The organism is Paenibacillus polymyxa (assembly GCF_018614975.1).
GTDB classification, from domain to species: Bacteria; Bacillota; Bacilli; order Paenibacillales; family Paenibacillaceae; genus Paenibacillus; species Paenibacillus polymyxa_E.
Genome location: NZ_JAGGNR010000029.1, coordinates 1 through 57671, shown reverse-complemented (window position 1 = coordinate 57671; position 57671 = coordinate 1). Strand labels below are relative to the sequence as shown.

At 38.2% G+C, this 57671-nt stretch carries 44 protein-coding genes and 9 pseudogenes; 41 read left to right on the top strand and 12 right to left on the bottom strand.

Going from position 1 to position 57671, the window contains the following annotated elements:
• The first annotated feature begins 210 nt into the window (after window positions 1–210).
• From J7E78_RS21320 to J7E78_RS21280, 9 genes and pseudogenes are all read left to right on the top strand, one after another.
• A complete protein-coding gene (locus tag J7E78_RS21320) occupies window positions 211–759 on the top strand; it encodes a PadR family transcriptional regulator (RefSeq protein WP_215078105.1) in 549 nt (182 codons plus the stop codon).
• A gap of 5 nt (window positions 760–764) precedes the next feature.
• On the top strand, window positions 765–1484 hold the full coding sequence (locus J7E78_RS21315) for a CPBP family intramembrane glutamic endopeptidase (protein ID WP_215078104.1): 720 nt from the start codon (window positions 765–767) through the stop codon (window positions 1482–1484).
• A 285-nt stretch (window positions 1485–1769) separates the two neighbouring features.
• A pseudogene (locus tag J7E78_RS21310) lies at window positions 1770–2165 on the top strand (MFS transporter); the annotation flags it as partial.
• Between the two features lie 225 nt (window positions 2166–2390).
• Window positions 2391–2660: pseudogene (locus tag J7E78_RS21305) on the top strand (nucleosidase); the annotation flags it as partial.
• Window positions 2661–3239: 579 nt separating this feature from the next.
• Window positions 3240–4223, top strand: coding sequence for an alpha/beta fold hydrolase (locus J7E78_RS21300; RefSeq protein ID WP_311517783.1), 984 nt, complete (start codon window positions 3240–3242; stop codon window positions 4221–4223).
• A gap of 271 nt (window positions 4224–4494) precedes the next feature.
• Window positions 4495–4692 carry a terminase gpP N-terminus-related DNA-binding protein gene (locus J7E78_RS21295; RefSeq protein WP_215078103.1) on the top strand — a complete coding sequence of 66 codons (198 nt, stop codon included), beginning with the start codon at window positions 4495–4497 and terminating at the stop codon, window positions 4690–4692.
• Window positions 4693–4860: 168 nt separating this feature from the next.
• Window positions 4861–4983 (top strand): annotated as a pseudogene (locus tag J7E78_RS30095) (helix-turn-helix domain-containing protein); the annotation flags it as partial.
• 10 nt (window positions 4984–4993) lie between these two features.
• Window positions 4994–5206: a hypothetical protein gene (locus tag J7E78_RS21285; RefSeq protein ID WP_215078101.1), complete on the top strand. Its 213-nt coding sequence runs from the start codon at window positions 4994–4996 to the stop codon at window positions 5204–5206.
• Window positions 5207–6073: 867 nt separating this feature from the next.
• On the top strand, window positions 6074–6631 hold the full coding sequence (locus tag J7E78_RS21280; RefSeq protein ID WP_215078100.1) for a YdhK family protein: 558 nt from the start codon (window positions 6074–6076) through the stop codon (window positions 6629–6631).
• Between the two features lie 1580 nt (window positions 6632–8211).
• Here J7E78_RS21280 and J7E78_RS29480 read toward each other — a convergent pair.
• Window positions 8212–8434 (bottom strand): annotated as a pseudogene (locus tag J7E78_RS29480) (IS30 family transposase); the annotation flags it as partial.
• A 243-nt stretch (window positions 8435–8677) separates the two neighbouring features.
• Here J7E78_RS29480 and J7E78_RS21275 point away from each other — a divergent pair.
• From J7E78_RS21275 to J7E78_RS21265, 3 genes are read left to right on the top strand one after another with little or no spacing between them, the layout of a single operon-like run.
• Window positions 8678–9037, top strand: a complete 360-nt coding sequence (locus J7E78_RS21275) for a hypothetical protein (RefSeq protein ID WP_215078099.1) — start codon at window positions 8678–8680, stop codon at window positions 9035–9037.
• Window positions 9028–10008 carry a radical SAM protein gene (locus J7E78_RS21270; protein WP_215078098.1) on the top strand — a complete coding sequence of 327 codons (981 nt, stop codon included), beginning with the start codon at window positions 9028–9030 and terminating at the stop codon, window positions 10006–10008. The genes J7E78_RS21275 and J7E78_RS21270 overlap by 10 nt, the downstream gene beginning before the upstream one ends.
• 23 nt (window positions 10009–10031) lie before the next feature.
• Complete coding sequence (locus J7E78_RS21265; protein ID WP_215078097.1) at window positions 10032–10616, top strand: prolyl hydroxylase family protein; 585 nt, start codon at window positions 10032–10034, stop codon at window positions 10614–10616.
• A 109-nt stretch (window positions 10617–10725) separates the two neighbouring features.
• On the opposite strand, the pseudogene J7E78_RS30200 reads toward J7E78_RS21265, so the two are convergent.
• The 3 genes and pseudogenes from J7E78_RS30200 to J7E78_RS21255 form a co-directional block, all read right to left on the bottom strand.
• A pseudogene (locus tag J7E78_RS30200) lies at window positions 10726–11150 on the bottom strand (IS30 family transposase); the annotation flags it as partial.
• 149 nt (window positions 11151–11299) lie between these two features.
• On the bottom strand, window positions 11300–11524 hold the full coding sequence (locus tag J7E78_RS21260) for an IS3 family transposase (protein ID WP_215078096.1): 225 nt from the start codon (window positions 11522–11524) through the stop codon (window positions 11300–11302).
• 11 nt (window positions 11525–11535) lie between these two features.
• Window positions 11536–12048: an IS3 family transposase gene (locus tag J7E78_RS21255; protein WP_215078095.1), complete on the bottom strand. Its 513-nt coding sequence runs from the start codon at window positions 12046–12048 to the stop codon at window positions 11536–11538.
• 400 nt (window positions 12049–12448) lie between these two features.
• Between J7E78_RS21255 and J7E78_RS21250 the strand changes: the two genes are divergently transcribed.
• The 6 genes and pseudogenes from J7E78_RS21250 (at window position 12449) to J7E78_RS21225 (ending at window position 21891) form a co-directional block, all read left to right on the top strand.
• Window positions 12449–14275 (top strand): LodA/GoxA family CTQ-dependent oxidase, encoded by a 1827-nt coding sequence (locus J7E78_RS21250; RefSeq protein ID WP_215078094.1) that lies wholly within the window; start codon window positions 12449–12451, stop codon window positions 14273–14275.
• Window positions 14275–15372 carry an NAD(P)/FAD-dependent oxidoreductase gene (locus J7E78_RS21245; RefSeq protein ID WP_215078093.1) on the top strand — a complete coding sequence of 366 codons (1098 nt, stop codon included), beginning with the start codon at window positions 14275–14277 and terminating at the stop codon, window positions 15370–15372. Before J7E78_RS21250 ends, J7E78_RS21245 begins: the two co-directional genes overlap by 1 nt.
• Before the next feature lie 273 nt (window positions 15373–15645).
• Window positions 15646–15840, top strand: a pseudogene (locus J7E78_RS21240) (PTS transporter subunit EIIB); the annotation flags it as partial.
• Window positions 15841–16897: 1057 nt separating this feature from the next.
• The gene (locus J7E78_RS21235) at window positions 16898–18010 is read left to right on the top strand and encodes a DNA polymerase III subunit gamma/tau (RefSeq protein ID WP_215078091.1); all 1113 of its coding nucleotides are present in this window, start codon (window positions 16898–16900) and stop codon (window positions 18008–18010) included.
• Window positions 18011–18067: 57 nt separating this feature from the next.
• Window positions 18068–20119, top strand: coding sequence for an AAA family ATPase (locus tag J7E78_RS21230; protein ID WP_215078090.1), 2052 nt, complete (start codon window positions 18068–18070; stop codon window positions 20117–20119).
• A complete protein-coding gene (locus tag J7E78_RS21225) occupies window positions 20116–21891 on the top strand; it encodes a UvrD-helicase domain-containing protein (RefSeq protein WP_215078089.1) in 1776 nt (591 codons plus the stop codon). The genes J7E78_RS21230 and J7E78_RS21225 overlap by 4 nt, the downstream gene beginning before the upstream one ends.
• Before the next feature lie 27 nt (window positions 21892–21918).
• On the opposite strand, the gene J7E78_RS21220 is transcribed toward J7E78_RS21225, so the two are convergent.
• Window positions 21919–22953, bottom strand: coding sequence for an IS630 family transposase (locus J7E78_RS21220; RefSeq protein ID WP_215078088.1), 1035 nt, complete (start codon window positions 22951–22953; stop codon window positions 21919–21921).
• A 1181-nt stretch (window positions 22954–24134) separates the two neighbouring features.
• On the opposite strand from J7E78_RS21220, the gene J7E78_RS21215 reads away from it, so the two are divergent.
• Window positions 24135–25495, top strand: a protein-coding gene (locus J7E78_RS21215) for an IS1182 family transposase (protein ID WP_215078087.1) whose coding sequence is annotated in 2 segments (ribosomal slippage) — window positions 24135–24702 and window positions 24702–25495 — 1362 coding nt in all. Because the reading frame shifts where the segments join, the coding sequence is not laid out codon by codon here.
• 559 nt (window positions 25496–26054) lie between these two features.
• On the opposite strand, the gene J7E78_RS21210 is transcribed toward J7E78_RS21215, so the two are convergent.
• Window positions 26055–26630, bottom strand: a complete 576-nt coding sequence (locus J7E78_RS21210) for an SgrR family transcriptional regulator (protein WP_215078086.1) — start codon at window positions 26628–26630, stop codon at window positions 26055–26057.
• Here J7E78_RS21210 and J7E78_RS30090 point away from each other — a divergent pair.
• From J7E78_RS30090 to J7E78_RS21170, 8 genes and pseudogenes are all read left to right on the top strand, one after another.
• Complete coding sequence (locus J7E78_RS30090) at window positions 26621–26821, top strand: non-canonical purine NTP pyrophosphatase (RefSeq protein ID WP_397330605.1); 201 nt, start codon at window positions 26621–26623, stop codon at window positions 26819–26821. The genes J7E78_RS21210 and J7E78_RS30090 overlap by 10 nt on opposite strands.
• Window positions 26725–27126: a non-canonical purine NTP pyrophosphatase gene (locus tag J7E78_RS30085; protein WP_397330603.1), complete on the top strand. Its 402-nt coding sequence runs from the start codon at window positions 26725–26727 to the stop codon at window positions 27124–27126. The genes J7E78_RS30090 and J7E78_RS30085 overlap by 97 nt, the downstream gene beginning before the upstream one ends.
• Before the next feature lie 271 nt (window positions 27127–27397).
• Window positions 27398–27649, top strand: a pseudogene (locus J7E78_RS29470) (asparagine synthase-related protein); the annotation flags it as partial.
• A 463-nt stretch (window positions 27650–28112) separates the two neighbouring features.
• A complete protein-coding gene (locus J7E78_RS21190) occupies window positions 28113–29330 on the top strand; it encodes a DNA polymerase IV (protein ID WP_215078112.1) in 1218 nt (405 codons plus the stop codon).
• A complete protein-coding gene (locus J7E78_RS21185) occupies window positions 29327–29674 on the top strand; it encodes a YolD-like family protein (protein WP_215078083.1) in 348 nt (115 codons plus the stop codon). The genes J7E78_RS21190 and J7E78_RS21185 overlap by 4 nt, the downstream gene beginning before the upstream one ends.
• Before the next feature lies 1 nt (window position 29675).
• Window positions 29676–30044 (top strand): hypothetical protein, encoded by a 369-nt coding sequence (locus tag J7E78_RS21180; protein WP_215078082.1) that lies wholly within the window; start codon window positions 29676–29678, stop codon window positions 30042–30044.
• Between the two features lie 309 nt (window positions 30045–30353).
• The gene (locus J7E78_RS21175) at window positions 30354–30518 is read left to right on the top strand and encodes a hypothetical protein (RefSeq protein WP_215078081.1); all 165 of its coding nucleotides are present in this window, start codon (window positions 30354–30356) and stop codon (window positions 30516–30518) included.
• Between the two features lie 190 nt (window positions 30519–30708).
• Window positions 30709–31280 (top strand): annotated as a pseudogene (locus J7E78_RS21170) (arsinothricin biosynthesis radical SAM protein ArsL); the annotation flags it as partial.
• On the opposite strand, the pseudogene J7E78_RS30080 reads toward J7E78_RS21170, so the two are convergent.
• Window positions 31265–31447: pseudogene (locus J7E78_RS30080) on the bottom strand (MarR family winged helix-turn-helix transcriptional regulator); the annotation flags it as partial. The pseudogenes J7E78_RS21170 and J7E78_RS30080 sit on opposite strands and share 16 nt — an antisense overlap.
• 339 nt (window positions 31448–31786) lie before the next feature.
• Here J7E78_RS30080 and J7E78_RS21165 point away from each other — a divergent pair.
• From J7E78_RS21165 to J7E78_RS21150, 4 genes are read left to right on the top strand one after another with little or no spacing between them, the layout of a single operon-like run.
• Window positions 31787–32464 (top strand): hypothetical protein, encoded by a 678-nt coding sequence (locus J7E78_RS21165; RefSeq protein ID WP_215078080.1) that lies wholly within the window; start codon window positions 31787–31789, stop codon window positions 32462–32464.
• Window positions 32439–34412, top strand: a complete 1974-nt coding sequence (locus tag J7E78_RS21160; protein WP_215078079.1) for a hypothetical protein — start codon at window positions 32439–32441, stop codon at window positions 34410–34412. The genes J7E78_RS21165 and J7E78_RS21160 overlap by 26 nt, the downstream gene beginning before the upstream one ends.
• A 14-nt stretch (window positions 34413–34426) precedes the next feature.
• Window positions 34427–35410 carry an ATP-binding protein gene (locus tag J7E78_RS21155; RefSeq protein WP_215078078.1) on the top strand — a complete coding sequence of 328 codons (984 nt, stop codon included), beginning with the start codon at window positions 34427–34429 and terminating at the stop codon, window positions 35408–35410.
• Window positions 35411–35443: 33 nt separating this feature from the next.
• Window positions 35444–37051 (top strand): hypothetical protein, encoded by a 1608-nt coding sequence (locus J7E78_RS21150; protein WP_215078077.1) that lies wholly within the window; start codon window positions 35444–35446, stop codon window positions 37049–37051.
• Window positions 37052–37053: 2 nt separating this feature from the next.
• On the opposite strand, the gene J7E78_RS21145 is transcribed toward J7E78_RS21150, so the two are convergent.
• Complete coding sequence (locus J7E78_RS21145; protein WP_215078076.1) at window positions 37054–38052, bottom strand: DGQHR domain-containing protein; 999 nt, start codon at window positions 38050–38052, stop codon at window positions 37054–37056.
• A gap of 142 nt (window positions 38053–38194) precedes the next feature.
• On the opposite strand from J7E78_RS21145, the gene J7E78_RS21140 reads away from it, so the two are divergent.
• The 10 genes from J7E78_RS21140 to xerS all read left to right on the top strand — a co-directional run bounded on the left by J7E78_RS21140 (window position 38195) and on the right by xerS (window position 53142).
• The gene (locus J7E78_RS21140) at window positions 38195–38557 is read left to right on the top strand and encodes a helix-turn-helix domain-containing protein (RefSeq protein ID WP_215078075.1); all 363 of its coding nucleotides are present in this window, start codon (window positions 38195–38197) and stop codon (window positions 38555–38557) included.
• An 8-nt stretch (window positions 38558–38565) separates the two neighbouring features.
• A complete protein-coding gene (locus tag J7E78_RS21135) occupies window positions 38566–39261 on the top strand; it encodes a hypothetical protein (RefSeq protein WP_215078074.1) in 696 nt (231 codons plus the stop codon).
• Between the two features lie 21 nt (window positions 39262–39282).
• Window positions 39283–43065 carry a hypothetical protein gene (locus J7E78_RS21130; RefSeq protein WP_215078073.1) on the top strand — a complete coding sequence of 1261 codons (3783 nt, stop codon included), beginning with the start codon at window positions 39283–39285 and terminating at the stop codon, window positions 43063–43065.
• A 126-nt stretch (window positions 43066–43191) separates the two neighbouring features.
• Window positions 43192–46731: a hypothetical protein gene (locus tag J7E78_RS21125; RefSeq protein ID WP_215078072.1), complete on the top strand. Its 3540-nt coding sequence runs from the start codon at window positions 43192–43194 to the stop codon at window positions 46729–46731.
• A gap of 29 nt (window positions 46732–46760) precedes the next feature.
• Entirely contained in the window at window positions 46761–47819 is a 1059-nt protein-coding gene (locus J7E78_RS21120; RefSeq protein WP_215078071.1) for a hypothetical protein, read from the top strand.
• A 587-nt stretch (window positions 47820–48406) separates the two neighbouring features.
• Window positions 48407–48814, top strand: a complete 408-nt coding sequence (locus tag J7E78_RS21115; protein ID WP_215078070.1) for a hypothetical protein — start codon at window positions 48407–48409, stop codon at window positions 48812–48814.
• 32 nt (window positions 48815–48846) lie between these two features.
• Entirely contained in the window at window positions 48847–49302 is a 456-nt protein-coding gene (locus J7E78_RS21110) for a hypothetical protein (protein WP_215078069.1), read from the top strand.
• Window positions 49303–49415: 113 nt separating this feature from the next.
• Complete coding sequence (locus J7E78_RS21105) at window positions 49416–49979, top strand: hypothetical protein (RefSeq protein WP_215078068.1); 564 nt, start codon at window positions 49416–49418, stop codon at window positions 49977–49979.
• 654 nt (window positions 49980–50633) lie between these two features.
• Complete coding sequence (locus J7E78_RS21100) at window positions 50634–51779, top strand: DUF3800 domain-containing protein (protein ID WP_215078067.1); 1146 nt, start codon at window positions 50634–50636, stop codon at window positions 51777–51779.
• 289 nt (window positions 51780–52068) lie between these two features.
• Window positions 52069–53142 carry a tyrosine recombinase XerS gene (gene xerS / locus J7E78_RS21095; RefSeq protein WP_215078066.1) on the top strand — a complete coding sequence of 358 codons (1074 nt, stop codon included), beginning with the start codon at window positions 52069–52071 and terminating at the stop codon, window positions 53140–53142.
• A gap of 391 nt (window positions 53143–53533) precedes the next feature.
• Here the strand turns inward: xerS and J7E78_RS21090 are convergent, their stop codons facing one another.
• The 4 genes from J7E78_RS21090 to J7E78_RS21075 form a co-directional block, all read right to left on the bottom strand.
• On the bottom strand, window positions 53534–53932 hold the full coding sequence (locus tag J7E78_RS21090; RefSeq protein ID WP_215078065.1) for an RDD family protein: 399 nt from the start codon (window positions 53930–53932) through the stop codon (window positions 53534–53536).
• 320 nt (window positions 53933–54252) lie between these two features.
• Complete coding sequence (locus J7E78_RS21085) at window positions 54253–54399, bottom strand: hypothetical protein (RefSeq protein ID WP_215078064.1); 147 nt, start codon at window positions 54397–54399, stop codon at window positions 54253–54255.
• A gap of 458 nt (window positions 54400–54857) precedes the next feature.
• Window positions 54858–55823, bottom strand: coding sequence for an ABC transporter substrate-binding protein (locus J7E78_RS21080; protein ID WP_251035174.1), 966 nt, complete (start codon window positions 55821–55823; stop codon window positions 54858–54860).
• Window positions 55824–55836: 13 nt separating this feature from the next.
• The gene (locus J7E78_RS21075; protein WP_215078063.1) at window positions 55837–57585 is read right to left on the bottom strand and encodes an ABC transporter ATP-binding protein; all 1749 of its coding nucleotides are present in this window, start codon (window positions 57583–57585) and stop codon (window positions 55837–55839) included.
• Window positions 57586–57671 lie beyond the last annotated feature (86 nt).

The following is a 57671-nucleotide window of genomic DNA, read 5'->3' as shown; positions in this document are numbered from 1 at the left end:
GACTAAAAGGAGTGATACCTCAGGTAATCACTCTTTTGTGTATAGTTGACCCCCTTAGAACTTTATATAAATAACCGCATCTGTTAAAGATACCGTTCGAAGAGAAGCTGCCGAGCAATCTTCATATGTACATGCGATTCTTCATAGATAAGAGAGAGTTAAAGATATCTAAATATATCTCAAAGATACATTATAAACAGGGAGGGAAGTATGAAAAGAATCAATAACACCCATTTTGCCATTCTCGGTTTACTTCGTATTGAGCCCATGAGCGCCTATGAGCTTGTTAAGTTTTCAAAGGAAAGCATCGGCCTATTTTGGAACGAATCGTATGGACATATTCATAAGAGTCTTAAACAATTGGAGATAGAAGGCTCTGTGTCGGTTGTCGAAGAAGCAGAGACGGGAAGACGTAAAATCGTCTACGGCGTTACGCAACAAGGATGTAATCAACTTGATTCATGGTTAGCCCTGCCGCCTGAGGAATCTGTAATGAGGAACGAACTTCTTATGAAGCTCTTTGTCTCCGATGAACATCATATCCCTCAATTAGTCTCTTTTCTCGAAGATGAATTATCAGCGAGTAAGGAGTTAATAACGATGCTTGAAGGAATTAAAGCGAGTATTCCTAACGGGGAAAACAAACAAGTCCAGCCCTGGTTGTTAACCCTCGACTATGGGGAGCGATATCTTCGGATGACCATTGAATGGTGTCAACATGCGTTGGAAACGTTAACTCATCCAAACAAGGGGATGTAAATGAAATGAATAAAAAACGATTCAACCTGGTTCCCATTCTGTTGATCACGATTATGGTGGTTGTTTGTGCCCCTCTCTTGCTATGGTTTAGGAGCAGTTCGCTTCTCACTTTGAACGTGTTTGAAAACGCTGTATACAATCTAGAGATCAGTTTTCAAATCACGGTGTTGTTACTAGCTTTTATTGTGATTGGCATTGTATATGGGGTGACAGGTAAAGATGGACTTGCATATTTAAACCTTAAAAAGCGAGATGGAAAAATCCGGCCTGAAACGTGGATTGGCATTAAGCCAAAAGAAACGGAAACGTGGAGAAACTTAGGTGTAAACTTTGCGATCGTGATTACGTTGGTAACGTCTGTCGTCGTCTACTTCCAAGTGGTTCATGGGGGAAACGTGAGCCTAGAGCTATATCCTGGGGTTATCCTCATTCTTATTTTTGCGCTTATGAATGCTTTTTCAGAAGAAATCATCTTTCGTTTTTCATTTGTTGCCGTTGTTAGCAAAAATGGACTCTCCCCTTATGTAGCGCAAGGATTAGCAGCCTCGATCTTTGGTGTCGTTCATTATTTTGGAAATCCAGGCGGGATACCTGGTGTATTGATGGCTGCTTTTATCGGATGGTTTTTGGCCAAATCGATGTTAGAAACGAAAGGATTCTTCTGGGCGCTGACGATTCATTTCTTGCAGGATGTCGTTATTTTCAGTGCCTTATTTATGCAATAGCTGCCCATACTCCTAAGAGCAAGCTGAAACTGTAAGAATACTGTAGCATGGCCAGACTTCTAAACATAAGCAGGCTTACCGTGTGCAATATGGTCTGCATTCTATCTGGACCGCTGTTTTGGCACAATACAGTTCTCCGACAACGATTGATAGACAGGTTTCAATATGGCTTGTATCGTAAATTAACCTTAATCTCCACGCCCGCTGGGTATGGAAAAACGTCTTTGGTTGTCGAATGGATCCCCCTACAATTCCTTCCTACTCAATCATCTTCCTGAACATATCGCCAAGCGGGTTCCGCCGCAGATTCTTCTCGCCATAGGTATGATCGCAGGCGCAGTCTGCACAGCCATTGTAGGATATTCGACAAGCGTTCCGCTCACCCTGACCGTTCAATTTCTGAATGGACTTGTTTTCCCTTGCATTCATATTGGGATCAGCACAATGATTCTGAAATGGTCAGAAGCTTCGATTGTCGGCCGGGTGAACGGGGTTCTGAATCCGATGTTCGTTAGCATGATGGTCGTTTCCATGTCTTTCGCTGGCGCGTTAAAGGATGCCTTTTCACTGGGGACGATCTATGGCGGTGCAGGATTATTATTTCTTCTTGGCGCACTGGTCATGGTTCCGATCATGAACCAAAAAGCGCCAGATAACGCACATATTGCACAAGAGACATAATTTCACGATACTTATAAAAATTTTAATGAAGAAGAGCCGACCATGAAGAAGTGATCGGTTCTTCTTCATTCCCTGATGTGGTTAAGACCAACAATATCACCAATTTCGCACTCAGTATGCTGCCAATGATCCTGGATTTTATCACATATATCGCAGTCATGACCATAAATATTCAACTGAATATGTCCTCGATGATGCTTAGTCGCAAGCACGTTCGATGGAAAAGATGCTTTTGATCGTTTAAGGTCACTAAATGAATGGAATACAGCAACGCCTATTGAAAAATACTGTGAAATTATGGGTGTGCCTTTACCAAAAGTTTGGGAAGCATTATTACCGAATCATTCTGATGAAGTAAGAAAAGAGACGGATGCTTACTTGCTGGAAGTGTTAATAAAGAACATAAGATATAGAAAAGGTGCATTATATCCAAACGTAATGGAAATTTTCACTCATTTAAAAAAGAATAATTATTCAATATACATAGCAAGTAATTGAGGCAGCCTACCAACGTGATCGGCTGTCTTTTTGTTCAGCTAACGGGCAGAATAGTTTAGAGAATTAGGAAAATATGCAGATTAAAAATGCTTTGAGAGAATCTTCTGAAGTAAAAACATTTTCTACACTCCTAGTGTGTGACATTTACAGTATGCGAGATATCCCTTCAACAAAGAGCTTGCAAAACTATTTCCTAGTTGGATATCCTTCGGAAGATCTGGATTTGAATTTTAAAATCATTGTGACACCAATCAAGAGACAAAAGTACTCATGGCACAACAGAAAATTTAAACTAAATTTAAACTTGGCCCCTACTTCACCATAAACCTGAAGCCTTATGATAGGTCCAAGGTGATCAACAAATTAATGATTGAAACAGTAGATGTTTGGAAGACTTAGCGTGTTAAAGCTGCTGTATTCAATTACAAATAGAAAAAGGGGGATTTGAGCCGGAAAAACTACAATGTTTTTAGGGAGCCTGTATTTCGAGCGGAAGAAAGGTTAAATGTAACGAGATGCTCTAAATTGGGCCATTTTTTACGCCGAAAAGAATAAGGGAAGGAGCCAAGTAACTAAGTGATCGTCAAAAAGAAAAATAAGATTTTAATCATTCTCAAGAGACTGCTTCTATTCATTTTGTCCGCTGTACTCATTTGGATTGGCTTTCATCATGTCATGAAGCTGGTAGAACAGCATAAATACCCGGCAATAGGGCAGTATATCCAAATTGAAAATAAACGGATGCATGTCTACACAAAGGGTAACGGACCCAACACTATTGTATTGTTAAGCGGCTTGGGAACAGCCTCACCTGTACTGGATTTTGAGCCTTTAATTAATGAAATGTCCAAGCATAACAGAGTTGTCGTCCTGGAGTCGTTTGGATATGGCTGGAGTGATAAGACGGAGAAGAAAAGAACGGTGGAGCACATCGTCGGGGAACTACGGAGTGCATTGAAGCAATTAAATATTAAAGGGCCCTATGTATTAATGCCGCATTCTATTTCCGGAATTTATAGCATGTACTATGCTCATGAGTTTCCTGAGGAGGTTAAAGCGATAGTAGGAATAGAAGCGACGTTGCCAGCGGCCCTTGCGTACTTCAATGAATCCCCTCCGTCCATGCCGGGTTTTATGAGATATGCGGCTCCCACCGGATTAGCTAGACTTGCTATATCTTTGGATGATAGTGCTTATCTTCCTCTTGAGAGTGAAGGTGCTTACTCGGGTGAGAATTTAGCAATGACCAAAGCCATGACGGCATGGAATGGTTACAACAAAAATATAGTTCAAGAGGCAAATGAGCTGGTTGGTAACGTAAAAAAAACTGCTCATATGTCATTTCCATCAAATCTGCCCGTATTGTTTTTTACAAGAGACGATGGCAGGGTGAATGAGGATGGGAGATCTCAATTTACTTTTATACAAACCCAGCTTACGGATCATACTTCAAGTACTATCATCCCTTTAAAAGGTCATCATTATCTTCATTGGACCAAATACAAGGAGATGAGCGAAGCTGTCCTGAAATTCATGAAGGATATTAAAGAGAAGGAATAACTATATTTCTATCTGCTGTAACGATAAAAACAGGTTATCCTTCACTATGAGACGATTCCTCCTTAGAACAACCCGGTTTTTGTATAAAATGGGCTACTCAATCTTGTAAAGCAATAATTGATCGTCGTCAATTGTTAAGCTAACGGAAAATGATAGCGATATGAAACAAAAAAGCAGCCGACCAACGTGATCGGTTGCTTTTTTTCAGCCAACAGGCAGGATAGTTTGAGGACAAAAGGGAACAACGACTTCAGACAGGCAGGGGAATGTAATGGACCTTAGAGCATATTTTCAAGAGATTGAAACCGCGATGAAGCAAGCGAAAAAACGACGGATGTACGAACGATACCAGACACTGCATTTGTATCTACAAGGAACAGAAATTGAACAAATTGCTCATACCATCAATCTAGCTACGAAAACCGTAAAAGGTTATATTGAACCGGAGGGCTTTCGGGTCTCGAAATGAATCATTCACCAGGTGCGCCTGTTTGATTAACTTCAGAACAACAAGAACAGTTGAAACAAACGATCGTGAGCTCCGTTCCGCATGATGTAGGCTTTACGACACGGCACAATTGGACACTGGAGATCATTTCTGCCCTGATTGAGCGGGAGTTTTTGAGTCACGTATTCGCTTCGGGGTATCTCCAAAATGATGCATCGCCAGGGGCTAAGTTACACGAAACCCACATATACCTTGGCAGCAGCGGACAAAGAAAAACAACGAATCTTTACAGAATCCACGTTTTCCGACTAAAAAAAGAGTGATGGAGGACGAGATTCAGCACGTCCTGTTTGAAGACGAATCCATGATTCGCGACTACCAAGCGATTCAGAAAACGTGGTTTCTCCGCGGCAAGCAACGGATGATTCCAACCACAGGTAAACATCGCGGAGTCAAACTGCTGGCAACCACCGAAACGACAAGAACTTGTACCGATTACCGGAATGGACAAGAACATAGTCCGATTACCGATTAGATGGATATTTAAATAAAAAGCGATGCAGTTATAACCTCAATAGGCAGCATAATGCAGACAGTTTTCACATTTCTTATGGAAGAAAAGACTCGATAAGAGATAAACACAGGCGGTTAGGTATTAAAAAAGCGGAAAATTGGCACTGAACTAGCTGTTGAGGACAACAACTTGTACGGATTGCCGAAATGGACAAGAACATAGTCCGATTACCGGTTAGTTGGATATCTAAGTAATGAGCATATGCACTTAGAACCACATTAGTACCATAGTACATGAAGAACAACGGACACAATGAGTGGTAAACACGAATGGCTATGTATTAAAAAAAGCGAAATATTGGTTCTGGACAAAGACATGTACCTATTGCCGAAACTGGATAGGAACATGCCGATTACCGATAGATGGATATTTAAGTGACAATAGTAGCTCTAAAGTGTATGACCTAAATGCCAATAATAAGTTTTTGGGCAAGCCACTTTATGGGTCGGAATTATTTCGACATTGCTGACTCCTTTGAAGCCAAGATGAATAGTTCATCTTTCACCCTAGCTATTCAGACGCATCGCCAACCAACGGTAAAACAATATATTCTTTCTTGAAACTAAATATCACCAGAGAGAACATCACCTGGCACACATTTTAAGTTCTCAATTATCACCTTAGAGGACATTAATTATTGTGGATGTAAAATATAAATATGTCGGGGACAAGAACCCGTAGCTTTTACCGTCAAGGAACTACCTTACAAATAATATGGATCATTAGATGTAACTTCACAATATCTTCAAAGTTTTTGGGTAAAATGTTAAAGTGACTCGATTCCCCCCCATAAGTACAAAAAATAAAAGTAAAGGGTGTGTGACAATATTGAAGAAAATACTCATTTTACTTAGCTTGGCAGTTATATTGGTGTTGAGTGCATGTGGGAACAAGGAGAATAACAACAATTCCAATACGGCTACAGAAAGCGAGCACTCGAATATGGGGGAGATGGATCATTCAGGATCGGGTGAGGTTCCAGAGGGCATAAAAGAAGCTGAGAATCCGACTTATAAAGTTGGAGACGAAGTCGTCATCCATGCTGATCACATGGAAGGCATGGACGGAGCCAAGGCAAAAGTAGTAGGCGCATATGATACGGTAGCGTACACAGTAACTTTTACTCCAACTACTGGAGGAGACCCAATACCGGATCATAAGTGGGTTGTTCAAGAAGAAATCAAAGATGCAGGCACTGAGCCCTTAAAACCAGGGACCAAAGTTATGCTTGAAGCAGATCATATGGAAGGCATGATGGGTGCTGAGGCCACTATTGATTCAGCTGAGAGAACAACGGTTTATATGGTCGATTATACACCAACAACCGGCGGAAACCCGGTTAAAAATCACCAATGGTTAGTGGAGAGTGAGCTTTCTACAAAATAGATCTCTTATGATGAATGACGTCATTCTTTCTTATACTGCAACATGCAGCAAAGTTAAACTAAATACTTTAAGGTCTGTCGTGTTCAAGATTCCAAAATCAAAGAAGTAAAGTTGTATGTTTAGTTTTGTGAGTATGTTCTGGAAGTTTCAAAGTAGCGTATCTTTCAGAAGCTCTAGCCCCTGAGTCGCTGACCATCGTTGGAATAGACACATGAAAAGAAAAAAGTAAAAAATTGTGGGAAATAGAGAACTGGAAATTAAACCAATAAGATCGTTATATAAATCCACAGGAAGGCTTTGAGAGCCTTCCTGTTTTTATTGCGGGTAAGGGGAAGGGCACTTGTTCTATTCTATGAAAAAGCGAATAGAAATGGTAGAGACAAAATGAACTAGCATCATTCATTATCTCCTTGAAAGTTATCCCTATGTACATTGACTTCATTCCTGTAGGGGAAAGCGCACCTCCACGCAACCAGATAGAGGTAAACAACATTACTTCAGATCAAACAGGCGGCATAGGATCTAAAGAAATAACCAAACTGAAGGATACTCAGACTTCTAAAGATAAGATAACCAACCCAACATTTAATGTTGAATGACATAAAGATACCCACCAAGAAAACCCTTGTAGAATAAGGTTTTTTTAATTTTTGGTAGGGAACTTTGTGTCAATTTTTAATGACATAAAGTTCCCTACCAGGCTGGAATTTGACATAAAGTTACCCACCAGACTGGAGGATTGACACAAAGTTGCCTACCAGGCTAGAAAATGATGAAGGAATACAGATCAGATTCCAAATTTGCTCCGTTAATTAAAGACAAAGGGCATAAATGCATGAAAGTAGGGTACTTTTTGTCATATTCGTGGACATACAATAAGTAATAACAAATCGAGACATTTGTCGAGGGACAAGAACATAGTCCCATCGAAGTCGCTAATTCAGCGGCTTTTTTATTTTATCGGTACAAGTTCGTGTCTAGAGATAAGGACAACGAACATAGTCCGATTACCGATTAGATGAATGCCTAAATGAAAAGCGATGAATTAAAACCCTAATAATTAGTATAATGCAGGACAGTTTTCGCATTTCTTATGTAACAAATGACTCGAAAAGAGATAAACACGGGCAGTTAGATATTAATAAGCGAAATATCATGAGCATAAGGCCAGTATCTGACCGGATAAAAACCCACCGTCAGGCCGCGAACCTATTTACACGGTGGGCCTTTTCTTGTCTGCCGTCTATATCACTCTGATCTATGACCCCGATCGTCAGCAATCAGGTGCTGGTCAGCCTGGTGCTAGATGATCATGAGTGCTGAAAGCCTGCCGAATAAGGAGTCGTTGGTGAAAGAATGCGCATCGTAACCGATTTACCGCTGCAAGTGTCAGATCCCGGCTGGCCCGAATGATTTGGGAAGTGCCCCTTATGACGGCGCTTTTAACCAATGCATTCCCGGATTGCTGATCAGCCGCTTTTCTCGGATTGATTCCGACACGGTAAATCAGGTTCGCTTAGCAGGCAACCCCTTGCCACGGTCTGTCGTAGAAGTCATCCGATCTGGCATTTTGAATCGCGGTATACACGTGTTTTCCGTTCAATGAAGGTTGCCACACAACCCTTGCTTTTTCCACGACCGGAAAATCTCGTATCAAGCTTCCAATGCCCAAACGTTTCTGTCTTTCTGACGCCGAGAAATTGATCTGCCAACAGCAATTTTACCTCGTGTTTCCGTGGCTTTCCGACGTTTACCTTTGTGCCGGAATACATAAATACATACAAAGCCCCCTCCGTTAGACGACCTACATAGATCCAGTGGTAAATGATATTAAAGTGGGTTAATCTCCTGTTCTAAAGCGTTTCTCGATCTGCTCAGGGAACCATGTGGCGTGTAACTTATCTTCCAGTTGCTAGCACGCTCCTACTTCCACTTCCCTTGGATACGGATGCATTGCTACGCAGCACAAAATATAGTATCTTATGAATAAATATCCATTAATCGGACACTATAGTTATATAGGGAAAACTTAAAGGAGGTTAACTAATGAAAATAGAATTATTTATTAATGATCCTACAGTAAACTTCAATACACCTTATGGGAATGAAGCTAATGTGGTACCTACATCACCTGCACCTGGGTCTTGGTTCGGACAAATGGCAACCCTGCCACCTGAAGTGGGCTTTAATGAAGGAACCGAATCAGCATTTTTAATTCGAGAAGAGCCATTTGGTTCACTTCTTTTAAACAGACGAACAGGAGAAGTATATAAATTAGATAAGCAAGCAACAGAAGCTACTAGGTTACTTATTAGAGGATTAGAAAAAGAGCAGGTAGCAAAGAATTTGCATATCGAACTTGAAGAATTAGATTCTGTAATTATGGTGTTAGAACAATGCCATTAGAAACTTATCTATCCGGACCTATGAGTGTACTAATTGATGTAAACTCATACTGTCAATTAAGATGTCGATACTGTAGCTCTATGCCTTTTGATGGATCTTTACTTGAAGCTGAAAGGGTTATCTCACTTCTAAAAGAGTTGGGTGAATTCCCGATTTGGTCATTAACTTTCTCTGGAGGTGAGCCGTTTCTCCATCCAAATATGGTAGACTTTATTGAGGCTTCATGGCAATCAGGTTTAGTTCCCTCAATAAACACTAATGGACTAAAGTTATTGAATGGAAATTTATTAAAACGTTTGGTTAAGCTTCATATTAAAGGAATCAAATTCACCCTAAATATCAGTTTAGACTCAAATGAACCGATAGATAATGATAGTGCACGTGGAAAGGGTAACGATGTTAAAGAAGCAATTAAAATTGCACTTTCAAATGGATTACAAGTTGATATCAATTCAACAATTCACTCAGGAAACATTAATTCCGCACTAGATTTAATAGATGAGTACCCAGGGGTTAAGCAATTCCGTTTTACCCCTGTTATACCTACACATTCTAGTCTCACAAGTGGTATGGATCTAGCGGTTGAAGAAAAAAGAATGAAAGAATTCTGGCAGAAGGCTCTAGAACTACAAGATGAACTTGGTGAAGATAAAATTAGGCTTCCTTTTCAACGGGATAAGAAAAAATCTCTAATGGATTGTAAACAAAATCATTGTTTTTGTGGCCTAACTACTTGTTTTATTGATTCCTGTTTCGACGTATACCCGTGTAATTGGAGTAAAACAAAGGATAATAAAATGGGTAGTGTTAAGAATACACCTATAAAGAGTGTATGGAACAGCACAAGAGCAATTGAAATTAGAGAAAAAGGACAAAAAGCTCGTCTTTGTGAAGCATTGCCCTCACTTAATCCGGATTCGGGTGATCTTCCTGCGCGGTATAAAGGAGTAAATGATCAAATTTCCGGATAGAAGAATATTACAGGAGGGTAAATATGAAACCACCTACTAATTATCTTCACGATGATCCTTTCATCGTCTGTTTCGAACAAGTGGCCACTCCTTCTGAATGTCGTGAATTGATCAAATTAGCCGAAAGTAAACTTATGCCTTCAACAGTACTTTCAGAAAAGGGAGAGGAATACTCCCATAGACGTATATCGGAGCAAGTTTGGTTGCCACATCAACTCTCTCAGCGTATTGCTGCCATAGTTGATCGGCCATTACACCATGATGAACACTTACAAATCGTCCGGTATCAAATCGGTGGGAAATTTGAAGTGCATTCTGATTGCTATGACCTTAACACAGTAAAAGGAAGAGAGGCCGCTTTTCAATATGGACAAAGGATTTTCACAGCTATACTTTATTTGAACACGCCGAACGTTGGAGGAGAAACCTTTTTTCCTCAACTCAATCTACAGATTTCACCATCTGAGGGGAAGTTACTCGTTTTCGAAAATTGTAAAAGAGGAACCACTGAACCCCATCCGCTTTCCATACATGCCAGTCTTCCAGTAAAAAAAGGACAAAAATGGATAGCAACTTTATGGTTTTGTCAAGACCCTTTTGTCTGGTAGAATATCTCTTCGAGAGATCCATGCAAAGAAGAAAGCCATCCTTTACTTTTCTAATACTGTGTCTACCATTCCCTAGTAGATTTGAAAAGGGCTTAAATATGAGGGATTGTCAAACCAAGTGCGAAAGTTCCTCTGTAAAAGATTGTGAATTCTCGTTGGCAATGGTTGATTAAATGAAGCGAACACTCCAATGTTACATCTGATATTTGCGCAAAGTCCGGGCGCTTGGGAAAGAACTCTCGAAGTAGACTGTTCGCTTTCTCATTCGAACCGCGTTGTCAGGAAGAGTGCGCATCAGCAAAATAGATCTGTACGCTGTGTGTTTGTTCCAGGTCCGCATAACAGGCAAACTCCTTGCGGCGGTCTACCGTAAGCCGTTCGAAACGCCTTAGTAGGGGGTACTGAGCAGCAGCTACACCAAAGGGCATTCTCCAACGACAAGACTGTTCGATGGGGTATTTGAATCGCAGTCTACAGACGTGTTTTCTGTTCAACGAAGGTTGACAAACAACCCTTGCTCTTTCCACGACCAGAAGGAGCATCCCTAGTTGGGTTAGTAGCAGAAGACACTATCGGTTAGACATAATAATACGCCGATCTTTTCGAGGGACAAGGACATATTCCCATTGAAGCCGCTAATTTGGTCATAACCCTGTCAAGTAGACAGTGAAATAAAGACGATTTTAAGCTGTGGCCGTTTCCCGATATTCCACTGGGAAGCGGTCGTTTAGTCTTTTCTGGAATCGGTTCTGGTTATAGAACAGAATATATTCGCTCACTTGCTGCTCAACCTCCGCTTGGTTTGCTGCCTCATTCAAGTATATTTTCTCGGTCTTTAAATGAGAGAAGAAAGACTCGATACAGGCATTGTCCAGGCAATTCCCGCGCCTGGAGTGACTTCCTAGCATACCGAGTTGTTTCAGTTTACGGTTGAATGGCTTAGCGTTTCATGAACCAAAGCAAGGTCATTTCGTTCGGAAAGATAGCCAGTCACAATTTCGTTATTATACAAATCCTGAATGATAGACAGGTACACAAACTGTTCTCCAGCGCGAATATAGGTGATATCTGTAACCAGTTTAGTTCGTATTGAACTCGCTTGAAACTGACGCTCGAGTCGGTTTGGATTCACTAAAGAAGCTTGTTTCCCAAAGAATCGACGCTTTTTTCGAATGACAGAACAGATCCCTAATTGTTTCATTAATCGATACACCTTTTTGTGGTTAACTCTCAGGCCTTCTCTCCGTAAAGCCACCGTCATTCGAAGGTAACCAAAGTAGGGATGAACGCGATGAATGGCAAGCAAGTGCGATTCCAATTCATGTTCTTTTTGTCTACTTTCGTTTGTCGCCTGTCTACTTTTTCTCCACTTATAGTAGCCCGAACGTGAACCCGCAGCTAACTTCAAGAGCCAAGGCAGATTATGACGCACTCGCAAGTCCTCTACAATCTGAAATCGGGCATCTTTACTCGTCACTCTTTGTGAAGAATTGCGGCTTTCTTTCTTTTGTTCTCGAGTATTCTTAAGATGAAATCGCAAGAACCTGATGACATGACATCTAAGAACCTAAATTTTATCAACTAGCTCAAACCGCCGATACCAGCGGTATCCCCTCTAAACAAGAAATCTAAAGGTGAAAGTCGAGCTTATCTAGCGTATAATGCCAGCTATTTAGGCGCACGCTACAGAGCAAACTATTCTGAATTATCCAGCGTAAGCACGAAAAGTTTGTCGATGAAATCTAAACCAACTACGCAGGGTAACGGGATAAGAGTTGTTGACCAAATATACCGACTAATTTTATACCCAATGAATAGAGGGGAGATTACGAATGAAAAAATCCAAAGTCGAGCGAATTGTTAAGGTGGCTATTTATCCTGCAATTGGGATTGCCCGTGTAGGAGATAGTCCTGACGATTATTTCTTAGGACCTGAGGTGCCAAATCAGAACATAATGGATCCCTCAGATTATCGGGACAAGTCCGGTCAGATCAAACGGCAAGCGGCAAGGTTCAGAATATATGGATTGAATGAGCAAGGAGAAATCATTAAAGAGCTTACTAACGAAGAAGCGAACATTGAGTGGCGCGTACACGTAGCAAATAAGAAATCTGCCTGGTATAAATTTGATCTTGCTTTTGACATTCCTGATGCACAAACAATTTCTAGTGAAAAACGCAATTCAAAGTATGTTCTTGAGGATCGAAAAAAGCTGGTGATTGATCCTGGAGAAAGGATGATTTCCGGTGTAAATATGAACAAAAATGGTGGAGAAAATGCTTACGCTTTTGATACTGGCAGTTTTGTCGGAAAGTCAGTTTATTTAGGAGAATTACGAACAGACGAGGCCGGACGCTTAATCTTTCTTGGCGGCCGCGGAATGTCTTCACCAATTCTCGATGAATCTTTGAGTGACTTTGCTAACAACGAAAATTGGCACGATGATATTAGCGACGGTTCAATTGATGCGAAAGTGACTATTGATGGTATCACTCACGAAGCACAAGGTGCCTGGGTTATTACAGCTCCTCCTAATTTTGCACCTAATGTGCAGTCACTTGTAACAGGTTACGACCTACTATTAGAAACCTCTATATCGATGAATCCAAGTAATGCTCCTTCTCGCCCTGAATTTTTTACCCATATATTACCTATTTTTAAACGAATGAGTGATTATCAATGGGTAAATGCTGGTTTTGCATTGGAATTTGGATGGGGGAACTTCACAGATTTTTCAGACCCTCGAATAATTGAAAAGTTAAAAGATAAAAGCGTACGTAATCTACCTACACGTCAAGCTTTGTTCAGAAGGTTTAGAAGCCAGCCGTATAATTATTTACAAGCAGATAGCTGGCCACGTATTTATGGTGACGCGATGACTCTTAATGATTTGAACTCAAACGATCCAAGAGAAATGATGGCGCTTCTTGGCACCCAGCATCAATGGTTAAAGCAATGGGCAGAAGGTAACTTTGATATTAACGAAGAACTTTCGAGGATAAAAAAGTGGGAGGATCTGTCACCTTCAGAGCAAGCTTTAGGATTAACTCGTGCAGCACTGGAGGAAACTACTGGTGGGCCATTCCACCCTGGTGCGGAATTTACTTGGAATATGAGGATTCCACTTATGTATGAAGCACCTTTTAGACTGAAGCGCCGTGCATTTGATCAGATGGAATGGGGAGACTTGCTTGCGGCCGATGAGGTTCTTGCAAAAGACGGCCCACTTGATGGAAGCTGCCCAGGCGATATTACTAGATGGATGGCAGTGCCATGGCAAACTGATACGGCTAGTTGTTTGTCTTCTTACAAGATGTACACTGGTGAGTATTTACCGACATTTTGGCCTGCGCGTGTTCCAAATGATGTAATGACAGAAGAGCAATATGAGCGAATGATGGATAAGTCGGCTTCGATTCCAGAAAGACTAGGTGCCTTGAATCCTAGAATAAGACCACGGTGGTTGAGAGATATCGTCTACAACGACAAAATTCCACCAGCTACTCTTGAATTTGAAGTTGCAATAAAGAAATTCACGGAGCAGTGGTCGAAAATTGGTATCGTTGTGCAGCGTGATGGTCCAAGTGAAGACCTATTTCCCAACACACTATGGGTCGAGACTGGCCGAAGGATCGAATCGGATGGTAGGGATCGATAATGATTCAGTCTAGCGATGAACTAGATGTACTGGTAATCGGTGGCGGCCCTGCAGGATTAGCAACTGCATTACGTTTACATCAGTATAGGTTGAAAGTCCAGGTGGTTACAAAGAGAAAACAACCTCGAGAACTGGTCGGTGATCATCTATCTGTCGAAACTTCGCGAGTGCTACACCAGCTTGGATGCTGGAATAAATTCCTAGATGCTGGACACTTAAAATCGAGTGGTACAAGATCGATATGGGGCAGCAACCGGATCGAATTCTCCGATGCAATCAGTAGACCATCAGGCGGCGGTTGGTATGTTGATCGATTACGGTTTGAGCGTATGATTGAGGACCAAGTGAATGAGCAGGGCATCGAAATGTACAATGGCACATTGATTGATGTCACATCTGATTCCAAAGGATGGATTGTACAAACCGATAAGGCAATTAGACATGTTCGCATGGTAATCGAGGCAAGCGGTAAAACATCGGCTTTTGCACGAAAATTGGGCATATCTAGAATAAGAGAAGATCGACAGATTGCCCATTGTACTGTATACAGGTCTGAGAAACCGGCTGAATTTTTTGCTATGATAGAAGCTATGGAGTCAGGATGGTGGTATTCATCCTGCTTACCTGGCGGTTTACTGTCCGTCATTTTGGTAACGGATGCTGATGCAGCATCCCCTTGGTTATTGCATAAAAGTTCCGAATGGGTAGAAGATACTCTGTCCGCGACTGTACACACTTCTGCTCGTATTCGTCGACACTGTGGTGGTGCAAGGAAAATTGTATCACAAAACATTGTTCATCTATCAAGTGGCAGATTAGAGGTTACAGCAGGGAAAGATTGGATCGCGGTTGGGGATTCCGCCATATGCTATGATCCCATAGCTGCGCATGGAATATCGCAAGCACTTGTGACCGGGCGTGATGCGGCTGATGCGGCCGCTGACGCCTTGTCAGGAGACATGAATAGGCTGAGTCAATATACCAAAAGGCTGGATTATTCTTACACGTATTACACCAATCAACGAAAAAGGCTTTATTCTGTTGAGAACCGCTGGCCTAGGTCTGTGTATTGGATGAATCGACAACGGACAAAATAAAAGAGGCTGACCAGTTTGTCCAATTAATGTCGAGGGACAAGAACCTATTAGATAATATCTTCGGACGAACCGAGGTTCATCTTAAGATATACTTTGATTTAGTTTAGATCGAGTAGCTAATCAGTTGTTAAGCATGTTCTTGCGAGTTATACGGCAACACGAATAGAAACCAATTTAGGGTTGTAACCAAAAGGCAAAACCTAAACAAATCTCTTAAGAGGTGAGTTTAGGTTTTTTGGTCTTCAATATGAGAAAAATTAGAGGAGAATCAGCATGAGCCATAACGAACTCGCTAAAGAAATAATTCAGTTAATTGGCGGAGAAAAAAATGTATCTGGACTTACACACTGCGCCACTCGCTTACGATTCAATCTAAAAGACAATGGCAGAGCGTACAAAGAAACGTTAAAGAAACTGAATGGTGTTTTAACGGTGGTCGAAGGAGGTGGACAATTTCAAGTTGTAATTGAATTGGAAATGATGTGGGGGAACTTTGTGTCAATGTACACACAAACCTTACTGTAGAATAACATAAAGTTACCAACCATGAAATGTCGAGGGACAAGAACATAGTCCTATTGGAGTCGCTATTTTAGCGGCTTTTTTATTTTATCGGTACAAGTTCTTGTCCCGAGCAAAAGACAAGAACTTGTACCTATTACCGAAATGGACAAGAACATAGTCCGATTGCCAATTAGGTGTATATCTAAACATTAAGCACACGCATTTACAACTTCATTTAATACCATAATACATAACAATGTTCATATTGTTAAAGGAAAACCGACACGTTGAGAGGTTAACACTGTCGGCTAGGCATTAAAAAAACGAAATATCAGACTGAAACTGGCAGTTGAGGACAAGAACTTGTACCGATTACCGTATGGACAAGTGCCTACAAACTGGATGATTTTTATTAAGTTTTAAGTTCGGCGTAAAGAAGGCCCGAGAGAATAATATGGTGATCCATCTCTAGCAAGATGCTGGAAATATAAAGAGAACGAGGTCTGTCGAGGGACAGGTAAATCATTAATATTATTGGTTCACATCCGTTTCTCGAACTAAGACAAGAACTTGTACGGATGCGGTTACTTATATTTGGAATTAGACACTTTTATAACAGCTGTTAATTCCATTATAAGCACATCATCATTAGAGAACGTTCGTTCTTATTAAATTACTTATGTCCAAAGTCTAAATCCATTTACAAAGAAATAAAACAGAGGTCACGGTCAATAAGTGTATTAACGATCTTATCATGATTGATAACCTAACCACTGTTTCTTAAATCAAAATTCAGCATTATAAGCAAGGTTATACGTATTTACGATTTCATTAACTGGGCGTCTTTTTTGATGCTTTTCTCAAAGAGGTATTCAGCCATTTTTTTCATGGAAATAGAATTTATAATTATGTAGATTCTTTAAGTATAATGTTATAATTTGGATAACAAATGATGTTAGGGAATTTTATGAATATTCGCTTACAAAAAGTTATAGAAATAAAAGGAGGTAATAGAAGCCATATGACTAAAAGAATGGAAACAAATTCATTCGAATTTTCTGCTTTACGTACCGCATATTGTGACTTATCAGGTATAATATCGCTTTTACAATTTATAGGGAATAAAAAATTTACGGCAGTTCCCGTATTTCCAATTGCAAGAGATGTTTGTTTAGTTCTTTACCAAATTAACAAAGAAATACTTGGTTCTTCATATGAACTGAACACGGAAATCAAAAAAATTCGGCATAAAGTAAAATTGAATAGTAGCAATAACCTAAAAATGCATGAAGAAATATTGGCATTTCATGTTGAGAAATATGGTGATGATGTAAACAACCTGGGATTTTATCTGGAAGATGGGAATCTCATTGGAAGTACTCTTTATCCTACATACCTCTATTATGATACGACATTTTTTAAAAATGATAATATCGCAACAGAAATTTTTTCATTTTTTCGAGATATAGGAAACATTAGCACAAAATTTTTACAGCACATATCGAATTTATCTCAAGGTAAGCTTAAATTTGAAATTCCAAAACCGATGATATTAGCAGACGATCTGGGATATAGTGAAAAAGATATTCACCATACCTCACTTTTCACGGGTGATAAAAAGAAGAATGCTCTTATTACTCGACTCCTATTAATACAGCAGGAATTAGTAACCTGTATTTGGCTTAAGGATAACATTTCGGCTGAAAATGTACTTGCTCTCAATAACGCAGGGTATATCTTGTTAAGATTACTTACTATGAAAATAGACCAAGTAATGGATAATTTGAAGAATATCCAAAAATATCTTCCTGATTACTTTTTAGAGTTGAATCATAAATGTAAAAGTAAACTATTAGATCTTATGAATGCTTATGAAGAGAGCATTTCTGAGGAATGTAGAACTTTAAGAAATATGCTTCATTATAGTAGTACTGAAGTTAACTTATACGATTATTTAGAGCAGAGGTCATGTAAGAATGACAAGTATATTAGTCTAATGGTCGACGAAATCGTACTTAACTTTGCGAAACCCTTGAGTGTTATGTTATCTGAATACTTTAACATTGCTAATTTACAAAGTATGAGTGATATGGATATGATATTGAATCGATTAAAGAGCAAAGGATTCTCTTAAAAGGCACGTTAATCTAACAAAAATTATATTTAAGTAAGAATTGGGGGTACAGTACATATGTATATTTATAAAGTTGAAATTGAAAAATACAGAAATTTCGGAGAAAAGGAAATCATCTTTAATGATGGTGTTAATGTGATCATAGGTCATAATAACGCAGGTAAGACCAACCTAATTAGTGCATTAGCCTTAGTTCTAAATTCCAACGGTAAAAAGAGATTAGAAATTCACGATTTTAATAAAAACACCTCTCTTGAGGAATTGAAAGTAAATCCACCAAGAATACGGGTAGGCGTAACCATAAGACAAAGTGAAAACGAAGAATTACATTCCGATGATCTGGTCACAGTTGCAAACTGGTTAATCAAGCTCGAAGAGCCCTATGAGGCACTATTGACATATGAATTTTATCTTCCCGAGAAAGAAACCGAAAAGTATGTTAGGGCACTTAGCAATGTCACCGATAAAGATAAAGCTTGGAAAATCGTTCAACAGGATTTTCTAAGACTATATGTAAGTAAGATCTGGGGAGGCAATATAACTGGTCAGAACATAGCGGATAATGAATCATTGCAAAAATTTGATTTTCAATTTCTAGATGCAATTAGGGATGTAGAAAGAGATATGCTCTCTGGTAGAAACACTCTTCTCCGAGATGTACTAGACTTCTATATGGACTACGATATAAAGTCAGACCAAACCATGACAGAGGAACAAAAAACAGAAAAAATCAAATTTAAAAAACAAACCTTTTCCGAAGGAGCAGATTCTTTAATCTTGGATCTTATAAAGCGAATGGAGCTAGGTAAAGGACATATTTTATCTTATGCAAAAGATACTGGTGCATCTTTTAATAAAGCAAATCCAAGTTTTGATGGAAGTATCTCTGATGTTGAGATGTTTTCGGCTTTAAAGCTGATAGTTGAGTACGAAACCGGAATCAAGATCCCTGCAACGCATAACGGATTGGGATACAATAATCTGATTTTCATGTCACTATTGTTATCTAAGATGCAAGTTAGTTCAGACGGTAATTATCTAGGGAGTAACGCAAAAGTCTTTCCAGTTTTAGCAATTGAAGAACCTGAAGCACACTTACATCCAGCTATGCAGCACCAGTTTCTAAAATTCTTATTAAAAAATAAAGAAGAGAAAAAGGTCAGGCAGATTTTCGTATCAACACATTCAACCCATATTACATCCTCTGTATCATTAGATGAAATGATCTGTTTGCATAATGAGAATGGTGAGACAAGTGTGGGTTATCCCGGTAAAGCATTCCAAAACAATGAAAAAAGCAAAAAATATGTGCAAAGATTTCTTGATGCCACTAAATCTGATATGTTATTTGCTCAGAAAGTTATTTTAGTTGAGGGATTGGCTGAGCAACTATTATTCTCTACCTTAGCTAGATATGAAGGATTTTCACTAGAGGAAAATCACGTAGCAATTGTAAATGTTGGAGGAAGATTCTTTGATCACTTTTTAAATTTATTTAGCTCAACCAATCCGTACAGCATCAATAAAAAGATAGCATGCATTACAGATCGAGATCCCGAGAGAAAGGAGAAGAAGAAAGGGGCTAGCTATAGCAAATGTTATCCTTTTGAATACGGTGAACAAGAAGATAAATATGACTATATGCACAATCCTTCATATAGCTTATTTCCGAAAGAAGGACATTATAACATCTTATTCTTTAGTCAGGATGAAAAGGAAGGCACAACATTTGAGTATGATCTAATTTTGCACAATCCCTCACTTGAATTGCTTGTTACTGAATCGATGAAAAATCAAGAAGAGTTAAAGACAATGATGAAATTATTTAAGTCGGGTGCTGAGTTAGAAGCTTTTGAAGGTCTCCTTAGAGTAAGTAAAGAGAATGAAAGAATTTTGCAAGGTATTAGCTCAAATACTACATGGAGCATAGATGAAAAGAAACGAGCACTTATTGCTTCCCGCTACTTAAATTCAATTGGAAAAGGAGAAAACGCATTGGAACTGGCTTACATTCTAACAGACAACATCAATAAAAAAGGAAAAGAAGGTTATCAAGAATTCGTTGTTCCCAATTATATTAAGGAAGCAATAAGTTGGGTACTTAAATGATAAAAATACATTCTAAAACACTAATCCCTATCGAGGAGCACTTTCGAGTATCTGCCGGTCCTGGTGCCGGAAAGACATACTGGCTCATAAATCACATTAAAAATGTTCTTCATCAAACTAAAAGACTAAAAAAAACACGGAAAATTGCCTGCATTACATACACTAACATTGCAGTGGATACCATTTTAAAACGATTAGGAACTAATATACATCAAGTTGAAGTCTCGACTTTACATAGTTTTTTGTACAAACATGTATTAAAACCGTATGCTTCTTTCCTCGGTAACGAATATGAACTAAATATTAAAAAAATGGATGGACATCAAGATCCGGTACTTCACTTTAAAAAAGTAAAGCATTGGATTGAAAATCATCCTAATTCAGATCAGTTAGTAAATCCTTATTCCGTTAATCAACTGATTAAACTACGTGAGAATGTTGAAAGCATTACGCGGTGGCTCAAGAGCCTAAAATATCATATAGACAAAAATGGAGATATTTTACCTACTTGTGATAATAGACAGGCTTATTATATAGTCCAGGAAGATGATCGAAGGTACTTAAATAAAAATTGTTTAAATATCCTTAGTTTAGATTTGCTCGCTTACAAAAAAAATTATTGGTTAAAGGGCATTCTTGAACATGATGATGTCCTCTTTTTTAGCTATCAACTACTAAAGAAGTATCCTTTTGTTTTAAATGTAGTACGATCTAAATTTCCTTATATGTTTATTGATGAGTTTCAAGATACAAATCCAATACAAATTGAAATCCTGAAATTAATTGGTGCACAGGAAACAATTGTTGGAATTATTGGCGATGAAGCTCAATCTATTTTCGGATTTCAAGGCGCGGTTCCTGCTCAGTTCTCCTCTTTTAAATTGCCTGGTTTAGTGGAATACGTGATTGAGGATAATCGAAGAAGTACAAATTCTATCATAGATATTTTAAATATAATTCGAAAAGACATAAAGCAAAATAAAATTAGAAATATTCAAGGAGATATTCCAAAACTCATAGTTGGTGAAAGGATGGCTGCATTATCCTGCGCAAAAAAATATTGCAACAACGGTGAAGATATTTACTCATTATCTCGTGATAATCCAACATCTAATGCAATGAGAAGAGATTATAATGGAGACTATATGAATGATAGACTAATTGAAGAATTTATTGATATAGATAAATCCTCTAGCAGTAATAAATACAGAAGCAAGGTAGTTGCTAGTTGCTTGAAAGCTGTAGAATATGCCCGAGAAGGAAACATAAATAAGGCAATAAAAGAACTTGAAAGTTTTGAAAGAGATATTAATGATGCTAATGAAAGAAAGAAGAGAGCGTTAAAGTCGCTATATCTATTGCTAGAACAGTATTATGACTACAAAAATAAACCGCTACATGATTTTTATCTATTAGTAAAAAATAATGTAAAGACAGAGATATCTAAGTTAGGTAAAGGGGCAGCTGCAACTTTTTATGAAGCTAATAGTTATGAACAGTTAGCCCTATGTGTCAATATTAGCGAAGATTTTAGTAAGCATAAGACGATTCATAAGTCAAAGGGCGACGAATTTGATAATGTCCTTATTGTTTTTAATTCCTCAGATAAATTGGAAATCTTTCTGAATCCAGACTTGAAGAAAAATGAGGAACATAGAATATCTTATGTAGCTTTGAGTAGAGCAAGAGAACGACTCTTTATTACTGTCCCGTCAATAAATGATGATCTTACAAGAAGATTGAAAACGATATTTGATATAGAATTAATATAAAAAAAGCTATATAGACCGCAATTAAGTTTATAACCTGACGAGGAGACGATCTATCGTTTCCATCGGTCGGTTGTTGATTCGCTTCATAAATTGACTCACATGAAGTCTGATCTTATAAAATTTTTCAAAAAAGATGTTGTTCACCACATCGGCTTTGAGCCACAGCCAAAGTCCTTCAACGGGGTTAAGGTTTGGGCTGTAAGGTGGTAGAAAAACTAACTGCAACCGCGGATGCTCCTTTAAAAACGGTTGTAACACTGTAGCGTGATGAATCCGGCTGTTGTCCAAAATCAATGCCATTTTTCCATTTGGATAGGCAGAGAGAAGATCATGTAGAAATCGAATAAAAGCAGCCGTATCTGCTTTTTCTTCTTCTCGATGATGAACTTGGCCTGTTTCGTAGTTAATAGCACCAAATAATTTAGCTCCTTCATGTTTGCCGTACGTTGGCACTTTGCGTTGTTTGCCGCGAGGAAACCAATTGTACTGAAGGGCTTGATACGAACGAATCATGGACTCGTCTTCAAACAGCAGATGGTCGATTTCTTCCATCTCCACCTGTTTCTTGAGCTGAGCAAAAGTATGCTTTTTGAAGAAAGCTTGGGCCTCTTCATTAGCATTGGCGAGTGTGTACGTGGCCTTGGTAAAGCTAAAGTTCATTCGTTTGAGCATTGCGCTAATCCCGCGCACGCTCATGGTGACCCCAAATTCTCGGTTCATCCATTCCGCCACCAACGGCAGGGTCCAGGTATAACGAGCCTCAAAACCCACATCGACGGGTGAATGTTGCTCCAGCATCGCGGCTAATCGATGACGCTGTTCTTTCGTGAGTTTTGTCGGTTGTCCAGGAGAATGATTCATCTCCAGACCCTTCAGCCCTTGAGCTTGGTAGGCTTGCCAATAAATACTGATCGTTTGACGCGCACGACTAAGCAACTCACCGATTTCGTCAAAGGTGTGTCCTTCTAAACGAAGGCGAACCGCTAGATATCTTTCATAAAGCCGTTTGTCTGAGGTTTGTTTCATGGCTGTATTCAAACGTTCAGTCTCTTTGTTACTCATGTTTATCGCCGCCTCGAGTTTATTTACCATGTATTACCCGATTTGGCGACTGTAGAAGTTTTGTTAGTTTCTTAATGACGTTCTATATAATACCTAAGTTTGTAAGTTTAATTGGACTTGGAGATGACTTAGTGGAGTATTTAAAGTTATTAAATATATCTGGAATTTCTACATTAACCGCTATTGTTTTTATTGTTGTCATTGGGATTAATTTTTTCAAATTATCAGAGCCTGAAAGATTATTTGAATCAAACCAATTGAATTTACTTAGAAAGATAATCAATGAAGTAATTATCTTTCTAATAATAATCGTCGTATTAACTTCATCGCATACAGTTGGGGATAGTCGCCCTTGGCTAATGTTTATTAATTTATTTTTTATGTTGTTTAGTCTTACACTTGGATATAGCTATTCCGATTTTAAGAATAGCAAGTTTCAAATTTCAATTAATAGATTCCTTATCCGACTCTTCGGACAAAAATCCTATAGATATTTCGTATTTTCTTTAATTTTAATACATTCATTTCTAATTATTTATTTTTACAATCAATCAATCTCATTATTAATTGATTTTTTTAATACCTACTATAAACTGAATCATACTAACTCGATATCGCTTTTATTAGAAGTCATTCAAATAAATAAATTGAATTTATATCTGTACTTAGGTTTCTCCTTTGTTATGTTTTTGTTCTTAAGGCATGCTTATATGAATCCAATCAATAAAATAACCCGTAGTTTCTTTCGAACAAATCAAAGAAAAAATATCAGGCTGAGTAATGGGGAAATTTTAAAAAACATGTATGTATATCCATCTTCTGATAGCAAATTCATAATAGTAAGTGTAGAAGAGGTTTTGTCACATTCAATAAAGCACTATCATATTAATAAAGATAAAATTGAATATATTGAATCGATATCAAGTTCTTTTGACAAATAGAGTATTCTATCTAATTTTACAAGGTGGCTATAATACTCAAGATCGAAAAATGTGAAGTACTTGAAGTTGAGGAGCTCATTTTCCAACAACAGAGTAAGTTGATTCCAGAAAAAAGAGGACTACGTCCTCTCAGGCTGTCGAGAAAGTCTCGACAGCCTTTTTCATGCCTTTATAATTCATGACGACACCGCGTTAATGTTATATAATATAAGTAACTTTTAAGGAATGGATGGTGTTCACATGCTGCGTCAAAACCGAGAGAAACAACAAACCTACGAGCTCGTCTCCATTGAAGATCTGGTTCCAGAAAACCATATGCTACGTAAAATCGATCGATATATCGACTTTTCTTTCATTGATGAAAAAGTACGCCCTCTGTATTGTGAAAACAATGGTCGTCCAGCCATTGACCCTACACTCCTTTTTAAGATGATTTTCCTCGGTTATTTTTATGGTATTCGCTCTGAACGTCAGCTCGAACGCGAAGTCCAGACCAATCTCGCTTACCGCTGGTTTTTGGGACTTGGACTGACGGACAAGGTTCCAGACCATTCGACGATAAGCTGGAACCGCCGGACTCGGTTCAAGAATACGTCGATTTTCCAAGACATTTTCGATGAAATTGTGTTGCAGGCGATCTCGCACAAAATGGTGGGCGGGCGTGTGCTCTTTTCTGATTCCACACACATAAAAGCGAGTGCCAACAAACATAAGTACATGAAACAAGAAGTGCTACAAAACACAAAAGACTATGTAAATGAACTGAATGCAGCGGTAGAAGCAGACCGAAAAGCACACGGAAAAAAGCGCTGAAAGAACGAGAGGAGGTGGAAGAAACGAAGGAAGTGAAGGTGAGCACGACCGATCCCGACAGCGGCTACATGGTACGTGACGGCAAGCCGGAAGGTTTTTTCTATCTGGACCACCGCACGGTGGACGGCAAGTACAATGTGATTACCGATGTGTATGTAACGCCAGGAAATGTGCATGATTCCGTGCCGTACCTCACGCGCCTGGACCGACAACGTGAGCGATTTCGTCTTCCCGTGGAAGCTGTGGCACTAGACGCCGGTTATTTGACCAACCCGATTTGCAAAGGCTTGGAAGAACGCCAGATTTACGGCGTAATTGCATACCGAAGTTTCATGCCCGTGAAAGGTTTATTTCCCAAAACAAAATTTAAGTACAATGCCCACTTAAATACCTACACCTGCCCGCAGGACCAAGAGCTGCCTTACCGCACCACAGACCGCCAAGGCTACCGACAGTACGCCTCAGATCCAGCGATCTGCCGGAGCTGTCCGTTGCTTACCTCCTGCACACGCTCGGCGAACCAGCGAAAAGTGGTGACCCGCCATGTCTGGGAAGACAGCAAAGAAAAAATACGGGAAAACCGTCTGAGCCGCTCGGGCAAGCAGCTGTACCGCAAACGAAAAGAGACGATTGAGCGAAGCTTTGCCGATGCCAAAGAACTGCATGGCTTTCGCTATTTTAGGCTGCGTGGACTCGTGAATGTGACAGAGCAGGCACTCCTAACCGCTGCCGTACAGAATATGAAGAAGGTGGCGAACCACCTCAACCGGCAGGCCAAGAAGACCTAAATGGCCTTCTTGGCCTGCTGGTTGAGGAAATTACGAGTACTTCGATAACAAAGAAACCCGACTCTCGAAAGAGAACCGGGTTTCTCGACAATCTGAGAGGACTACGTCCTCTTTTTTTAGTGCGCCCGAGAGAAAGATTCCGTTAACCTGGGAGATCTGTACGAAAGGCGGGGACAACTTCGTAACCCTGAACGTACAGAAGTCAGCAGACGCCATAGTACGCTGCGTTGCAAAACGGGCAAACCTTGCGGCAAACCATAGAAGAAGGGACCTATGAACCAAGCCCTGCACGACGGGTCAAAATTCCGAAACCCAACGGCGGAGGTGTCCGGTAGTCAGGGTTACCAACCGTGACAGATCGAATGCTTCAGCAAGTCATTACGCACGTCTTAACCCCATGGTTCGATCCACAGTTTTAAGGAGCATAGTTATGGATTTCGTCCGAAAAGGGGAGGACAGGATGCGGTAAGGAAAGCTAGAACGTTCATGAAAGAAGGATACCGATACGTAGTCGATCTGAACTTGGAGAAATTCTTTTGATCGGGTCAACCATGACCGCCTAACGATGAAGATAATAAGCCACATGAGGCATGATTTTGTCATCCTCATTATTCTTCGTAACAAGCGTGTCAAAGAGTTGGCGGGCCATATGCCACTCCGTGCGACGCAGGGTAAATACAGGATCTAAATTAGGCATACTTCGGTAAAAAGGCAAGCGCAGTGTGTCTAGTTGCAGTGTGTCTAGTTGATAATTCTCATTCTTATCGACTCGGTAACCATACTGTCCCTCTAGCCAACGTAAAAAACGACCACGCGTTAATTCATCCACTTTATGCTCTTCAAGTAATCGTATTCCATCATGAAACCTTCCTTTACTCGTTGCTTCCTGAGCGAGTGTAAGCGCCACCTCCGCTTCGGAAGTTAATATTGTCAGCTTTGAACGATTACCTCGTCCACGTCCTGGGGACCAAGCGATCCACCCAGCGGTACACAAACGACGTATGATCCACTTCACATTACGTGGAGTACAGTTCCATACTGTGCCCAAATCTTGTAAAGTCGTCTGCTGTGAAATCTGCGATTCCAGCTTGCCAAATAATTTCTTGAGATTGAAAAAATGTTCCGATAACTGCAAAAGAATCACTTCCAATTGAGGAAAACGCCCTTTTGAAAGCCAATGCAGTTCAGATAACATCAACTACGATAATCGTTGCGGAAGACTCAGGATTATGTGTAAATGTTTTAGACGGAGATCCAGGTGTTCGTACTGCCCGGTGGTCTTCAGGTACGATGATGATCGAAGTGTTAAATTGCTTGAGGAACTAAAACATGTAACCAACCCTTCACTTCGTGCAGCTCGATTTAAGAGTGTAGTCGCAATCCGCTTTCCGGATGGTAGTAGTTCTTTTACATATGGAGTGTTAGAAGGGAGAATTGCATTTAGTCAACGAGGCAAACTAGCGAGTGGTTATTCTCGTATCTTTGAGTTACCAAGTGGGCTAACCATTGCTGAAAATGGATTACCTACTGTTGAAGTTAATGATCATCATTCGCAGGCTTTAGCAATGGCAACGGAGCGTATTAGAGAGTGGATCTTTGCTCACGAAGCACGAGGTGACTCTCTTGACTAAGGATGGTGCAAGTCGTTTTAGTAAAGCCAAAGATCATTATTTCCTCGCCATGGGTGCAGCCGTATTAGTCACCTTACTGTGGTCGACCTCGTACATCTTAAACAAGATTGCGTTTCAACATCATATTGGACCTTTTACGCTAGCCGGATTACGATACAGCGTCTCTGCACTTACATTGGTGCTCGTTCGGTTGATTCTAAATATAGCACCAAAAAAGCATGTTCAGAAGAAAGAAGTACGTATCCAATTACGACCATATTATATCATTGTACTTGGATTCCCAGTGCCGACTCGAATCTGGCTTAAGAATGAGTGGTATGACTGGGCAAAAAACCTTATTTCTACTTCAAGAGTAGAACAATGGATTAATAAAATCTATGTTTTGCAGTTGTTGGATATCCATAAGGAAGGAAAAGTCGATGTAAGTCGGAAATTATGGACCATTCTTGTTTTTATGATGTGGCATCAAGTTCACATTGAGGGAGCAACTGCTTCACATGAATATAAGACGTTAGTAATATGATCCCTAAGTGTTGGCAACGTAAATGCTCAAAGTGAGACTAAATTGGTACGCTGAAAAGAAAGCCCAAATGATGAGACGCAAGTAAGATTAACTCATCGTTTGGGTTTTTTCCATCATATAAATAGGATAATGATATAAAAAAACATGGGCAAAACGGCTTATAAACGATTTGCAACAAGTATAAATAATTCAACAGCACCCTTCTAAAAGGAAACAGAAGGGCACAACTTAGAAAATATTTAAGTAACAACTTACTTTGTGAATGAAAACTGTGTTACAGGTGGGAGTTCAAATGATGGAGAAGCTGGTGTGACTTAGTATGATTTGAATCCATCACTTCGTCGTATGCCTAATATAAATATTTACCTCTTGCATAAAGAACATGCGTTCGGTTTATAATATACAAACATACGTTCTTAAAAGTACAGGAGTGATTTCAGTGTTGGCTAAGCAACGAACCATTATGCTCATCGATATGCAGTCGTTTTATGCTTCAGTCGAAAAGGCGAAAATGCCTCAATACAAAAATAGACCACTTGCCGTCGCAGGCGATCCAGCTAGGCGGTCTGGAATTATACTTGCCGCTTGTCCATTGGCCAAAGCTAAAGGTGTATCTACCGCGGAACCACTTTGGCAGTCTCTTCAGAAGTGCCCTGAACTGATCATTGTGAAACCACACATGCAAGAATACATCGAAGTATCCACTCAAATCATGTCCATTATTGAGGAGTTCACCGATCTCGTGGAACCGTACAGTATAGACGAATTATTCGCTGATGTTACAGGGTCTATGCATCTATTTGGTAATGATCCAATCGATTTAGCCAAGCAAATTCAAGACAAAATCTATAATGAAACAGGCGTTTACGCGAGAGCTGGCATTGGTGAAAACAAAATCATCAGTAAATTGTGCTGCGATATGATCGCTAAAAAAGCGGAGGGGGGCATTTTCTACTTAAAGAAAGAGGAGTTACACCTGCATATTGGAGATAAGCCCATCCGCGATATGTGGGGGATAGGCTTCAGAATGGAAAAACATCTGTGGAAGATGGGCATCCGAACCATTAGAGACCTGGCGAATACACCTCTTTCCAAACTAAGAAGTAAGTGGGGTGTTAATGGAGAGGTTATCTGGCGAGTCGCAAATGGGCTCGACAATTCTCCGGTAACCGTCAACACACACAGTACACAAAAGGATATTGGAAATGGTATGACGCTGCCTAGAGACTATACAGAAGCATGGGAGATCGAAGTAGTCATCCTCGATATCTGTACAGAAGTGTGTAGAAGAGCCCGCAAAAAGGGGCTGATGGGTAGTGTTGTTTCCGTGAGTGTGTCTGGAGCGGATTTTGACCATCCAACGGGTTTTCACAGGCAGGTTAAACTGTCTGATCCTACAAACATAACTGTTGATGTGTGCAAGATAGCCAAGCGCATATTCCATCAACACTGGGATGGGCAACCTGTGCGCCGTGTAGGTGTATCCCTTTCTCAATTATCCAACGCGGATACATATCAACTATCTTTCTTTGATGATCAGGAGCAGAAACGGGCTATTGATCAGGTGATGGACGACATTAAGGATCGATTTGGCGACATTGCCATTCTACGAGCGAGCTCCATTACAGCTGCGGGTCAAGCGATAGATCGAGCATCTAAAATTGGGGGGCATTACAAATGAGCAAAAAACTGGAGGCCAATGGATTATGGGAATCGAGCCGCATGATGCTTCCACAACATAAAGAACGGATTATACAGCATCGTACTCAAGTTCACTATCAAGTGAAACCTTTGATTCACGAAGATGAGTGGGAGATTATTGCACAAAATATAGATATATCGCTTAACTATACGTTGCAAGCCACCTTTGAAGTGTTTCATGAGTGGGGTAATCGGTATATACAAGGGATCGTCACTTCAGTCAGTACCTTTGGAAAGAAAATCAAAATTGAAATGGAGAATGGATTTGAATGGGTCGATTTTGATCAATTGGTCGCAGTAAAACTTGAAGAAGGAGGCGTGTAAAGTGCGACAGACTTCTGAGGAACTTTCACTCGTGAAGAGGGTGGTAGAACTCCCTTATCTTTTAGGTGCTCTGGAGGTAGATAAGCATAAAATATACGCTTCAAACTTCAAAATGAAATCTGTGTATGTTGACTACCTGGACGGGACCCAAAAGAAAATTGCTTTAGAAATGTACAAATCGAAACAAAGGCTAAAGGAACATCATATTAAAATCATAGATGAAAAGAGATCTGAGCTGAGTTTAACGGTAGATTATTCGGTGAGAGGTTACATTCATAAAATGACATTATTATGGAGCAAAGTGAAAGTGGATGTAACCTTAATGCTTACTGAACATATGAACGTTGATATTACAGAATTGTCCACATGAACATAGAGTTCAAGCATAATAAGGTATATAACGACATCGGGTGGATATAATGCATTTAAAACCATTGTTTTCTTCTCCCAAATGTGTAAACCGACCTTTGAATTTGAAGGGTCGGTATTTTTTGTTTAATTTGAACATTCATTTATTATGTCAGAGTGTCAATTGTATATGAATTGTGTTATCCTTTGGGTAAATTGTCACTCTTCATATCCGAGGTCAGGAAGAAGTTTCGATTGAAGAGTTTGCTACTTTAGATGAAGAAAATCAAGAACTGATCACCACATTAAATTATCTCTATGGAGGGATAAAATGAGTAAAACGAATGAAGAGTTTATTAAACAACAGCAAGTTGGCGACCTCACGAAAGTGAAACTCATGGCTCCTTCGTCAGATGGTGGTCCTGATCGCGAAGTGACCGTTGTTTACCAGCGAAAGGCAAACTATGGTACGCCGTCATTCCTCAAAGATAAATAAACGATTTCTAATGAAAAGCCAGCGCTTAAATGCTGGCTTTATTCTTTATATATGATAAAAGAATCGTCACGTTGATATTTGCCTCAACCAATCCCATTTTGAAATAGAAAGCTTTTCAATATAATAATTCTTAATTACATAATAATAGTTTAATACATGATGAATTAGTATAGAACTGATGACGTAAGTTACAGCCTTGACCGCTTTACTACATGCAGATTTCGATGTGTCTGTGCTTGATACCTATGTTGAAGGAATTGATGAAGGACGATTTCTGGATCAAGAGCTTATCGCCATTTCCATTCCATTATTTGATGCTGTTCAAGTGGCCACTGAACTAACGCAAATCATTCGTCAGGTTAATCCGAAGGCTCATATTAAGTACATTGGGTCAGCATGCCACTATTAATGCCAGAAGACTTGCCGGAAAGTATAGTGATTCCTGCGTTTGTGGAAAGTGAGAGACCTTTTGTCAATCTCGCACATCTGTCTGGAGACACTGATTGTACCCTGGATGGGGTTCTCATCGGACGTGATGCTCTGCAGGGTAAAGAAATTCATCCTTATATGTCGAGAGATCATTTAAGCGTTCCGACACGGCATATACTTCTCCCGCTCTACAAGTATCCTCAGAAGAAAACCAACAACCTACTAGACTCTGAGCAGATCGTGGTCTCCACTGAAATCGCACGAGGGTGTCATCATAAGTGTCTGTATCGCTCGGTATATGCTGCTTATGAGGGTAAAGTCATATCCGTCCCTAAAGTGTCTGCAATTTGCTGCATGGAGGGATTTTGCTGACGATCTACTTCATACAATATATGACTTTGAGCCGGCGATACATCAATAGCTCCCACGGTACAACAATTCTTATTGAACAGACCAAACCGTCTGGTCATGATTTGGAACAACTCGTGTACATTTTCCATGTTTTATTCACCTCATTTCAGTTATATCTTAACTGATGCAAAAATCACAATTGTATATTTGGATTTTCGTTAAGTATTAGCAGATAAGAATAACATAGAGGAGTACATACAACTCAAGTTCTGTGTAATTTCACTGATGAAGCAACAATAGGGAGATTTGTAAGTATTGATGAAAGAAGTTGAGAAATCAAATCATTATCTCATTATTTTTTATGCGAAAACAATTCTGAACTCATTTATAGTTCGACAAAACAAGTGTTTTCTAGACAAAGGAATACAGTATATGAGGTTGAATATAAAATATTGCGGTTAAAATACAAATTTCGGAGGATTAAGCACTTGTATTCACCAATCAATAAGATAAAAAACGAAATGGGTAGGAATAGATTTTTTGTATTTAGTAGGAGGCTTCATAGAGAGGTTAGACTATACAATTCACTTCAATATGACCATTGGGTTCTGACGGAATCCGATATTACAGTAATGAGTTACTGTGAAAGACCGTTGAAAATAAAAGTATCTATTGCAGGTAAAGTTGTTGAAACAGTTTTTGATATGTGGATTAAATCAGAAAGTGAAGAAAAGTTTGTGTTTATACGCTACTCCTATGAAATAGATCTGGATAACAAACGTTCTAGCGAACAAGCGATTTATGAAATGTATGCACAAAAAATATGGTGCGCAGAGAATAATAAGACACATTGTGTCCTGACGGAAGAAAATATACGACACAATCCCACTATTATTGCAAATAAAAAAACGTTGATTCCTTTTTTCACTCCACTTTCTGAAATAAAACCAGAAGTGTATGAGCTGATTTATAGATCAGCTTTAAACGGCCCTATGACAATTCGTGATTTAGAAAAATCTATTCAATCTAAATATCATCCTGTCATAATTAGGAATTCTATATTTGCATTAATCCTCCATGAGATACTTACTTTTAATCAAGAACAGGACTTACTTTGTGGATTGACGGAGGTGCAGTTGAATGTCGAGAAGACGTATCTTAGATAGTATAAATATTGATCCGAAACATAAAGACATCTCAAATTGGCCAATTGTTAATATCATGCAACTTCAACCTGAAGATAGAGAGATATTCAAAAAACGAGAAGCTGCAGTGAACCTATATATGCTTCACGAAGAAGTAACTTTAGAAAAAATCACAGAACAAACAGGCGTAAGTAAAAAAGAATTAATTATTTTCATAAAGAAGTGTTTAGAATTTGATCCAATAACTGAAGCTATCTGGGGATTTAGAGCATTAATCCCTCATAAGAGAACCAAAAAGTATGATAGAAGTGCAACCACAACTTTTTTCCCACAACAGGAACAGCCCAAATTAAGTGGGGCCTTCAATCAACTCCTTGAACAATATCCAGAAATTAGAGAGAAGATCACTTCAGCATATTTAAGACGAAAAGGAAAAAATTCTACAATGCCCACAATCTCGACTGATGGGATCCATAGATTATTCCTAAGTTTGTGCAAAAAGAATGGTATAGGAATACATGACTATCCGTTTAATACAAATGATAAAGGATATCGATCATTATACCGTTTCTTTAAAAAAATTGAGAATAATCATTTTTCAGAAGGTGCAAAGCGTTACGGAAAAGAAGCAGCCAGGCAATCACGGATGGGAACATTGCCAAAACATGAATTGATATTACAAAAGCCTTTTCAACGCGTTCAGTTTGATGGGCATAAGATTGATGCGTTGTTTACTATCACATTTAAAACCCCTGAAGGAGACTTATTTACAGAAGTTGTGGAGCGGGTATGGCTTCTTGTAATAGTTGATGTGGCAACTCGAGCTATATTAGGTCATCACCTCTGTGTAAATAAAGAATATAACAAAGACGATGTTTTGCATTGTATTCGCAACACAGTAACCCCTTATGAAAAACGGAAATTTTCGATACCTGGTATCGATTATGATCCTAAAGGGGGTATACCTTCGGCTGAAATTCCAGAAACGGCATGGGCTCTTTGGGATGAATTCAGCTATGACAACGGTAAAGCAAATTTATCAAATATCGTAACCGATCGTCTTTATGAAGTAGTTCGTTGTACTCTAAATCCTGGTCCGGTCGAAGCTCCAGAAGTAAGAGGCATTATTGAACGATTATTTCGTTCCCTTGAAGTGCTTGGATACCATAAATTAGTGAGTACCACTGGAAGCAATCCTTCTGATCCTCTTCGTAAAAATCCAGAACAACAAGCAAAAAAGTTTGATATTTCTTTATCGGAACTAGAGGAGCTAACTCATATTCTAGTATCTGATTATAATGGTATTCCCCATAGTGGGATTAGAAACTTTTCTCCTCTTCAATTGATGAAACAACGAATTGAAAGAGGGATGGAACCAAGAATCCTGGAACCAGAAAAAAGAAAAGACGCCATTTTTTTTATGATCCAAACTAAAAGAAGAGTGAGTGGAGACATAGCAAAAGGAAAACGCCCATTCATCAATTATGAAGGAGTTCGATATCAAAGCGATATTCTTGGTAATAGTCCTCACCTGATCGGCACGGAATTAACAATCGTAGTAAACGTTGATGATATACGAACAGTAAAAGTATTTTTGAGTGATGGTAGTGAGTTTGGATACCTTACTGGATATGGCATTTGGGGGATAACACCTCATTCATTGCGAACAAGGAAGGCTATAAATAAATTAAAGAATGAAAGGAAAATATTCTTTAATACTTATCAAGATCCATTTCAAATCTACTATGAGTATAAAGCATCTAAAGCTAAGACTGGAAAGAGAGAACGAAATCATATCGCACAATTACAAAGGGAACTAAACAAAGCCGAACTAGCATCTACAAACAACCATGAAAAAGAAGAAGAGCAATTCTTTGCTCCAGATGTCCAGTCAACAGGGGATGTAAACAATTTATTTATTGAAGAAGACGATGACGATGATAGAATTTTTCGAACTTACAACTTTTGAAAGGAAGATTTCTGATGAATATCGATGTTTCAGATATAAACAGGCCATATGTACCCCCAAAGACTCATCCCATCGAAACTGGAATTTACTTTATAGGCACTAAAGAAGTGAGAAGAATGTATAAAGATATTAAGCAATGGATTGAAAACCGAGCACCAGGTGGAATAGCCTATGGCAGAGCTAGGTTAGGTAAGACTTGGGCCATCGACTACCTAACAAAGGAGCTACCAATAGATTTTGGTGAGAAGCTTCCTATTCTAAAATTTAAATGTGAGCAAAATTCAAGAATTAATGAAACCACTTTCTATGAAGAATTATTGGTACAGTTTGGACACGGAATCCCATTCTCAGGAAGAAAAACCATGAAAGCCGAAAGATTAAAAAAATATCTTCAAGAGATAATCGAGAGTTCAGGAAGTAAAAGGTTAATTCTATTTATTGATGATGCACAGCGTCTTGTTCCAGTTCAATACAATATTTTAATGGATATTTATAATTATTTGAAAGAATTCGGAATTAGCATGACAGTTATCTTAGTTGGCCAAGAAGAATTAAAGCATGTTAGATCAGGTTTTATTGCTTCAAAAATGGGACAAATTGTTGGTCGCTTTATGGTTCATGAATACAAATTCTCAGGCGTAAGAACAAAAGATGAGCTGCAAACCTGTTTAGTCGGTTATGACTCTTTATCTGAATACCCTACAAATAGTGGGTGGTCCTACACAAGATTCTTCTTTCCGGATGCATATGAGCAAGGATTTCGTTTAGAATCATCCACAGAGGAGTTATTTTCTACTATATCCAATATTAGAAAAGAAAAAGGAATTACTAAACCTTTAGAGATACCGATGCAATATTTAACGCTTACTATAGAATATGCTTTTAAAAAATACGGTGTCTTAGGTAAAAATGTTGACCATTTGACGTCTAGCCATTGGTTAGACTCATTAGGTAAGTCGGGTTATATCGAAAATGAGCTGTACAACGACTTAATTTAGATATATCAGTTCGATTTGAAAAGGTGGTTAAAAATGATTCCTGAACTAAAGGTTTACTTATCAAAGCCAGATGGTTCAATTACTTGGAATACAGATTGGATATCTGAGTTTGAATCTCCCTGGTCTATTTTTCAAAAAATTCAATTCACTAACTTACTTAATAAACGAGACTATTTTCATTTGTTTGGGACTTCAGAGACAATAAAAAAAAAGACTATTGTCGGTGCAAGAAATCATAATTTGTATTCAATGCCCAGTTTTGATGATAATAGATTTATAAACATCTTAGGATTCTCATTAAAAAAATATAATTCTGACGTAATTAAAAACATATCTGGATTTTTGAATGATAGCGGAATGAGAGAAATGCGGGAAATGTCCTCAGGAAATTGGTATTGGAGAAAGTCGTTAACTTTTTGTTGTGAATGCCTAATTGACGGTTATCATAGTATATTGCATCAATTTGGTCTTTTTCAACAATGTCCTTTTCATCAGAAACCATTGTATGATCAATGTCCCAATTGTTCAGCCAAATATCCATATGAACTATTTAAAGATCAAACTTATTTTGAATCAACATTAACGTGTATGTGTAGTCATCAATACAAAAAATTCAACAGGGGCGTATCCCTTAATACACATTGGAAGGCGTACAGAAGTAACGATTTGTCAGATAAACTTGCTATACAATGGCTAAGTCTAAATCAGCTGCAGAAAAGTAACCTGAGCTCAGTATATCTATACCCTCACACCTCAATTAATGAGACACCTCAATTATTAAAGTTTTATTTAAATTATATTAAGAGGGACACAACTCCCGATCAATATTGCGTGGAGACCTCAGATCATCTTAAAAGCATAAATAACATTCCGTACTTAAAAGGGAAATACATTAGAAAAAGAAACAGAGAATTCGAAAACATTAACACAGCAAAAAACCATATCACTTTTTTTTCAAATCATCAAAACATTGTTATGAGCGAATTTCAAATTATAAGAAATTCAATGTTTAGTTCAATTGCGAAACATTTAAGAAGAACTATTTTGAAAAAGCATAAAAGTTGTATTAAACGTTATACCTCCGTTATAAAAACAAAGGAAGGAATGGATATTCCAATCTGCCCTTATGCATCTGCATATGTTAAGTGGAAACAAAAGATAATGAAGATTGTACATTTTTATGATGTAGACGCAATCCCTTATAGCCGGACCAGTTTTTGTTCAGAGAATGTTTCATTTTTGGGTTATTTAGACGAAGACCCCATATTCGACATTATGAATTCTTATTTAGCTAAATTTCCTACAAAAAAAAGCAATTACTCATATATCAGTTGGTTAATTTCACACATCTATAGTTATTTATTTTTACATCTTTTCAAATTGTACCTTACCGACTCAGTTGGTAAGATAATTGAGAATAAAGATTTAACTCTGAAGGATACTATATTGGCCTTTTCTTTTCCAGGCAAGCTCTCCAATAAAGTCCAGAAGTTCTGGGACCAAAACAACCTTAACCATTTTTTTTCTGAAAATGAATTCATATGCCCTTATCCTACAATAAGATCAAAGAGAAGAACATCCAACGAAGAATCATTTCATCCTATGCAACTTGCGTTAAATAGAGATAGAAGCCACATTTAGGATTAGTTCTCTAATTCCATAATTTCAATTAACTCCGAAGCTAATGTTTTTGAACTAGAGATACCTTTTAAATATTTGAAAGGCCCACTAACAGACCAGTCAATCTTTTTCAGGCGCTTTACTGACTTGATAAACTTTTGATGGTCTATTTGTGTTGAGTTTTCTTTCTTACAGTTAGACAACGCTTTGGATGCAGCCATTGCTAACGCATCCAAACATACAATGTGAGTAAGTTTGTATTCTTTATAGTTCATCCATTCATGAGGATATTCTTGACGCATTATATTGAAAAATCCAAGTACAAGATCCACCTTTTCATGTTTTGATAAATTTGTAGTCTCAGTGTCTTTAAAAAAGTATTTTAACATGCGATAAAGATTCTGAAGAGTAATATGCCTTCCTTTACTACGTTTACCCGTGATGCTACCAATGTGATAGAAAGGACTGTCTTTTAATATTAATAGCTCAGTAGCTTGCCAACTTATTTCATCCGATTCTCTTTTCAGGAATTTGCTTAAAGAGGTTCCAATTCCTTTTGCTTTTGTATTAATAATATCGAAGAGTTGAATTTCTTCATCGTCATCTAAAAAATGAAATGCCATGAAAGGAATATTAAGTTCTGATTGAGTTTCTTCGATATAACGTTTAATCCCTCCTAGTCGATGCTGTCCATCCATTAATGATGCTTTACTCTTGCAAAATAACCTACCGAACATTGGTCTAGTAGAATCATAAGCTGTAAACTCCCACATACCAGCTGCATTCAATAAAATTGGTGTGAATAATGCGTTTTCGCCTCTGGAAAGATATAATGCAAATTCATCAACACGCTTTGGATCTACTGGCCGTTGATATCCTTTTCCGGAGGGGTCGTTGAATGGCTTAACATAAGTTAGATTCATAGCAATGGAGGTTGGAAACGAGCTTTGATAAGTGATTTTCCCCCTCATTTTTGTTTGTACTACATTTTCTATAACTATTTGATGAGGTAATTGTCTCATTAGATTCACTCCCATAGAATGTTTAGTATTTCTTAGTAAATATATATCTTAAATTATATAAATGACAATGGTAATATATAGTTTGAGTATATTTATTTCATGCATAAGTACACCTACTCTTAAGTGAGAGGTGATTGTACTTATGATAAAAATTAATGCTTTTGTAGGCGCACGAATAAAATCTTTAAGAAAATCAAAGGGATTGACTCAAGCTAATTTAGGAGAACAAGTAGATCTCCCACAGCCTTATATTGGTGGGATTGAAAAAGGGGAGAGAAACATTTCTTTGGAGACCCTGCAGAAACTAATAGAAGCTTTAGATATCACGCCAGAAGAATTATTCCGTAATTATGATATTAATCTGTCAAACAAAGAAGTACAGGAAGTTCTAGATCGAATCAACGAGCTTCTCGTAAAGAGAGACATTGAAGAAATTAAAATAGTTGAGAGTTTTGTGTATGACATACTCAAAACAATCGATAATTTAAAAAATTTAAAGAAATAGAGGATCAAATGAAAAACAGATTACTTGATTATTACTCGAATAAAGTAAGGGCACGTGTGCTTATTTACAAGAATATGCCATTTTTATTTTGGGGATATATGATCACATGTATTTTAACCGTGCCAATCTCAATTTTTTTACTAATACTGTTATTAACCGAGAATTGGACTTTGATTACGATCATATCTGCGACTGTTTTCTTTGTGTTATTTGTTTGTATACATAAACAGTTTAATAATAAATCTCGGATTATACTTAATAGAGAGTTTTCTGTTAAAACAGAAAAAGGTAAGTGGATCGACGGTTTTCATGAAGTTCAGGTTCACCTTATTACAGAATATCTAATAGAGCATAACCTCTATTCAAAATGGAAAATTGAACGTTTGATGGACTCATATAAGACAGACAATAGTAAAGACAAAATGCCGGCACTTATTGCACCAAGTATATTAATAGCAGTTCTTGCACCAAACTTAAATTATCTTCTGAAACATATTTATGGAATGAATATCTATCAATCTACCGAGGGGCAATTTGCTATATTCTTCGGTGTTTTAACTATATCCATATTTATAGTAACAGCTATAACATATTCAAAAAACCTCTTCGAAGAATTCACTGAAATTATTGTTTATAAGAAAGTAGGGCAACGTAACAATCTGATTTCTATTTTGGACGATATTCTAATTACAATAGAAAGTTAGCAACAAATAGGGGGCATGATTATGCTTGAAATAACGGGTGATGAGATCGCTCAACTTAATGATTCTGATTTGAGATCCTTAATTGGACTACTTTGTGAAGCTGACTTATCATCAATGCAACTCCAGACCTCAGGTGTGACCTGGGGAGGTAATCAAAATGCCAAAGATGGTGGAATAGATGTACGCGTTGAGGCAAATTCTTTACTAATGAATGATGGCTTTATTCCCAGACAACATACAGCATTTCAAGTGAAGAAACCTGATATGCCTCGGAGTGAGATTCTACTAGAAATGCGTCCTAACAAGTTACTAAGACAAGTGATAAAAGATTTGGCCGATAATAACGGTGCTTACATAATAATCAGTAGCCAGGGATCAATTTCAGACTCTTCATTAAAAAGTAGAAAATCAGCTATGCTGGAAGCCATATCGGATTACAGTAATGCTTCTCAATTGAAAGTGGATTTTTATGATCGTGAGCGGGTTGCTAGTTGGGTGAGAAGTCATCCTTCTATAGTTCTATGGGTTAGAGACAAGATTGGTCATCCAATACAAGGATGGCAAGCGTTCAGTAACTGGGCAAACCATTCCGAGAGCACAGAAGAAGAATATTTACTCGATGGTACGTTTCGTCTGTCTAACTCTGCAAGTGTTTCTACAGAGAGTACTGATCTGCTACAAGGTATTCACGAATTGAGAACAATATTAGGGCGACCGGGTTCTTCTGTTCGTCTAATCGGATTATCAGGAGTAGGAAAAACACGCTTAGTTCAAGCGTTATTTGATAAACGAATTGGTGAAGAAGCTCTCAACAAGTCTTTGGCTTTTTATACTGATCTAGGTGATGCTCCCATTCCCGACCCTAGATCTTTTGCTGCAAGACTTAAAACACTTAGAAAAAGAGGAATACTGATCGTAGATAATTGTCCTCCTGATCTTCATAATCATTTAACTAAGTTATATGCGAATGATAATTACATAAGTTTACTCACAATTGAGTACGACGTCAGAGATGATCAACCTGAACAAACAGCGGTTTTCCGATTAGAACCTTCATCAACTGAGCTAATTGAAAAAGTAATTAGTAAAAGATTTAAACATATCAATAGCGTAAGTATTAGACAGATATCTAAAATTTCTGGTGGAAATGCACGTGTTGCTATTGCATTAGCTAGAACAATCAACATAGGGGATAATATCTCTCATCTCAGGGATGCAGAATTATTTAATAGATTATTTATACAACGAAATGATCCCGACTCAAAATTACTCAAAGCAGCTGAAATCTGTTCACTTGTATATTCGTTCAGTATTGAGACTGTTGGCCCAAACAGTATTGAAATCACCTTACTAGCCGATTTATCTGGAATGAGTGTATTAGAGCTCTATCAGAACATAGCGGAACTAAAGAGGAGAGATCTTGTACAGCAACGAAGCTCTTGGAGAGCTGTATTACCACATGCCATAGCAAACAAACTGGCTCAAAATGCGCTGGAGAATCTTCCTAAACAATTGATTAGAAGTACATTCGAAGATCATGCTAATCCGAGATTATTACAATCGTTTTCAAGAAGGCTTGGATATCTCCACAATAGTCAATTAGCTCGAGAGATAGCTAAAGATTGGCTTTCAAGCGGTGGTCTATTAGAGGATTTTCGAAAGCTCAATAAGGATGCTCTTAATATCCTTCGAAATGTAGCTCCTCTTCATCCCCAGTTAGTACTTTCACGGATGGAGGAAATTAATGATCAAGCGAATGAATCGATATTTTTCTCTCGTGAAAATTCTGATTTCTATTATTACACAAATTTATTGAGATCCCTAGCATATGATAGCGATTTATTTGAAAGATCTACTAGGTTGCTCTGTAACTATGCTTTAACAGAAACTGTTAACGAAAACAACAATTCAATTCGTACTACACTAAAATCTCTTTTCTATATCTATCTTTCAGGAACGCACGCTTCTGTTGAGCAAAGGCTTAAGATCATATCCTGCCTCATAGAATCAGATCTTGATAATGAAGTTGAACTTGGAATATACCTCTTAGATGCATCACTAGAAACCTCAAATTTTTCAGCTATCAATAGCTTTAACTTTGGTGCTCTCGTTCGAGATTACGGGTACTATCCAAAATCCAAAGAAGAAATTCAAACTTGGTATGAAACGTTTATTGAATATGCTGTGTCAACTGCTATATCGGATAAGCTAATTGGAAATAAGATAAAAAGAGTTTTATGTAACAAATTTAGAGGGCTCTGGACTAGAGCAAAAGTCTATGAGGTGTTAGAATCTGCTGTAAAACAAATTTTGGCTAAAGAAACCTGGCATGAAGCTTGGTATGCGGTAAAAAAAACTAAAAGGTATGATTCTGATAAAATGTCCGATGAAGTTTCAACACGACTTGACTCGTTAAACACGTTGTTAGAACCCAATTCATTATATGATGAAGTAATGTTGTTAACTCTACCTGGACTGGGAAACTACTATGAGATAGTCGATTTAGAAGATGCTGAAAATGCACATGCTAAGATTAGTAATCTATTAAACGAGCTCGGGCGTAAACTTTGTAACCATGAAGATACCCTAGACTCTTTGTTAATACATCTAATGTGTACTTATAACAGAAATATATATGAGTTAGGACAAGGGTTGGCACAAGAAACCAGTGATGCAAAGAAATTTTGGACTCACATGGTAGGAAAGCTGAGTGAAATTAACTACACAAACCGACAGTATCTTCTTTTACAAGGCTTCTTATATTATCTTGCTTTAATTGATAAGAGTTCCGCTGAAGAAATCTTGGATGAAGCAATTGATCACGAATTGCTTTCAGAAGTCTTCCCATCGCTTCAGTCTGTTGTAATAGATCCTAATGGTTTAGATCGTCTGAAGAGGTCTCTTCAACTCGGAAAAGCACCGATTTCGTCTTTCGGAAGCTTAGCTCTAATACGAACTCAGGATATAGACTTTAATGAAAAGTTCTTCGAATTAATACGTCTTATAAGTTCAAAAGAAGATGGATTAGCTGTAGCCGTAGAATTATTTTATATACGAATTTCCAGAGATGACAAGGGCTTAAACCAAGACATTGTCAGTTTAGGGCAAGAATTGGTTTTAAATTATGATTTTTCTCAACGTTCATTTGAGAATCATCATTTTGTGTCTGAAATAATCAAGATCTGTTTTACGGATGTGGAATCTACCCGTAACGCTAAACGTATTGCTACTAAGCTATATTCTTCAATAACAGAAGATAATGTGTTTTTTTCTGATCTTGATCATGTTTTTTTGTCTTTGGTAGAGGTTCAACCACTTGTGTTTATAGAAGTGTTTGTAAGGGACACAGAAGAAATGGATTATAGAATTGCTCAGATATTTAGCGGACAATTAAACCTTAACCCACTAAATTTGATATCTGATGAGCTGATAATCAATTGGTGTGATGTAAAGAAAACAGAGCGATACCCATTAATGGCATCCATCATTGATGCTTATCAAAACACATCGCCATCGCAGCAAATAGAGTGGACATCATTAGCAAAGTATTTGATAGATAATTATTTTGAACCGACCGTTATTCTAGAACAATTAATGCATGTTTTTCATCCAAATCATTGGTCAGACTCACTGGCCGATGTAATGTTAAAACGTCTTCCCTTATTAGAAAGCTTAATGAAATACGAGAATCCATTTGTTGTAAAGTGGGCTAAGAATAAAGAGCCAATTTTGAAAAAAGAAATTAATCGGATTCGTAATTGGGAGCAAGCTCAAGAACAGAATCAAAATGAGCGTTTTGAGTGACAATTAGATACCCAGTGGAATATCAAAGATATAACCATTCTAATGCTTAGAAAAAAACAAGTTTTTAAAATGATCTAATTCAGATCTCTATGTAGGGGAAATATTTTTTGATAAGGATTGATCTTTATGAAACATAAGCAACTGAGCAATCCATTTTCAACCGGGGGCGGAGGAGTACACTTTGAGGCTCATGTTCAAGCTTCTTTTGTTACATTGATGCTTACTGGGGGAATAGTACCTTGTTTACCGCAATGGCCGGTAATCGGAATAAAGCTTCAAGGTAGAATTGATGGATTTAATACTGATGACTTAATTGTTATTGTTGAAGAACCTATTTCCAAGAGAAAAGCTAAGATGCTTGCACAGATTAAACATAAAATTGGAATTACCTATGGAGACAGTATGCTCTCAGAAGTAATGCAAGCTGCCTGGAACGATTTTAATAATTCCAATATCTTTTCCAAAGAAAAGGATGTTATTGTTCTTATTACTGGTCCATTAAATGCTACTGATTCACATAATGTTCGATGGATATTAAATCAGGCAAAACACACCAAAGACTTAGAGGAGTTTAAAAGGAACGTAACACAATCTAACTTTAGTCCGTCTAAAAGCAAAATCAAATTAGATGTTCTGAGACACCATTTGAAGTTGGCCAATAATAACACCGATATTTCAGATGGTGATTTTTATTCATTCTTAAATCATTTTTATGTTTTAGCTTATGATCTCGGAGAAGAAGAGGGAATTGTGTTATCACTTTTGCATTCACATATCGCACAATTTGATAAACAATATCCGCATTGGGTTTGGCCTCGCATTGTAGATATTGTACAAACATGGAATCAGAATGCTGGAACCATTACATTTGAAAAGCTTCCAGATGATTTAAAAGAACTATTTCAACTTTCAAATGTATCTCATATACCTGACAAGCTATTGATAAAGTCTGAAAATAGAAAAGCAGATTGGTCTAATTTTAATGAAGCATCCACACTTGCTTTAATTAACTTAATAGGGATGTGGGAAGAAAACAATGAAACTGACATGAGAATTTTAAATAGTTTATTAGAGAAAGATCATCCAAATTGGCTACTTCTAGCAAGAGAGATGCTTTTGCAAAATGAGAGTCCTCTCTCACTCAGTAATGGGGTTTGGAAAACAAAAAATCGAACTGATCTATGGTCGATACTAAGTCCTCGTATTTTTGACCAGAATCTGAACCATCTAAAAGGTTTAATCATATCAGTACTCTCTGAACCAGATCCTTCTTTTGAACTTCCTTCAGAAGAACGATTTGCAGCAGGAGTTTATGGGAAAAAGTTAACATACTCTTCATATATCAGAAATGGATTAGCCCAATCTTTAGCACTCTTAGGTACCCGAGGAGAAGATTTAATTAATTGTTCTGAGGGTTTGCCTGAAATGGTAACCATACATGCTATCCGCGGGATATTTGAGGGAGCAGACTGGAAGCTTTGGGGGAGCTTGAATAAAATACTACCAGTTTTAGCAGAGGCTGCTCCAGAAGAGTTCTTGTTTACGGTTGAACAAGAACTGCACTCAGAATATTGCCCATTTGTTGAACTATTTTCACAAGAGGATAGTGGAGTTACAGGTGGGAATTATTTGACTGGATTGTTGTGGGCGCTTGAATCTTTAGCTTGGGAAGAACAATATTTAGTGAGAGTATGTGTAATACTTGGTGAACTAGCCAGCCTTGACCCTGGTGGAACATGGTCCAATCGTCCAGCCAATTCACTTACAACAATTTTACTGCCTTGGCTTCCACAGACTGTTGCACCGATACAAAAACGTAAAGTTGCTGTTAAAACGTTAACCAAAGAGCTTCCCAAAGTTGCATGGAAATTACTAATCAGTCTGCTTCCAAATCAGAAGCAGACTTCAATGGGGTCGCACAAACCGTTGTGGCGTGACAGTATACCTGAGCAATGGAGAGAAGAGACTTCCCAAAGTGAATATTGGGAACAGGTAGAATTTTATTCTGATCTGGCTATCTCTCTTGCTAGTAAGAACACAATTTTGTTAAATCAGCTTATTGATCACATCGATGAACTTCCACGTACTTCATTTAATTTGCTACTTGAAATATTGTCCTCCGAGAAAGTTATTGGACAGCCTGAAGAAGAAAATTTTTTTCTATGGAATAAACTTATGAATCTCATCTCAAAACATCGTAGTTTTTCTGAAGCAGAATGGGCTTTAGATGATGAACTGTTAAAGCTTCTTGAGAAAGCTACAACAAATATGATTCCTAAAAATCCAATACTCTTACATCAAAGACTATTCGGTGAATATGATCCTGATTTATATGATGATCTGGAGAATTGGGAAGAAAACAGCAAACAACTTGAAGTGAAGCGTCAACAAGCAATAGTACAAATTTTAAAAATGACCGACATTTATAGGGTAATTGAATTTTCAAATAGGGTGCAATCTCCCTATTACGTAGGTATAAGTCTTGGTGCGGTAGCTGATGAAAGCAATAATGAAATTTTATTCTCAAGATATTTAGAATCTGAAGATGAAAATCATATATCTTTGATGAGGGGTTATATCTGGTCACGATATGCTAGAAACGGCTGGTCTTGGGTAGACCAGCTGTACAAAGCAAACTGGGGTGTAGAAAAAATTAATCAATTTCTTTGTTATTTACCTTTCAATAATGAGACATGGGATCGTGCTGCCAAGTGGTTAATGGAAAACGAGCATGAATATTGGACAAAAACTGATGTAAATCCCAATCAGCTAGAATGCGATCTAACATTAGCAATAGACAAACTGATTGAGCATGGAAGGCCTTTTGCTGCAATTTATTGTCTTAACGTAGTACGCCAACTTAAGCAAAATTTGAATCTCAAACAATGCTTGCAAGCATTGGAAGCAGGTTTATCCTCATCTGAGCCAAGCTATGTCATAAAACCCAGTCTGATCGTAGGCCTTATTAAAGTACTGCATCAATCTCCAGACATTAAGTTCGAGGATCTTTATCACATTGAATGGGGCTATTTACCTTTAATGAATCGAGGCGGTAATAAAGTTGCTCCCAAACTTCTGGAGTATCATATTTCAGAAGAGCCTGAGTTTTTTTGTGAGCTTATCCGTAAGATATATCGTTCTAAAAAGAGTGAATCATTAGTCGAGTCAAATGAAGAATCGCAATCAACTGCTTCGAATGCTTGGAAATTGCTTCACGGTTGGCGAATCCCCCCGGGCAGTCTCAAAAATGGAGATTTCGATGATGAGTTTTTCTTAAAATGGCTTCAACAAGTCACAAAGATTTGTTCAGACTCAGGACACTTGGAAGTTGCACTAATTAATGTTGGTCACGTTCTTGTCCATTCTCCACCCTCCGCAGGAGGTCTATGGATAAATGAATCTGTGGCGACTGCATTGAATGATAAGGATGCAGATCCTATTCGTAGGGGATTTAGATCTGGGATACTTAACTCGCGAGGTGCACATTGGATAGATCCGACTGCACAACCTGAACTCAAACTTTCAGATGAGTATCTGCTTAAAGCCGAAGATACTGAAAATGCGGGATTTCAACGGTTTGCAGTCACTCTAAAAAGTATTGCAGAATTTTATGCTCGTGAAGCAAAACGAATTATAGACAGAGAAACAATTGAAACTGATAATTGAATAATTATATTTTAAAGGGGAGCTTCTTTATGCAATGCATGTTTTGTTTTGAGGATTTTGATAAACTTACAAGAGAACACGTTATTCCAGACAGGATTCTCAAGATATTCCCTGAACAAGATATAACGATTGATAATGAAAAAGAGTACAAGGATAGCAAAGGAATGGTAGTTCATGATGTATGCGCTAATTGCAATGGTGTGCTTTTAAGAGCTCTTGATGATTATGGAAATCCATTTATTCGAGAAAACTTTCTTGATAAATTTGTAAGAGATTCCAAGTTAAAAATTAATTATGATTACAATTTTTTGGTGAGATGGCTACTAAAAGTATCGTATAACAGTGCAAGGAAAAACAAATTGGATTTATCGTGGTACCAAAGATACCTAAAATTTATCCTGTATAATGATCAAGAAAATATTCCGAAGGTTTCGATATTTGGTGGGTTACATGTTGATCTTACTCTCATGGGGGAAGAAAATCAGTCATTCGGGTCATATTACACACCACTTTATATTGTTCATAATCCAAGAGTAATGATTCATGGGTTGTCGTATACAAGGTCAAATTATATTAGTCCCAATAAAGACGCTTTGCGAATCCCACATAAACATGGTCTTGTGAAGATTAGGTTTGGCTCAGCTATGTTTTTTATTATTCTTTGGGAAGAATCAGCTTGGGAATCAAGAATTAATGATTTTAACTCAGTATTTGAAGTTGTATATCCATATAAACTTTATTATTCTAATAAGCAATCTCTTGTCTTGGAAAGAGTTACAGATGAAATAATATGTGTAATACCGGATATTATACATAATTATAATGCAATGGAAGTTAGTAATAGAATAATATCAAATAGTCTTCCTCAAGAATCAGTAGAGGATTCTAAAAAAATATGGGACGAATATTGGACAGAAGATAAAAAGTTAGAGGGGAGGTTGCTTAATGAAATGCTGTTGTTCCCTGATAACAGAAAAATAAAATTGCAGTATGATGAGTTAATGAAAAGGCTTGGACGTTCGGATGAAGAAAAAAATGATTCTACAGCTACGGAAAATGAAGGGGAGGATTTGCCGTTTCAACTTTAAGTTTAAACTAACTTACCGGGTATTCAATTCCATGAGTCAACAGAAAGTCCGTGGATTTAAGTGGCCGATGATTGATTAGTTCTATAAACCGTTTGATAACCAAGTTATACACGGGTGAATACTTATATTATGATTATAGAGACTTTCGTCCTTTAAATTGAAAACACCTAAGATGCAATGTAATGAAACTAAAATGGATCAAGCCAACTTCTTGGCAAAGACAGGTAAAGCTTCTCTAATTTCTATGACAAAGAAACTATCCTTTTTAATTAAGGATTCAGTTCTTTGTCATTGTGTTGTTTCTGACAGCCGCAATTTAGATGTAAGGCGACATATGATAGATTTGTAGATTTACCTGTATAAAAATGATTGCAGTGCCTAAACAAACACAGGGGTGCAGTACAGTGGAACTTTATGAGGTATGGAGTGCTCAAACTGGGAGAAACAAAAATAGAAGGAAGCTCAAAGTTGGGAATGTAATTCATAGATTGAATATTGTAAAATTAAGTGTGACAACTGACCTATAACTTTAAATATTCGAATTAACTCTCCTTTTGAAAAATTAAACAAGGAAAAGTGGTGGGAAAATGTTTGAAATTGAACTTAGAATACAGGACATTGATCAAGTACAAAAAGATGCTGCAACAAAATCTATTCAAAAACTAGTTCTTCAACTTATATCAGGATTAGATATGAAGGGTTTAGAATTAATTGTTTACACAAGTGCATTTAAAGTGGATCTCATTTCATTCCAACGGTCAAAGTCGATTCAAGAGGGGTACACTGAGGCCTTATTTGGTTCGGCTGTAGCCAAGGTTATCAGCTACATTGAGAATAATCATCAGAAATATACGATCTTCGTAACAGATATTCTTTTTTGGGCACTATTCAATGAAGAAGCTAAAGACATAGCAGTACATACACTTCATCACGAGTTAGCGCATGTTCATATTCCTATAAGTCATTTAAGGTCACTCGTGGAGATGACATTCTGACCATTGCTTGTAAGCTGGGAGAAATTATGTGGATGGAATATATTGCAGATCGTTTGGCTATTACTTCATTCACTGAAACCTCAACTCTAAGAAACGAAGATGTACGATACCTTTCCCAATCTATAGTAAAGACCATGGGAGAAACGATTGATGAATATTTCATGGACGGCAACTCCTATAATGTATTTATCAAAATACAGGAAGAGTCCAATCTGTTGCTAAATATTACAGGCAATCTATTAGGGCAAGTTCATGGACTCAAACTCCAAAAATATCTGGATCAAATGCAAATGGAGTATTTCACTCCCTATCTTGTTCGTTTGAGCGATGAATTAGAGTACCTATACACTCGTTATCCGGACTGGACAGGTATGAGGGATTTATTACCTCTAGCCAAAATTATTTTAGATCTATGGGAAGCTCTGGGTGTTAGTTTTGATGCCGATCAAGAAGGAGTAAATATAATTATTTCTAAGCCTCTTGTTTAAGGTTGCTTATCTTATTGCTGATATATTTTCCGTACATTATTTATTGATAGGCACGGCTAAGTACCACAAGCAACTAAATGTAAATTTAACTATCAATTGAAGAGGGTGTCAAAGTGGAACCAATCTTTTTTTTTGATAAAGAAATGATTGTAAAATTTGCAGATGGACATCATCGTCCCTATAAATATTTTTGGTACGATGATATCGTTGTGATGTATGCCCCAGAATTCGGAAATGCGTTTGCAATGGATAAGTTCAGATTTAACGGAGAAATCATAGGTGATGATCAGTTTGTTAACAAATCATTTATTGTACTTAATGATATAAAAAAAGATAAGGTCCATCTACTCTGCACTTTTTATCACGAATTGGGTCACATCAAGTTGAATCATCTGAAAGATTATACTGGTGAGGGTCGTGCTGAGGCAATGGCTCGTGATGAAGTCTACTATGCCGAGTTGGAAGCTGACAAATATGCATTCGAGAAGATGGGCAGGAATAAAACAATTGACTGGCTAGAGTCCATCCTGAGTTGGTTAGAAAATCAAGTGTTAGCTAGGGAGCATGAAGAAGAGTTACGGGGTCTCTCTGAGCAAGGTAAAGAAGGTTTAGTGAAGTATAAGCAAGCACGTTCGGAAGTTATGAAGAGACTAGAAGTGGTAAGAGGATTAAAATGAATATAGTCTGATTTAAACTATCAATACGTTCATTGTTGAAGGTCTCACTGCAGAATTCTGGCAGTAAGTTATAAAAAAGATAGTTAAGACTTTATAGAGGACTATACTCTGGAATTTACATCTTGATCAGCATTCCTTACCCAAGAATTCTGTGCCTACTGCCGAGATTTTTCCTTGGATCTCAAGAAAATTAAGAACGATTCTCAATTAAGTCAAACCGGTGCTTGTGAAAATCATTCATTGGAATACGGACATTATCCTGGTACCAGTTAAGGTTTATACTCCAACTGTCCCATCGAGCTTCGAGGCTAACTGACGATTATTCCCTTTTTAAGTTTGGTGGTTGTCGAGGCTCGTCAACAGACCGGCTAGGCCTTGTGTCTGTTATGTTCGCCAATATATGCTTATCTTTATTACGCACGACTTAACCAATCATTAATCTCACCTAACGTATGTCCTTCGAGACGAAGCCAATCCGCCAGACTCATTTCAATGAGAGACTTTAATCGGATTCTTCTAACATCGCTGCCATATATTGGTCTAAAACATAGTGTCCATTTGGGCGATTTTAGAGATTTTGTTAATCTCTAAATTATGCTCTATGTAACAAAAAATATATTCTACACTATTTAGAATAATAAATGAGGGATGACAATGAACGCTTCGTTTTACATTGATGAGAGCGGAAATACCGGAACTAATTGGGACGATAAAACACAACCATACTTTGTGTATGGGGGTTGGCTTGTACCTGATGATAAAAAAGAAGAGGCTGTAAATTATTTGAATGACATTCTTGCCTCAATACAAGGTTCAGAACTAAAGGCAAAAAGTTTTCTGAAAGGCAAAAGTGGAACTTATCGCTTCTACAAACTTTTCGAAAAGTTAGTTAACGATTTCGGATTTCTCCCGTTTTTTGGTGTAACAGATAAAAAATTTATGATATCCGCAAAGTTAGTGGAAACTTTTTTTGATTGTGATTACAATCCAAATGTGAACAATTATTTAAGCCAAACTGTAGAACTAAAAAAAGCTCTTGCAGTATGTATATTTCAAGATGATGAAGTCATGCAAAATTTCTCAACGTTAATTAGAAAAGGTACTATCACAGTAGATCTAATGAAAAAGATTAATGAGCAACTTATTCAAATTTTTCAAGACCAAAACCAAGAAAAAGTTGCTAATACATTAAAAAACTTATCTGAAAAAAATTTATCTGAGATGATTAAAGAATTTGAAGTTTTAACAAACAACGGTACTAGAATGAGACATATTGCTCTTACAAGCACAATGTTAGTAGAGCTATTGAAAAATATTGAATTCTTTTCAGCTATAATAAAGTCAAATGTATCTGTATATCATGATAATTTAAGAAATTATGATGATGTTTTCAATGATTTGAGATCAATATTTTTGCACAAAGCCGTACCGTCTATCTTAGGAACTGAGAGTAAGCCTTTTTTAACAAATTTCCCACATATAGATTCTTTAACTTTACTGAATTCTAAAGAAGAAATACTCATCCAGGCAGCCGATTTGCTCTGTGGCTTTGTTTCAAGAGCTTTTCAAGAAATTGCTTCAAATAACAAGATTGACGATAATACTGTAATTGTATTCCAATTCTTAGTGTTTCTACAGGATAAATTCAATGAAGTAGGGATTAAATTATGGAACTTGTATGGTGAATATCAATTTCAAGCAGACTTTTTATCTGCAATTTATCAAAATGTAGAAGTTTCGTGTGTTGATCATTTAAATATTATCGATTCTGAGTTCCCTTTTGCAGTAAATAAAATATAAAAGGATTGATTCAGCTACAAGTGCAAGAGTGTGGTATAGTGCGCCAAGTGTTGTATTCAAACTAGAAGGAAAATCAGAATGCCTTCGGTTATCTTCCACCGGAGGCATTTTCGAACTCCAACGGAGTAAATCCTTCCAAACTTTAAGTAAACCTTCTAGAAATTAAAATGCAGAAGGGAAGGGATCGCGATCGACGGATGATTATAAACGAATATTCCTCTTAATTACGTAAAATAATAATTTGACGAATAATTACTTAGAAGTTATATTCATTTGGGGGTGGTTGTTTTTGGATAAACAAGCTAAATTACACCTTATGGGTCGAATTGACGATAAGTTAAGTGAATTACCTTGGTATGTTACTGAATTTATTGACAGTAAGAAGCGTAAGCTTTCTGCCTCAACACTTCTTAATTACTGCCACGATTATATAATCTTTTTTGATTGGCTGATTACAGAGAACTTTACCACAGTTCAAAAAAGAACAGAAATTGAATTATCCACGCTAGAAACATTAACGATACGTGTAACAGAAAGCTTTTTATCTTTTTTGGAGTATCAACTTGGGAATAATAAACTAACAATAAACCGTAAGCTTTCTTCTCTTAAGTCCTTATTTGATTACTTACAGAATAAAGCCGAAACAATTGATTTAAAGCCTTATATACAAAGAAATGTTATGGCTAAAATGGACTTGAATGCAGTAAAAGAAAGTCAGGAAACGATCGCGAATCGTATGGAAGGGAAAATACTGAGAGAAAATGATTTTGAAGCTTTTAGAGTGTTTGTAGCATACGATTATGGCGAATTAAACAAAACAAACAAACGTATCATTCATTTCCATCAGTTTAATCGTGAACGAGATACGGCAATAATTTCATTGATCTTAGGATCAGGACTTAGATTATCAGAAGTTTCCGGAATCAATCTTGAGGATTTAGATCTGACGAAATCCTGTGTAAGAGTAGTCCGAAAAGGGGGGAAAGAGCAATATGTTTACTTTAGCAGCCAAGCATCTCTAGATATCGAGAATTACCTGCAGATGAGGGAAACAAGATATACCCCAGAAAAAAACGAAAGATTTTTGTTTATCGCAGCACCTGTAGGACGCAAAGGTAAAAATAGACGTTTAACACAACGTTCTATAGAAAAACTTGTTGAGAAATATGCAACAGCCTTTGGAAAGCCGGCTTTGACGGTTCATTCTTTGAGGCATTCATTTGCCACACGTTATCATATTGAGAATAATGATGTCCCAAAATTAAAGAATCAATTAGGACATTCTTCAATACAAACTACAATGATTTATACGCACTTAACAGATGATCAGATGAGAAGCGCTGTAAACAACATGGATAAATAATCCGGAGGGAGTGACATAAAGTTGCCTACCAGGCTGGAAAATTGACATAAAGTTACCTACCAGACTGGAGAATGACACATAAAGTTGCCTACTAGGCTGGAGAATGACATAAAGTTGCCTACCAGACTGGAGAATGACATCATAAAGTTGCCTACCAAGTTCCAAATTTGCTCCGTTAATTAAAGACAAAGGGCATAAATGCATTAAAGTAGGGTACTTTGTGTCATTTTGGTAGGGAACTTTGTGTCAATGTACATTTAAGGAACAATGTTCTTGTCCTCAGACACGGAGACATATGTACAAAATACGAGTTTTGTGAAACAGTACTAATGATTAAAAAAGCTGTACAGGATTTTTACCCCTGTACAGCTCATTCTTTATAATCTTCAAGTTAATCCCAAACTACTTCTGTTCCTGCTATAAAGTCATGAATCGCACGTCGATCTTCACGCATACCGACCATAAAAGCACTCACTATAACTCCGATACCCAAAGTTAATACGTACACAAGTCCAGCTACAACAACTCGCATCAGCATCGTACCAATTTTTGGCGGTTCGTGTGTATCGTACTTACGGATTCGAATTCCACATATACGTTTGCCTATGGTTCGACCATACCAGTACACTGGTAATAAAATTGAGTATAACGCACTAAGTAGTTTGGCAATCGGCTCATCCGCATCAAAGTTACCCGTAAGCACACCTGCAATAATCACTAACGGAATTGAAATAATAAGACTATCCAACACACTTGCTCCTAATCTAATCCAAAAACCTGCTTTATACAAAATGCTTTCCTCCAAACTACAATTTTAAACTAAACGGCTAATTTACTTCATGAACTCCCTTCATTAAAATATCTAACTTTATGTACACAATTCAAATAGTATAACAGAAAATTTTACCTTTTTACGATAAAAATCCTATTTCATTTTAATTGCATCCTTTGTGAATTATATAACAAACTATCGAATTAACTTAACCGCTGTTCATGTTCACTACTTACTCTTACATATTCCTTTCTAATATTGTATTTAGCTTCTGAGTATCCAATGAAAACACCATAATAATTATGTAAACCAAAGCCAAAAAGGCTACTCAACAGTTGTTAAGTAGCCTTCTGTTCGTTCTGCATCTGCCCTCTTCGCCATATCTTATTCTCCACAATGGCATAGACTACACCGGCGATGGCAAATATCCATATCGATGTCATTCGATTCAGATGGTATCCATTCACGAAATATGGACTGTACATGAGATCAAAAACCCATAGCCCGCCCCACCCAAACCCAATCATATAGATGAAAGTTCTCACCATAGGAAAGCATACATATTTCCGCAGCAGCCATGTGATCGGACTTAAAATAACAACATAAAAAGCGAGTAAATAGTGACCGAATCCCAGGATAAGCGAAAGAATATATATTATTCCCCCTGCATTGCGTAAGCCGTAATACTCTGTCGTTGTAATATGGTAACCTTCAACCCTTTCAAGAACGAGATATGCCGTCAAGCTTATCCCTATAAATATAAGTCCTAATACCATGTACCGTTGAACCGCGTTCACCAACATCAGATCACCCCAATGTCTAAACGCAGCCAGAACCACTCAAGTTACATAATTTCGAACGAATCACAAAATTACACATAGACCGCCACTAGATTCTGTTAAAAGTTAAAGTTAATCCATTATGAATTGCTCTAATCCAACGACTACTTCTGTCCTTCCAGAATCATCGTACCCAAACGGTCCATAAGCTCCATTCTCCCCATCGCTGTGTACGAATAATTGTAATTAACGACATTAGAGATTTTATAAATCTTTTCATTCTTCACTGCGTTCATGTTATTCCACACCTTGCTATCGACCATCTTATTCTCGCTATTCTCCATCAACAGCAGACGATCCGGATTAACGGTAGCCAGAGCCTCCAGTGCGATCTGTTTACCACCCCAGCCCTCTGGATCAGGGATACCCTCTGTGCGCTTCAGGCCCCATTCACCATATAAAATCTCAGCTGCACCTTTATTCGAATAAATGACCAGATTGTTTGGATAGGTTTCGATCACGGCAAAGGATTCACCATGTACAGCCGCCTCAAGCGTTTGTTTCCACTCTGCAGATTTCGCATCATATTTGGTCAGATATTCATCTTTCTTGCTTTTTTCTCCAAACGTATCTGCCAAGAATGTCAGGCGTTCTCTCCAATCATAGTAAGAGTAAGGCAATGCAATTGTAGGTGCAATTTTAGATAAAGTTTCATACTGATCCGTGTTAAAATCCTTTCCCAGAATAATCAGATCCGGATTGGCACCCGCTATAGCTTCAATGCTGAACGGGAAACCATACCAGCCCAAATTAACGGTATCTGCACTCAGTTGATCCTTAATGGTTGGCGTGATCTCCTCCGGATTGCCATAGTCAGCGCTCATCGTCGCTACAGGCGTTTTGCCAAGGATCAATAGCTCTTCTGTCGAGCCGGATAGATCGACAATGCGCTCTGGGCTCAGGGGAATTGTAATCTCTTCTCCATTCGGATTGGTAATCACTTTGGTCGTCGCTTGTGCGGTTCCCTCTGAGGAGCTCGCCACTTCATTGATGGTCTCGGTCGTTCCACAGGCCGCCAAGGTGAGCATACAGCATAGTGCAATCCATACAGGAATTCGTTTAAACATCATTGTCATTCTCCTTTTATCCGTTTACTTTTACCTGCCAGCCTTCTGCATCCTGTTGTAATTGCCACAAACGAGCGTAGATGCCTGAATAATCTAACAATTGCGCATGTGTTCCCTGCTCTACGAGCTGACCTTGGTCCAATACGATAATCTGATCGGCATTCTGAATGGTCTTTAATCGGTGTGCAATCAAAATAACCGTCTTATCTGCGACCAATTCATTAATCGCTTGCTGCACCGCGGCTTCGTTCTCCGGATCAAGAGAAGCGGTAGCTTCGTCGAGCAAAACGATCGATGCATTTTTCAACAAAGCACGTGCAATGGAGATACGTTGCTTCTCCCCACCAGATAACGTCGATCCACCCTCGCCAACCAGCGTATCGTACCCTTGAGGCAGACTGGAGATAAACTCATGACAACAAGCTCTTCGTGCTGCCTCCTCAATCTCGAATTGCGTAGCGTCTTTCTTTCCTACACGAATGTTGTTGCCGATCGTATCCTGGAACAGATACACGTCCTGGAAGACCACAGAGATATCCTGTAACAGCTTCTCCGGGTCCATCTGATCAACGGGGCTGCCACCAATGCGAATCGTTCCTTGCTGTACGTCCCAGAAGCGGGCAATGAGACGCGTGACGGTACTCTTACCACTACCGGATGGACCAACCAGCGCAGTAATGGTATGCGGCTCAATCGTAAACGACAAGTCTTTTAACACCGGCTGCTGATCATCATATCCAAAGGTCACCTGGTCGAACGAAATCGCCTGATTAGGCTGTACATCTCCCTTTCCTGCCATCGGGGCCTCCTGCTGCACATCCATAATGCGCCTTGCACTATATGCGGAGTACCGCATCTCCCCATAACTCATCAGTACAACCGTCAACGGTTCAAATACCTTCGTACCTACCAGCAAAAATAACAGAAATACCGGTAACGACAACTCACCGCCTGCAAGCAAATAGCTGCCCACCAGAATCATCCACGTCATACCTGATCGTGCGAGCAACATCGCACCCATGATCATCGGTCCCATGATACCTTCCAACCGAATGGAAGCCGACTTCAATTCGTCAAAAGAACGACGCAGCCGTTCAAAACGTTTGCCCCCCATATTGTGAGCCTTAATCTCACGAATACCGCTCAGGTATTCCTGCAGCCGACTGGCGGCTTCATTTTTGGCTCGAACATGGTTCTCACTCAGTCGTGCCTGGATGGAATCCGTGATCCATAACAGCGCCACACCCAGGGGAACCGCAATAAACATGGCTACGGCCATTCTCCAATCCACCAACAGAAGTCCGGCAAAAGCAAGTACCGGAAGCACAATCGCGCTGATCAGCTGTGACAGATTGTGAGAGATCGTATGCTCCACCTGACCATAATCACTCAGGATCAGATTCGTCAGATCGCCAGGATCACGTTTTCCGAAAAATCCTAACGACAGATGGCGAATATGTTCTGCTAGCTTCAACCTTCCTGAGGCCGCGAGGCTGTATGCTTCCCGATAGGTTTTATCATAGAGTGAAGCGTAAGCCCCATACTCCACCAGAAGCCAGGCAAACAGAATGCAGCATACAATCCACATTCGGTTGATATCCAGTCCTTTGTCCGGATCAGCGAAAGATTTATAGACCGTATTGAATATGTCTACAAGCAGCGCCGCAGGAACGATCTTCACAATCCCGTCCAGAATCGCTGCAATTACCGAAGGAAGCAGACTACGCGGGTTACCCCCAGATATATTGTATAAATAATTCTTCATCGTACTGCACCCCCAAGCTTCCAGGAAGCCGCACTGATATGGGCCTGCCACATGTGCTCATATACTCCTCCCACTATAAAGTAATG

Bases quoted from the DNA above. Each gene is read 5' to 3' on its own strand.
- J7E78_RS21320 (WP_215078105.1), top strand. From the start codon at position 211: ATGAAAAGAATCAATAACACCCATTTTGCCATTCTCGGTTTACTTCGT.
- J7E78_RS21315 (WP_215078104.1), top strand. From the start codon at position 765: ATGAATAAAAAACGATTCAACCTGGTTCCCATTCTGTTGATCACGATT.
- J7E78_RS21295 (WP_215078103.1), top strand. From the start codon at position 4,495: ATGGACCTTAGAGCATATTTTCAAGAGATTGAAACCGCGATGAAGCAA.
- J7E78_RS21285 (WP_215078101.1), top strand. From the start codon at position 4,994: ATGGAGGACGAGATTCAGCACGTCCTGTTTGAAGACGAATCCATGATT.
- J7E78_RS21275 (WP_215078099.1), top strand. From the start codon at position 8,678: ATGAAAATAGAATTATTTATTAATGATCCTACAGTAAACTTCAATACA.
- J7E78_RS21270 (WP_215078098.1), top strand. From the start codon at position 9,028: ATGCCATTAGAAACTTATCTATCCGGACCTATGAGTGTACTAATTGAT.
- J7E78_RS21265 (WP_215078097.1), top strand. From the start codon at position 10,032: ATGAAACCACCTACTAATTATCTTCACGATGATCCTTTCATCGTCTGT.
- J7E78_RS21260 (WP_215078096.1), bottom strand. From the start codon at position 11,524: ATGCTAGGAAGTCACTCCAGGCGCGGGAATTGCCTGGACAATGCCTGT.
- J7E78_RS21250 (WP_215078094.1), top strand. From the start codon at position 12,449: ATGAAAAAATCCAAAGTCGAGCGAATTGTTAAGGTGGCTATTTATCCT.
- J7E78_RS21245 (WP_215078093.1), top strand. From the start codon at position 14,275: ATGATTCAGTCTAGCGATGAACTAGATGTACTGGTAATCGGTGGCGGC.
- J7E78_RS21235 (WP_215078091.1), top strand. From the start codon at position 16,898: ATGACTAAAAGAATGGAAACAAATTCATTCGAATTTTCTGCTTTACGT.
- J7E78_RS21230 (WP_215078090.1), top strand. From the start codon at position 18,068: ATGTATATTTATAAAGTTGAAATTGAAAAATACAGAAATTTCGGAGAA.
- J7E78_RS21225 (WP_215078089.1), top strand. From the start codon at position 20,116: ATGATAAAAATACATTCTAAAACACTAATCCCTATCGAGGAGCACTTT.
- J7E78_RS21220 (WP_215078088.1), bottom strand. From the start codon at position 22,953: ATGAGTAACAAAGAGACTGAACGTTTGAATACAGCCATGAAACAAACC.
- J7E78_RS30085 (WP_397330603.1), top strand. From the start codon at position 26,725: ATGTGTAAATGTTTTAGACGGAGATCCAGGTGTTCGTACTGCCCGGTG.
- J7E78_RS21190 (WP_215078112.1), top strand. From the start codon at position 28,113: ATGCTCATCGATATGCAGTCGTTTTATGCTTCAGTCGAAAAGGCGAAA.
- J7E78_RS21185 (WP_215078083.1), top strand. From the start codon at position 29,327: ATGAGCAAAAAACTGGAGGCCAATGGATTATGGGAATCGAGCCGCATG.
- J7E78_RS21175 (WP_215078081.1), top strand. From the start codon at position 30,354: ATGAGTAAAACGAATGAAGAGTTTATTAAACAACAGCAAGTTGGCGAC.
- J7E78_RS21160 (WP_215078079.1), top strand. From the start codon at position 32,439: ATGTCGAGAAGACGTATCTTAGATAGTATAAATATTGATCCGAAACAT.
- J7E78_RS21155 (WP_215078078.1), top strand. From the start codon at position 34,427: ATGAATATCGATGTTTCAGATATAAACAGGCCATATGTACCCCCAAAG.
- J7E78_RS21150 (WP_215078077.1), top strand. From the start codon at position 35,444: ATGATTCCTGAACTAAAGGTTTACTTATCAAAGCCAGATGGTTCAATT.
- J7E78_RS21145 (WP_215078076.1), bottom strand. From the start codon at position 38,052: ATGAGACAATTACCTCATCAAATAGTTATAGAAAATGTAGTACAAACA.
- J7E78_RS21140 (WP_215078075.1), top strand. From the start codon at position 38,195: ATGATAAAAATTAATGCTTTTGTAGGCGCACGAATAAAATCTTTAAGA.
- J7E78_RS21135 (WP_215078074.1), top strand. From the start codon at position 38,566: ATGAAAAACAGATTACTTGATTATTACTCGAATAAAGTAAGGGCACGT.
- J7E78_RS21130 (WP_215078073.1), top strand. From the start codon at position 39,283: ATGCTTGAAATAACGGGTGATGAGATCGCTCAACTTAATGATTCTGAT.
- J7E78_RS21125 (WP_215078072.1), top strand. From the start codon at position 43,192: ATGAAACATAAGCAACTGAGCAATCCATTTTCAACCGGGGGCGGAGGA.
- J7E78_RS21120 (WP_215078071.1), top strand. From the start codon at position 46,761: ATGCAATGCATGTTTTGTTTTGAGGATTTTGATAAACTTACAAGAGAA.
- J7E78_RS21115 (WP_215078070.1), top strand. From the start codon at position 48,407: ATGTTTGAAATTGAACTTAGAATACAGGACATTGATCAAGTACAAAAA.
- J7E78_RS21110 (WP_215078069.1), top strand. From the start codon at position 48,847: ATGGAATATATTGCAGATCGTTTGGCTATTACTTCATTCACTGAAACC.
- J7E78_RS21100 (WP_215078067.1), top strand. From the start codon at position 50,634: ATGAACGCTTCGTTTTACATTGATGAGAGCGGAAATACCGGAACTAAT.
- J7E78_RS21085 (WP_215078064.1), bottom strand. From the start codon at position 54,399: ATGTACAGTCCATATTTCGTGAATGGATACCATCTGAATCGAATGACA.
- J7E78_RS21080 (WP_251035174.1), bottom strand. From the start codon at position 55,823: ATGATGTTTAAACGAATTCCTGTATGGATTGCACTATGCTGTATGCTC.
- J7E78_RS21075 (WP_215078063.1), bottom strand. From the start codon at position 57,585: ATGAAGAATTATTTATACAATATATCTGGGGGTAACCCGCGTAGTCTG.